We start from the raw sequence: 44000 nt of genomic DNA, 5'->3' as shown, positions 1-44000 counted from the left end.
GCTGCTCGCCGCGGCCGACCTCGCGCGGGACGGGCGCGACGTGCGCGTGATCCGCACGGCGTCGCGCATCCACGGGGCCGCGGCGCGGGCGGCCGAGGCGGGCGTGCCCATCACGCCGGCAGAGGAGCTCGACGACGCGGAGGTGGCGGCGCTCGCCCGCGCGTCGGCGCTCGTCGTCGACGGGATCCTCGGCATCGGCACCACCGCGAGCCCCGCCCTCCGCGGCGAGGCGCGCCGCGTGGTGGCCGCGCTCCTCCCGGTGATCCTCGGCGCGGGCGGACCGGTGGTCGTCGCGTGCGACATCCCGAGCGGCGTCGGCTGCGACGACGGCCAGGTGCCGGATCCGACCGTGCTGTCCGCCGACGTCACGGTCACGTTCGGCGCGGGCAAGCCCGGCCTCATGCGCGGGCCCGGCCGCGCGCTCGCGGGCCGCGTGGAGCTCGTGGACGTGGGGCTCGACCTCTCCGGCGCGACCCCCGTGGCCCGCGCCGCCCGCTGACGACGCGCCCGGGATGACGCTTGTCCCCGATAGCGCCGACTTCACCCGACGCTCCCCCTGCGGAAGAGTCGAGGCAGGCCATCCGGCCCGTCGAAGGGGGACGACATCATGAACGGTCACGCCAGGAAGCACCGCACTCGAGGCGGAGGGCGGGCATGACCGGCCCGCTCGCGCTCGTCATCGCCAACGCAGCCGTCATGGCGGTCGTCGCCCTCGCGGGGGCACGCACCCCGCGGTGGCTCCGCGGATCGTCGTGGCTGCTGCTCGTCGTCTCGCTCGGGGTGCTCGCGCTGCACCTGCTGGGCGACGCGTGGGACATCCCGGCGAACCTGCTCGCCATCACGATCCTGATCTCCACCTGCCTCAACGCGAGCGCGCTCGCGCCGCTCGTGATGCAGCGTCTGCTGACGCGCGAGTCGCGTCCGCGGCGTCGGGTGGCGGGCACCGAGTAGTCCGCATCCGCCGCCGCCCACCGGTGGCTCGCAGGCCGATGGCCGCATCGCCCGAGGGCGGTGCGGCCATCTGTCGTCAGGGCCCTGGGGATCAGGCCGGCGTCACGTCGATCAGCACCTTGCCGGTCACGCCGTCCTCGACCGCCTGGTGCGCGTCGGCCGTGCGCTCGAGCGGGAAGCGGGTGATCGGGAGGCCCGCCTCCTCGCCGACGGGCAGCGCGCCGTCGATGAGGGCGAGGTGGATGTCCGCGCGCGCGGCGTCGAGCGCCTCCTGACCCACCGTGTAGAGCAGCAGGAACTGGTACCGGAGGTTCTTCACGAAGCTGTCCACCACGGGCAGGGTGACGGTGTCGCCGCCGTTGTTCGCGTACACCGCGACCGAGGCGCGGTTCTTCGCGACGGCCTGGTTGAGCTCGGCGTTCTGCGCGGGGGCGACCTCCACGATCAGGTCGACGCCGTCGGGCGCGATGGACTGGATCTCCGCCGCCGCGTCGCCCGCCTTGTAGTCGACGACGTGGTGCGCGCCGGCGGCCGTCGCGAGGGCGCCCTTCTCGGGCGAGCTGACCGTGGTGATCACTGTGGCGCCGGCCCAGCGCGCGAGCTGGATGGCCGCGTGGCCGACCGCGCCGGCGCCGCCCGCGACGAGCACCTGCTTCCCGGCGAGGGCGCCGGGGGCGAGGCGAGAGGGGCCGTCCTCGGAGACGGTGAGCGCGCGGTGCGCCGTGACGGCGGGGACGCCGAGGCTCGCGCCGAGGTCGAAGGAGAGGCCGTCGGGCAGGGGCGCGACGCGGTCGACGGGCAGCACGGTCTTCTCCTGCGCGGTGCCGGTGGGGCGGCCGTGGGCGGCCAGCATGATCCAGACGCGGTCGCCGACGGCGAGGCCGGTGACGTCCGGGCCGACGGCGTCGATGACGCCCGCGCCGTCCTGGTTCGGGACGACCTCGGGGAACGGCAGCTCCTGGCCGGGCGCTCCACCGTCGCGGGACTTCCAGTCGGTGGGGTTCACGCCCGAGACGACGACGCGGACGCGCACCTCGCCGGGGCCGGGGGCGACCTCGTCGCGGTCGACGGGCTGCAGGACGTCGGGGGCACCCGTGCGGGTGTAGGTGATCGCTCTCATGGTGGGTCCAACGCCGGCCGCCCGCGAGGTGTTCCGCCGGTCAGCCCCCGAGCGTGTCGTGCGTGAGGCGGCCGCCGAGGAGCGTGGCGGACACCCGCATCGCGCGGAGGTCGTCGGCGGAGGTGGAGGCGGCGAGCGGATCCCGCTCCACGACCGCGAGGTCGGCCCGCTCCCCCGGCGCCATGCGCGTGCGGACGGAGGCGTCGAGCGCGGCGGCCCGGTCGATGGCCTGCTCCGGGTGCCACGGCTCCCGGCCGTCCCGCGACCGGCCGACGGCGGCGCTCATGGTGACCCACGGATCCAGCGGCGCGACGGGCGCGTCGGAGCCGAGCGCGAGGCGCGTGCCCGCCGCGCGGAGGTCGGCGAGCGCGAAGGCGCGGGCCGTGCGGCCGGCCCAGTAGACGTCGGCGATGTCGCGGTCGTCCATGGCGTGCTCGGGCTGCACGCCCGCGACCACGCCGAGCGCGGCGAACCGCGCGACGTCCTCGTGCGTCAGCAGCTGGGCGTGCTCGATGGATCCCGCGGTCCCGTCCGCGTCGCGGTGCGCGCCGCCGAGCACTCGGTCGAGGTGCGCGAACGCGTCGAGCGCGAGCCGGTTCGCGTGGTCGCCGATCGCGTGGATCGCGGGCCGCAGCCCCTGCCGCGCGGCGCGCTCCATGAGCCCGCGCAGCTCCTCGGGCGGCACGGAGAGCTGGCCGCACGCGCCGCCGTGCGCGTCGCCGCCCTGGCCGTCGAGGTCGGGGTACGGGTCGAAGCAGTACGCGGTGCGGGTGTTGAGGGATCCGTCGGTGACGACCTTCGCGGGTCCCACGCGCACGAGGCCGCCGGTGCCCGCGAGCACGTCGCCCGTGCGGAGACCCGCGTCGCGCGCCCGGTCGAGGTCCTGCGGCCAGATGCCGGCCTCCACGCGGAGCGCGTCGTGCCCGAGGGCGGCGAGGCGGCGCCACCGGTCGGCGTTCCAGTCGATCTCGAGGTCGATGACGCCGACCACGCCGCGGCGGGCGGCCTCGCGGGCGACCTGCACGGCCTGCGCGTCGAGCGACGACGCGTCGCCCTCCTCCACGCGGTACATGAAGTCGAAGCAGTCGTCCTCGCGCAGGAGCCCGGTGGGGTGGTCCCCGTAGCCGTGGGGCGCGAGCGCGGCCGAGCTCGCCCAGCAGCAGTGCAGGTCGCCGCTGACGAGGAGCACGGGGGTGTCGCCCGCGACGGCGTCGAGGAGGTCCTTCGTCGGGAGGTCGGGCCAGAGGCCGTCGCGGAAGCCGTAGCCGACCAGCGCCTCGGGGGTGCCGGCGCTCATGACGGCGCCGGATCCAGCCGAGGCCGCGCGGGCCGCGAGCGCGTCCCGCACCAGCGCGACGGCCTCCGCCGCGGACGACGCCCGCGACAGGTCGAGGCGGCGGGACACCTTGGTCCACTGCGTGAAGTGCACGTGGTTGTCCCAGAGGCCCGGGATCACGAACCGGCCGTCGAGCGCGCGGGTCTCGACGCCGGTCGCGTCCGCGGATCCGGCCGGGCCGACGGACGCGATGACGCCGTCGCGGACGAGCACGTCGACGGGCGCGTCGGATCCGGGCAGGCGGCCGCCCGCGAGGAGCAGGCCGCTCACGCGTCGGCCCCGGCGGAGCCGCCCTCGGCCCGGGCTCGGGCGCGCCGCATCTCCGCGGCGAGCGCCGGATTCGGGTACTCCGCGCCGTGCTCCAGCTCGTGGAGCACGCGCTCGACCACGTGCGGCGGCTTGTCCTGGCTGAGCTTCGCCTTCGCGACGAACCGCGTGGCGACGAGCCGCAGGCCGACGGTGCCGGCGCTGATGCGGGCGGCGTAGGCCGCGTCCTCGAGCGTCCCCTCCATGCGGCGCGGCTCGGGCATGCGGTCCTCGAAGCGGTCGACCAGCTGCCCGAGCACCCGCAGGTTCTCCTCGGGCGAGAGGATCTCGACCCGGCACGTCAGGTGCGCTGACACGTGGTTCCAGGTGGGCACGGCGGGGTCGGCGTCGTACCAGCCGGGCGACACGTAGCCGTGCGGGCCCTGGACGATGACGAGGACCTCGCCGTCGTATCCGTCGCGCTGGCCGAGCTCGTGGATCCGCTCGTCGGGGCGGCCGACGTGGGTGAGGAGCGTGAGGTCGTCGCGGTCGGGATCGAGCAGCACCGGGTAGTGCGAGGCGACGAGCCCCGCGCCCGTGCCGCTGACGATCGTGGCCCACGGGTTCTCGTCCACGAGCCGACGGATCTCGGCCACGTCCTCGAGGGCGTACGACGGGTTCTCCCTCACCGGGCGGCCCGCCGCGGCTCGAGGGCGGGCGGGGAGGCGAGGGGCATGACGGGATGCTACCGGCCGCCGGGCGCCGCTCCCGTCACCGCCCGACGGCCGGCCGGAGACGCGCCGCCGACGCGCGGTCAGCGCGCCCGCAGCCCCGGGAACTGGTCGTCGCGCCACTCGCCGTCGAGCCGCTCGCCGGCGTCGGATGCGGCCACCTCGCGCTGCCGCAGCTCGACCCGGCGGATCTTCCCCGACGCGGTCTTCGGCAGCTCGCCGAACTCCACGCGGCGCACGCGCATGAACGCCGGGCACCGCTCGCGCGCGTGCTTCAGCACGGCGAGCGCGGTCGCCTCGTCGGGCTCCCACCCGGCGGCGAGGTGCACGTAGGCCTTCGCGACGTTGAGCCGCACGGGATCCGGCGCGCCCACCACCGCCGCCTCCGCGACCGCCGGGTGCTCGATGAGGACGCTCTCGACCTCGAACGGCGAGATCTTGTAGTCGGAGGACTTGAAGATGTCGTCGGTGCGGCCGATGAAGGTGATGGTGCCGTCGGCGTCGCGTCGGGCGACGTCGCCCGTGTGGAAGTACCCGTCCCGCATCGACTCGGCCGTGCGGGCGTCGTCGCCGAGGTAGCCGGCCATGAGGTTCACGGGCCGCGTGGCGAGGTCGAGGCAGATCTCGCCCTCGTCGGCGGGCTCGCCTGTGACGGGATCCACGAGCACGACGTCGACGCCCGGCAGCGCCGTGCCCATGGAGCCGGGGACCACGGCGTCGCCGGGCGCGTTCGCGACGATGGCGGTGGTCTCGGTCTGCCCGTAGCCGTCGCGGATGGTGAGCCCCCACCACTCCTCGATGCGCGCGATGACCTCGGGGTTGAGCGGCTCGCCCGCGGACATGATCTCCCGCAGCTGCCCGGGCCGCTCGCGGATCCCCGCCTGGATGAGCATGCGCCACACAGTCGGCGGCGCGCAGAACGTCGTCACCTCGGCACGGTCCAGCTGCTCCACGAGCGCGTGCGCGTCGAAGCGCGCGTAGTCGTGCACGAAGACGGTGGCCTCCGCGATCCACGGCGCGAAGAAGCAGCTCCACGCGTGCTTGCCCCAGCCGGGCGAGCTGATCGCGAGGTGCACGTCGCCCGGCTGCAGCCCGAGCCAGTACGCGGTCGTGAGGTGCCCGACCGGATACGAGACGTGCGTGTGCACGACCATCTTCGGCTTGCTCGTGGTGCCGGAGGTGAAGTAGACGAGCGCGGGATCCGTGGACGCGACCGCGACGCCCACCCGGTCGGCGGGCGCGTCGTCAGCGTCGCGGTAGTCGGCCCAGCCGTCGGGCACGGACGTGTCGCCCGTGGCGCCGATCGCGATGCGCGCGTACTCCCCCGGCACGTCGTCGAACACGGCGGTGTGCGCGAGGTCGGCGATGACGTGGCGCACGCCCGCGCGCAGGACGCGGTCCGTGAGGTCGGCGGACCCGAGCACGGTCGAGGTCGGCAGGATCACGGCGCCCGCCTTCATGATCGCGAGCATCGTCTCCCACAGCTCCACCCGGTTGCCGAGCATGAGCATGACGTGGTCGCCCTTCCGGACGCCGCGGGCGACGAGCCACGTCGCGACGCGGTCGGAGCGCGTCGCCATCTCGTCGAAGGTGAGGCGGCGCTCGGACCCGTCGCCCGCCACGACGTGCAGCGCCACCCGGTCGTTCCCGCGCGCGATGCCATCGAACCAGTCGACCGCCCAGTTGAAGGACTCGCCCACGTCGGGCCAGCGGAAGCGCTCGACCGCGGATGTCCGGTCGGTGCGCATCTCCTGAAGGAGGTCACGGGCGGCACGGTAGGAGGAGTTGGCTCGGGGCATGGGTCCATCCTGCCGCCCGCGCCCGCGTGCCGGCGGCGGGTGATCCCCGGACCGCACCGCACCGCGCACGACTCCGAAGCAAATATGTAGTGCACGAACTCATCACTGAGGGAAGGACGACCGCATGACCGAGATCACCGCCCACCACGGGCTCCTGAAGGACACCAACCTGCACGTCGACGACACCGGGGGCACGGGACGCCCCGTGGTCCTCATCCACGGCTGACCGCTGTCGGGCGAGTCCTGGAGCAAGCAGGTGCCCGCGTTCGAGGCCGCCGGCTACCGCGTCATCACGTACGACCGCCGCGGCTTCGGCCGGAGCGACAAGCCGCTCACCGGCTACGACTACGACACCTTCGCGTCCGACCTCGACGCGGTGCTCACCGCGCTCGACCTCGTCGACGTCACGCTCGTCGGCTTCTCGATGGGCGGCGGCGAGATCGCCCGCTACATCGGGACCCGTGGCGAGGCGCGCCTGCACAGCGTCGTCTTCGCCTCCGCGGTGCCGCCGTACCTGGAGAAGACCGACGACAACTCGGACGGCCCGCTCACGAAGGACGCCGCCGCCGAGATGACGGCCGGCCTCACCAAGGACGAGGACTCCTTCTACGACGAGTTCACGACCGGCTTCTACTCCGCGAACGGCGTGCTCAAGGTCACCGAGGCCGAGCGCCAGGAGGCCATCGCGCTCGCGCACCAGTCGAAGAAGCACGCGGCGCTCGCGTCGATGGCCGCGTTCGCGACCACGGACTTCCGCGACGACCTCACCAAGGTCACCGTGCCGACGCTCGTCATCCACGGCGACAGCGACGCGACCGTGCCGTTCGAGGGATCCGGCGCGCGCACGCACCAGGCCATCGCCGGCTCCGAGCTGCACGTCGTGAAGGACGCCCCGCACGGCGTCACGGTCAGCCACCCCGAGGAGTGGAACCAGGCCGTGCTGGAGTTCCTCGAGAAGTAGGACGCACCACCCGTCGCAGGGGCGCTGATCCGGTCGGGTCAGCGCCCCTGCGCGCGCTTCAGCGCCCCTGCGTGCGCTTGTACGGCTTGGGCTGGCCCTTGACCACGGGCGCGCGACCCTGGCCCTTGGAGGCCTTGGCCTTCCCGCCGGCCGGCGGCTTCGGCGCCTCGGGCGGGGTCGACGGCTTCGCGAGCTCCTCGAGCGCCTCCTCGTAGGCGAGGCGGCCGGTCTTCGTCAGGCGCGTCTCCGTGCTCTGCGGATCGAAGACGGACCTGCCGTAGTGCTCCTCGATCGCGCGGATGGATGAGGCGAGCTTCGCGCGCGAGATGCCGAGCTGATCCGCCGCCTTCGGCAGGTGCAGCACCTCGGCCGCGACCACGAAGTGGCGCTGGTGGCTGATCTTCACGGGTGGTGCCTCTCGTCGCGGCGGATGCCGGATGTCCCACGGTACAGGCCGGGTCCGGCCCGCCCGGGCGCGGTCGGACGGGCCGGTAGCGTCGAGGCGGCTGGCGACGCCGACGGGAGGCACGGATGGCGGGACTCGAGGTCGTGGCGGCGGTGCTGATCCGCGACGGGCGGGCGCTCGCCTGCCGCCGCGCGGCGCACAAGGAGGGCGCGGGCACGTGGGAGTTCCCGGGCGGCAAGGTCGAGCCGGGCGAGACGCCCGAGGCGGCGCTCGCGCGGGAGATCCGCGAGGAGCTCGGCGTCGAGGTGACGGTCGGCGCGCTCGTCGACCGCTCCGAGGTGCCCGTGGGCGAGCGCGTCGTCGACCTCGCCTGCTACCGGGCGGATCCCGTCGGCCCGCTCCCCACCGCGAGCACCGACCACGACGAGCTGCGCTGGGTGGCGCTCGCGGATCTCGGCGACCTCGCCTGGTCGGCGCCGGACCTACCCGCGGTGCGCCGCTTGGTGCTCGAGGCCCGGCACCCGGACGCCGACTGGGTCATCGACATGGGCGCGCGGCCGCCCGTCGCGGATCCCGAGCACGATGTCCACGTCGCCCGGCTCGCGGGGGCGTCGGACCGTCTGGCCGCGTCCGCCGCCGCGCTCGGGGACGCGGTGCGCGCGGCGCACGCCGCGGGGCTCGACGAGCACCGCATCGCGGTCGCGGCCCGCCTTTCGCTCGCGCACGTGCGGGAGCTGCTCGACTGAGGCGTCGCCTGCGCTTGACCTCAAGTTCGCTTGAGGTGCTGGGATCGGCGCATGATCATCCGCGCCGTGACCCTGCCCGCCCGCGACACCGCCGAGGTCGCCGACGCCTACCGGGCGCTCGGCTTCCCGGTGCGCATCACCGACGACGCCGTCGAGGTGGAGATCGGCCCGTCGCGACTCCGCTTCGTGCACGACCCCGCTTACAGCGGCGCGCACCACCTGGCGTTCACGATCCCGACGGGCACCTTCGCGGCCGCCCGGGCGTGGCTCGGCGAGCGCGCGGAGGTCATCGCGCCCGACGGCTGCGACGAGTTCGCGGGGCCCGGCACCTGGGACTCACGCTCGGTCTACTTCCGCGGGCCCGACGCGCAGGGGCTGGAGCTGATCGAACGCCGCGCCCTCGCCCCGGACGGCCTGCCGACGGGTCGGTTCCGGGCGTCCGACATCGTCGCGGTGAGCGAGGTCGGCGTCGTCGTCGACGACGTGCCCGCCGCGGTCGGGCTTCTAGAGGAGGCCGGGCTGCACCCCTACGGCGGCTTCGCGACAGACGGGTTCGCCGCGGTCGGCGACGTCGACGGCCTCGTGATCCTCGTGGCACGCGACCGCATGTGGGTCCCGGAGGGCACGCAGGCAGCGGCCGACGTGCCGGTGGTCGTCGACGCCGGGCTCGGGCCCGACGTCGTGCTCGGCCCGGGCAAGCGGATCCTCTGACGCCGCACGACGACCGCGGCGGCGACGCCCACGTGACGTGACGCCTCGTCCGGCGGCGTGCGCCGCGGACGTCCCCGACCCCGTCGACCGGCTCCTGCCCGACGAGCTGATCCGTCCGCTCGTCCCGCGCGGCGTCGCGCGCGCGGGCGGCGTCGCGCGCACGGGATCTGTGGCGTCCCGCGCGCGGATCATCCCCGGGCGGCGCGGCTGGGGAGGACGGCACAGGGGCCGGGGTCGCGCGCTCCTGATGTGCTGACGAACCTCCGTATGCGGCGACCGCCGCGGGCTCCCGCCCTTCGACCAAGGGGACGCCCATGCCCGTCATACCCTCCGCGCTCCGCTCGCATCCTGCGGTCGTCGCCGCGCTCGCCCTCGTCGCCACCCTCGCGATCGCCACCGCCGCCCAGGCCGCCCCCGCCCACCACGCGGCGCCCGCCCACGCCGCGGCCCACCACCACGCGCCCTTCGCGGTGCGCACCACGGTCGTCCCGAAGACGGCCATCACGGCATTCGGCGGCGGCGTCATCTCCACGCCGCAGGATGCGGGCGAGCCCGTCCTCGGCGCCGTCGTCATCACCCCGGCTTCACGGACACGAACGCCGACGAGAAGGAGATGGCCGAGCTCGTCGCCTCGCAGGGCTTCGTCGCGTTCGCCATCGACACGCTGGACACGGGCGACTTCCCGAGCAGCGCGTTACCGAGATCCTCGCCGCGGCGGATCACCTCACCGGCCAGAGCGCGGTGAGGTCGTAGGTGTCCGCGAACGACGTCGGTCTCATCGGCTACTCGTTCGGCGGAGGCGGCACGACGCAGGCCGCCCAGTCGCGCCCGTCGATCACGGCCGCGATCGGGCTCATGCCCTTCGACTTCCCGCCCGCGACGGCCCCGAACACGACGACCCCGACGCACCCGAGGCTGACGACACCGACCCTGGTCATCACCGGCCAGAAGGACGACGTCGCCATCCCGAAGGACTTCGGCAAGCCCGCGTACGACTCCATCCCGGCGGGCACGCCGAAGCAGTACCTGGAGCTGAAGGGCCTCGGCCACGCCGCGGGCGAGCACGTGCCGGTCGCCACGATCCGCAACGCGGTCACGGCGTTCCTCAAGCGCTACCTCGACGGGAACAGCGCCTACGCGAAGTACATCTGCCCGGCCCCGAAGGTCGGCGGTCCCATCAGCGCGTCGACCAGCTCCTGCCCCAAGGGCTGATCCACCCCGCTCGCCCCGCGCGGCGTCCGACCCCCGGTCGGGCGCCGCGCGCGCATGTCCCCCGACCCGGCACCTAGGGTGGGGACGAACCACCATCCGCCCCCGCTCGACGCGGGCCGGCCACCGAACGGAGCGCTGATCGCGCTGAGCACCACCCCGCCGCCCGGCGACCCGCGGCGCCCCCGCCGGGATCCCGGAGCCGCGCGTCCGCCGCGCCAGCGCCGCCGCCGCGTCAACCCGCAGGAGATGCGCGACGTCCGCGCCCGCCTCCGCGCCACCATCTACGAGGGCACCGAGCCCGCGCACGGCCGCCTCGGCGACCTCTACTCCCCGCGCCAGATCGTCGACTTCTGCCTCGACCTCGGCGAGGTGATGCTCGCCTCCGGCGCCGACGTGCGGGCGGTCGAGATCGCGATCGTCGCCGTGAGCACGAAGTGGAACCTCGCGCCGCTGGAGCTCGACATCACGGGCACGGCCATCACCATCCAGTACGCACCGCTCGAGGGCCCGCCGCTCGTGAAGCTGCGCGTCGTCACGGCCGAGGGCAGCGACCTGCACCGGCTCTCGCTCGTGTACCAGATCGTCGACGAGCTGCTCCACGACGACCGCGACATGACGAGCGCGGTCGAGGGCCTCGTCGAGGTGCTGAAGTCGCCGCCCCGCTGGCCGTCGTGGATCACGGACGCCGCCATGGGCCTGTTCGGCGTCTCCGTCTCGCTGCAGGCGGGCGGTTCCCTCCCGGGCGCCGTCGGGGCGTTCCTGCTGATGATCGGCGCCATGGTGCTCGGCCGGCAGCTCTCCCGCCGCGGCATCCCGCCGTTCTTCGTGGTCGCCGTGCAGTCCGCGATCGTCGCGGCCGTCGGCACGCTCGCGATCTGGTCGGGCGTCATGCCCGCGGGGAGCGCCGCGGCGATGGTCGCGGCCGTGGTGGTGCTGATCCTCCCCCACGTCACCATCGTCACCTGGGCCCAGGACGCCATCTCGGGCTTCCGGGCCATGGCGCTGTCGCGGGCCATGATCATCGTGCTCATCGTCGCGGGCATCGCCGTCGGCATCCCGGGCGGCCTCGCGCTCACGGCCGGCGTCGACATCGAGGTGGATCCCACCGACATCACGCTGCGGGCGCTCCCCCTCTGGATGCTCCTCATCACCACGTTCTTCGCGGCCGGCGCCACCGGTATCACGCAGGGCGCCAACGCGCGCGTGATGCCCGTCGCGATCGGCATGGCGCTCGTCGGCACGGTGTCGCTCTGGATCCTCAAGGCGGCCGGCATCCCGCTGCTCGCGGCGACATTCCTGGTGGCGACGCTGCTCGGCGCGCTCGGGACGGTGGTCGCGGCGCGCGTCCGGGTGTCGGCCACGGCGATAGCGGTGCCCGCCTTCTGCGGATCCCTGCTGCCGTCGCTCGCGGTCGCCTCGGCGCTGCTCAACTCGATGGCCGGCACGTCCGGGGCGACGGGCGCGTTCGTCGGGGCGATGGCGACGACCCTCGCGATCGGCGCGGGCCTCGTGCTCGGCAGCCTGCTCGCGACGCCGCAGGCGCGTCGCCACCTGCGCCGCCGGGCGAAGCGCGTGGTCGTGCAGTCGGTGCGGCTCGACACGACGCCGATCGGCATCATCCGCGACCCGTCGCTCGTCGATCCTCCCGCGCGGCCGGCGGGCGGCGGCGTCGACCTCGGCTGAGGCCCGACCGCCCCCGTGCCCCGTCGGCCCGACGCGTCTGGCACGGTGGTCGGATGAGGATCCTCGTGGTGGACGACGAGCGGCGGCTGGCCGACGGGATCCGCCGCGGGCTGCAGGCCGAGGGATTCGCGGTCGACGTGGCGCACGACGGCGTCGACGGGCTGTGGTGGGCGCGCGAGAACCGCTACGACGCGATCCTCCTCGACCTCATGCTGCCCGGCATGAGCGGCTGGGCCGTCTGCCGAGCGCTTCGCGAGGAGGGGATCTGGACGCCCGTGCTCATCCTCACCGCCAAGGACGGCGACTGGGACGAGGTCGAGGCGCTCGAGGCGGGCGCGGACGACTTCGTCACCAAGCCGTTCGCGTTCCCCGTGCTGGTCGCCGGATCCGCGCGCTCGTGCGTCGCGGAGCGCCCGCCCGACCGGTGGCGCACCGCATCGGCGACCTCGTCGTCGACCCCGGCCCCCGCCGCGCCACCCGCGCCGGCCAGGAGATCGACCTGACGAGCCGCGAGTTCGCGGTCCTGGAGTTCCTCGCGCGGAACGCCGGGCGCGTCGTGTCCAAGCGCGAGGTGGTCGCGAACGTCTGGGATGACAACTTCGAGGGCGACCCGTCCATCGTCGAGGTGTACGTGGCGCATCTGCGCCGGAAGCTCGACCGGCCGTACGGCACCTCGACCATCGAGACGGTGCGCGGCGCGGGGTACCGTCTGGGCGGATCCGATGTGTGAGCCGAGCCGGCGACGCCGCTCGCTCCGTGTCCGGGCGACGACCGCGGTCGCCCTCATCGCGCTCGTGCTCGGGGCGCTCGGCGCGGTCGCGTTCGCGGTGGTGCTCCGCGGATCCCTCGAGGACGGCGTCCGCGAGGCCGCCGGGCGCACGCTCGAGACGGTCGCCGACGCGGTCGCCGCGGGTGGTCCGCAGGCGGTGACGGACCTCGGTGACGATGACCTCGTGCAGGTGCTCGACGGCGACGGCCGCGTCATCGCGCACGGCGAGGACGCCGACGGCCCGCCCCTGCACGTCGACGACCGGGCCGACGACGTCGTCGTCGACGGGGAGCGGCGGCTCGTGGTCGCGGGCGAGGTCGAGGACGCGGGCGGCGTGACCGTCGTCGTCGCGGCATCCCTCGAGGAGGCCGACGAGGCGGTCGCGGCGGTCGTGCGGCTGCTCCTCGTGGCCGTGCCCGTCGTCGTCGCGCTCATGGCGCTGCTGGCGTGGGTCGTCGTGGGCCGGGCGCTGCGGCCGGTGGAGCGGATCCGCCGCGACGCCGAGGCCATCGGCTCCGCGGCGGGCGACGCGCGCATCGACGAGCCCGGGACGGGTGACGAGGTCGACCGGCTCGCGCGCACGCTCAACGGCATGCTCGCCCGGCTCGAGGCGTCCCGCACGGCACAGCGGCGCTTCGTCTCCGACGCGTCGCACGAGCTCCGCTCCCCGCTCGCGACCGTGCGGCAGCATGCCGAGCTCGCCCGCATGTACCCCGACCGGACGAGCCTCGCCGAGCTCGCCGACGTGGTGCTCGCCGAGGGCGGGCGGCAGCAGGACCTCGTCGACGCGCTCCTCGTTCTCAGCCGCCTCGACGACGGTGCGGCGCTCGACCGCCGCCCCGTCGACCTCGACGACGTCGCGCTGGAGGAGGTCGCGCGGCTGCGCGGGCGGGCGGACGTGCGGGTCGACGGAGCGGGGATCACCGCCTGTCGCGTCTCCGGCGACGCCCGGCTCCTCGCGCTCGCCGTCCGGAACCTCGTGGAGAACGCCGCCCGGCACGCGGCGACGACGGTGACCGTGTCCACGACGGCGGGCCACGGCGGTGTCGTGCTCACGGTCGACGACGACGGGTGCGGGATCCCCGCGGGCGAACGCGAGCGCGTGCTCGACCGCTTCGTGCGCCTCGACGAGGGGCGCGACCGCGACTCGGGAGGATCCGGGCTCGGCCTCGCCATCGTGCGCGAGGTCGCGGAGGCGCACGGCGGATCCGCGACCGTGGATGCGGCACCGGGCGGCGGCGCCCGCGTCGCGCTGCGCCTGCCGGCGGAGCAGTCCGCGGAGTGACGTCCGCGCGGTCGACGCCCGCTCGGCCGAAGCGCGCTTAGGGTCCGGTTAAGGTGCCGCCCGGCATCGTGGGCGCATGACCACGCACACCGCATCGACCACCGTCCGCCGCGCCGCCCTGGTGCTCGCCCTGCCGCTGATCGGCGGCCTCGCCCTGGCCGGATGCTCCCAGCCGGGCACCGCGCCCGCGTCCGCCCCGGGCGCCGGATCCTCCTCTGCGTCCGCCGCGCCGTCCACCGGATCCGACGCCGACCCGGCTCCCGCCGACGGCGCCCTCGCCGCCGCGGTCGACACCGCGATCGCCGCCGTCCCCGGCAGCGCGCTCGTCTCCGTCGACCAGGAGGCCGGCGGCACCTCGTGGGAGGTCGTCGTCGCCGAGCCCGACGGCCGCGAGCACGAGGTGCACACGGGTGCCGACGGATCCGCGGTCACGGCGGGCCCGGTCGCCGACGCGGACGACGCCGACGACCTCGCCGACACCGCGGCGCTCCTGCAGGGCGCGCGCATCGGCCACGCGGACGCCGCCTCCGCCTTGACGGGCGCCGTCGCGGGCACCCTCACCGAGCTCGGCCTCGACGCGGACGGCGGCCGGATCCTGTGGGAGGGCGACGTCGTGGACGCCTCGGGCGTCACCCACTCCGTGCGCGTCGACGCGGCCTCGGGCGACGTCGTCAGCCAGGACGTCGAGGACTGACGCCGGGAGGTGCGACGGACCGCCCCCGGCCGCGGGCGGCTCCGGGTCGGCGGAGGGCCGGGCATAGCCTGGATCCACCTGTCCCCACGAGGGACGCCACCCACACCCGAGGAGGATCCCCATGGACGTGCACCCCGGTGTCACCCTGCTGGACGACGACGTGCGGGACGCGCACGAGCTCTTCCGCTCGCTGCACGCGCACCCCGAGCTCTCGATGCAGGAGCACGCGACCGCCGCCGCGATCGAGGCGTACATGGAGGCGATCGGCGCCGAGACGTTCCGATCGGGCGGCACCGGCGTGGTCGGGATCCTCCGCAACGGCGACGGCCCCGTGGTCGCGTTCCGCGCCGACACCGACGGCCTCCCCATCCTCGAGGAGACCGGCCTCGCGCACGCCAGCCGCGACACGGGCATCGACCCGTCCGGGAAGGAGGTGCCGACGATGCACGGCTGCGGCCACGACTTCCACGTCGCCGCCGCGCTCACCACCGCCCAGGCGCTCGCCGCGAACCGCGCCGCGTGGGCCGGCACCATCGTCTTCCTCTTCCAGCCCGGCGAGGAGACCGGCTAGGGCGCCCGCGCCATGCTCGCCGACGGCCTCTGGAACCGCGCGCCGCGCCCCGAGGTGATCCTCGGCCAGCACGTCTTCCCGCTCCCCGTCGGCATGGTCGCGACCCGCGAGGGAGCGTTCATGAGCATGAGCGACTCGTGGCGCGTCACCGTGAAGGGCCGCGGCGCGCACGGCTCGCAGCCGCAGAACTCCATCGACCCGATCGTCGCGGCCAGCGCCATCGTGCTGCGGCTGCAGACCGTGGTCGCGCGCGAGCTGGATCCGCAGGCCGCCGCGGTCGTCACCGTCGGCACGTTCCAGGCGGGCACGAAGGAGAACATCATCCCCGAGCACGCGGTGCTGGGCCTCAGCATCCGGACCTTCGACCCGGCCGTGCGGGAGCGCGTGCTGGTGTCGGTGCGGCGGATCATCCTGGCCGAGGCCGCCGCGAGCGGGGCGCCGGAGCCCGTGATCGAGGAGATCGTCTCCTTCCCGCTGAACCGCAACGACCCGGAGGCGACGCGCGGGATCGTGGCGGCGCTCACCGCGCAGCTCGGCGAGGACATGGTCAAGGAGTCGCCGCCCATCATGGGCAGCGAGGACTTCGGGATCCTCGGCGAGGCGATCGGCGTGCCGACCGTCTACTGGGCGTTCGGCGGCGTCGAGGCGTCGGCGTTCGGCGGCGAGACCCCGCCGCCCGGCAACCACACGCCGCAGTTCGCGCCCACCATGGAGGGCACGATCGAGACGGGCGTGAAGGCCGCGACGGCCGCCCTCCTCTCGCGGGTCGGCGTGGCACGCGCGGAGGTTCGATTCACGCGCACACGGAGAGGGCATTGCATGTCGGATGCGCTCATCGCCGGGGCCGTCGTCGCCCCGCTCGCCATCGTCCACGTCGCGCTCATCGTGACGGCGCTCGTGCAGGTCGTCCGCGACCGCGCGCTCGCGGGTCTCGCTCGTGACCTCTGGGTCGTGGCCGTCGTGGTCTTCCCGGTGCTCGGCGCGATCGCCTGGTTCGGCGTCGGGCACCGCACGTCCGGCGCGCAGCGCGCCGTCGACCACCTGCGGCTCAGCTTGTAGGCACGTGACGCCGCTCCCGTCGGAGCCCCGCGCCCGCCGCCCGACCCCGGTCAGCGGCGGGCGCGCCTGTTCCGCCATGCCGACCAGGCGCCCGTCGCCCACAGCGCCCAGAGCACGAGGAGCGGCTGGAAGACGAGGCGGATCGCGCGGGCCGCGTCGGTCTCCAGGCCGAACGCGGGCGTGCGCGTGACGAGCTGCGAGATGTTGCCGGGGAAGATCGCGACGAAGAAGGCGGCGACCACGAGGCCGACCCAGACGCGCCAGCGGCCGAGGAGCACGAGCGACAGGCCGAGCACGATCTCCACCACGCCCGATGCGAGGACCACGAAGTCAGGATCCATCGGCAGCCACGTCGGCACCTGCGCCTGGAACGACTCGCGCGCGACCGTCAGGTGCCCGGTGCCGGCCATGATCAGCACGAGCCCGAGCAGGATCCGCCCGAGCGTGCGCGGGATCGAGCTGCGTCCGCCGTCCGGGGCGATGCGCGGGTCGGCGGTCGGGAGGGACGCGGGGCGCGAGGTCATGCGTCCAGTCTGACGCGCCGCGCATGTGCGTCGGCCGCCCAGCCGGTTGTTCGGCGTCCGCGCGCGGAGGCGGCGTCGACGGCTACCGTCGGTGCCTCGGCCGCCGGCCAGGTGGCCGCTCCCCCAACGGAAAGACCGTCCATGACGCACGCGTCCCGCACCGCCGCACGGATCCTCGCCCGCACGCTCCTCCGCCGCCCGGCCCTCGCCGTGGTCGCCGGGGCCGCGGGCCTGATCGCCCTCGTCGCCGTCTCGCCCACGTCGTCCGCCACCGCCGACGACGCCGTGCCCGCCCCCTCGACCGTCACGCGATCCGCCGCCGAGGCGGCGGACGCCGTCGCCTTCTGGACGCCTGAGCGGCTCGAGGGTGCGGGATCCCCCGAGCTCACGCGCGTGACCGGCACCCCGACCTCGCCGGACGACACCCCGTCCGCGGACGAGCTCACCACCTCCGCCGCCCGCGACCAGCGCCGCGCCCAGCCCGTCATCCCGGTGGCGCAGCAGGTCGACCCCGTCTCCCACATCGGCATCGTCGCGTACGTCGTCGACGGCAAGGAGTTCAGCTGCACGGGCAACGCCGTCGAGTCCGAGAACGGCCTCACCGTCGCGACCGCCGGCCACTGCGCCTTCCCCGGCAAGGACCCGTCGAAGATGGTGTTCGTGCCCGGGTACATGAAGGGCCAGCCGTACACGGTGTGGCCGGTCACCTCGGTGACGCTCGCGGCGGGCTGGCGCGAGACGCTGGATCCGTCGCGCGACACCGCCTTCCTCACGGTCGGCAGCCCCGACGGACGCACCCTCACCGAGGCCGTCGGCGCCTCCCCGGTGGAGTTCCACCAGAAGCTGACGCACTACACGACGATCATCGGGTACCCGGCCAGCGGCCGCTTCACCGGCGATGCGCCGTTCCTCTGCAGTGGCATCGCCCGCGCCACGCACCTCGAGGGGCAGAGCGGCCAGGAGCTCGACTGCGACATGAAGGAGGGCGCGTCCGGCGCCCCCCTGTTCGACGGATCCGGCCCGGGCGCGCGTCAGTACAGCGTGCTGTCCGGCGGGCTGGAGGAGAAGCCGCTCGTGGTCGCGCCCGTGTGGGACCGCGTCATCGAGGCCGCGTACCGCACGGCCCAGTCCCGCGTCGGCTGATCCCCGTCGGCCGATCGAGGCCGGGTCGCGTGCGCCCTCCACCGACGGCGCCCGTGACCCGGCCTCGGTGCCGTCCTGCCCGGAGTCGGCTACGACGCGCGCACGTCGCGCGCAGATCGCACGCAGGTCGCGCCCGCCGTCTTCCTCGTGGGCTCGGGATCCACGTCCGTCACCGGTCAGACCACCGCGGTCGACGGCGGCTCCTCCGTGCACCGACCGCTGGTCCCGCGCTCCGCGTTTCCGCGCAGGCGAGCCGTCACCGCGGGAACGCCGTCGCGCCCACCTTCTCGTACGCGGCCCACGCGTCGACAGGACCGCGGCCGGCGACCGCGTACTCGCCGATGGCGCGGGCCTTGTAGATCGCCGGGTTGTGGCTCGCGACGACGCGGGCGTTCCGCCAGTGCCGGTCCAGCGCGCGCACGCGGAACGTGGCGGATGCTCCCCCGACCTCGAACAGCAGGGTCGCGGCGGCCGGCACCTCATCGACCGCGAGCACCTGCGCCTGGTAGACGGCGTTCTCGGCGGCGTCGAGCGTCGGACGGTCGAGGGCGTCGCCGGGTGGGGCCGTCGCGACCGCGTCGTCCAGCCGGGCGGCCGCGGCCAGCGTGGTGGCGCGCACGGCGAACGCGCTCGCCGAGATCCGCCCGACGACATCGAGCACCTGCGGGTCGTCCCGCGGGAGCGCGGCGGTGGCGTGGATGTAGGTGCGCGTGCGGCTCCGCACATAGCCGACGGCGTCGCGCTCGACCTCCTCGGCGATTCCCGCCAGCACCGCCACGCGGTACAGCTGGTAGAAGGCCTGGATGTGGCTCAGCGGTGCCTCGCGGTACGCGGTGACGGTCGCCGGATCCACCTCGACGCCCGCGAACGTCGTCGTGCCGCTCGCCGTGAGGGTCTGGCCGAACGCGTCCCAGTCGTCGACCGCGGTGACGCCCGGCGCGTCGGTGGGGATCGCGAGCGTCACGCGCTCGACGCCGTCGGCGGCCTCGCGTCCCGCGGCGAGGTAGATCCAGTCGGAGTAGAGCGTGCCGGTGGAGTAGTACTTGGTGCCGTCGAGGATCCAGCGGCCGTCGCGCTCCTGGAGCGTCGTGGAGATGTCGGCGAGCGTGTTCCCGGTCTGCTCGCTCGTGGCGTTGCCGACGATCGCGCCGGTTGCGATCCGGCGGATCCACTCGTCGCGCGCGGGCCCGGGCGGCCGGCGCAGCACCAGCTCCACGTAGCCGAAGTGGCCGCGCAGCAGGTGCCCGACGTTCGCGTCGGCGGCCGACAGCTCGACCACCAGCTCGACGAGCTGGGCCAGCGATGCGCCGCGCCCGCCGTCCGCGACGGGCAGGCGGATCGCCCCGAACCTGGCCCCACGGAGGAGCGCCACGGCGTCGTGGGCGAGCTCCCGGTCGCGCTCGCGGGCGACGGCGCCGTCGCGGATCCGGTCGAACAGCGGGAGGAACTCGGCGCGCAGGTCCGCGGTGGACGCGCCCGTCGCGGCCCCCGTCACGAGAACGCGCCCCGGTACGCCGCCGCCGGGTGCGACTCCGGCAGCCGGTCGCGCCCGGTGAGCTTGTGCCGCAGCGTCCCCGGCTCGTACTCCTTCTGCTGCAGCCCGCGCTCCTGGAGCACGGGCGTGACGTGGTCGACGAAGTCCTCGTAGCTGCCGGGCAGGGTCCAGTTGATGACGTTGATCCCGTCGACGCCCGCCTCCTGCCAGCCCGCGAGCACGTCGGCGATCTGCTCGGGCGTGCCCACGACGCGGCCGCGGAGCTTCGCGGAGAGGCGGGCGAGGTCGGCGATGGTCGGCTCGCGGTCGGGCGACGCCTCGCGCAGCCAGTTCAGGTGGCTCTGCCCGGCCTGGGTCTCGACCTGCGAGAGCGGAGTCGCCGGATCCAGCTGCTCGCCCGTCTTCGGGTCGAAGCCGAGGTTGGAGTGCAGGAGGAAGCCGTCGGCCGAGAGGTACTCGTCGATCTCGGCCTCGTTGCGCTTCGCCTCCTCCTCCGTGCTCCCGGTGATGAAGGAGAGCCCGAGCCAGAAGGAGAGGTCGTCGGCCCGCCGGCCCGCGTCCACGGCGAGCGCCCGAGTGTCCTCGATGAGGGCGCGGGTCTTCTCCGGGGTCGACGACAGGATGAACTGCGCCTCCGCGTTCCGGGCGGCGAAGCGGCGGCCGACGGGCGAGGATCCGGCCTGGAACAGCACCGGCGTGCGCTGCGGCGACGGCGACGACAGGTGCGGCCCGGCGACCTTGTAGCGCGGACCCTCGTGGTCGATGCGGTGGATCCTCGACGCATCCGAGAACACGCCCCGCTCCTTGTCGCGCTGGAGGGCGTCGTCGTCCCACGACCCCTCCCACAGCTTGTAGACCACGTCGAGGTACTCGTCGGCCCAGGCGTACCGGGCGTCGTGGTCCTCGAGTCCGTCGTGCCCGAAGTTGCGGGCGGCGCCGTCGAGCGCGCTCGTCACGACGTTCCAGGCGATGCGCCCCTTCGTGATGTGGTCGAGCGTCGAGACCTTGCGCGCGAAGTCGAACGGGTGCGCCTGCAGCACCGAGCTCGTGAACGCGAAGCCGAGGTGCTCGGTGCTCACGGCGAGCGCGGAGATGAGTACGGACGGGTCGTTGCTCGGGAACTGGAGGCCCTCGCGCGCGTTGACGTCGTAGGCGCCGTCGCCCGGACCGTAGAGGCCCACCACGTCCGCGAAGAACATGGCGTCGAAGCGGCCGCGCTCGAGCGTCTTGGCGAGATCCACCCAGAGCTGCACGTCGTCGAACTCGTGCTGGCGCGCGGACGGGTGCCGCCACAGGCCGTGCTGGATGTGGCTGGCCGTGTTCATCACGAAGGCGGCGAAGCGGAGCGGGGGCCAGGCGTCGGGCATGGGGATCCTCTCGTCGGACCTTAACCATTCCACTCGCTTTCCCAGGCGCCGGAATCCGGGACGGCGCGTGTGACGCGGGATTACCGGGGCGCGTTACGCGGCGTGACCGCGGCTCTTCCCCGACCGGGGGATCACGGGACACGGTGGGCGGCACCCGGGCGGATCCCCGCTCGCTCCCCCTGCACCGCAGCCGCACCGCTGGAGACCCCATGACCACCGCACCGCCCGCCGCATCCGCCGCACCGATCGCCGCTCCCGACGCCCCCGAGGCCCCCGCCGACGTCTCCCGCCGCCGCCGCCGCGTCCTCACCGCGTCGTTCATCGGCACCACCGTCGAGTACTACGACTTCTACCTCTACGCCACGGCGTCCGCGCTCGTGTTCGGCAGCCAGTTCTTCCCCAACCAGACGCCCGCGGTCGCCCTGCTGTCGTCGTTCGCCGCGTACGGGGTCGGGTTCCTCGCCAGGCCCATCGGCGGGATCGTCGCCGGGCACCTCGGCGACCGCATCGGCCGCAAGCGCTTGCTCGTCTACTCGCTCGTGCTCATGGGGATCGCGTCGACCCTCATCGGCGTCCTGCCGACCTACGCGACCATCGGCCTCGCGAGCGTCGTCGGCCTCGTGCTCCTGCGGCTCGTGCAGGGCATCGCGGCGGGCGCCGAGTGGGGCGGATCCGCGCTGCTCTCCGTCGAGCACGCCCCCGCCCACCGCCGGGGCCTCTTCGGCGCGTTCACGCAGATGGGTTCCGCGGGCGGCATGCTCCTCGCGACCGCCGTCTTCGCCGCGACGCGCTTCACGCTCGGCGAGGAGCAGTTCCTCGCCTGGGGCTGGCGCCTGCCGTTCCTCCTCAGCGCCGTGCTCGTGGGCGTCGGCCTCGTGATCCGCCTGCGCGTGGAGGACGCCGCCGAGTTCACGGAGATCACGGCGGCCGGCGATGTCGAGCGCTTCCCGCTCGGCGTCGTGCTCCGCAGGCACCCGCACGCCGTGCTCATCACCGCGGGCCTCCGCCTCGTGCAGCCCGCGCTCTACTCGATCCTCACCGTCTACACGCTCTCCTACCTCAGCGAGAAGCGCGGTGACTCGGGCAGCGCGCTCACGGCGGTGCTCATCGTGTCGGCGCTGAGCGTGCTGACCACTCCCCTCTGGGGCTGGATCTCCGACCGCGTCGGCCGCCGCCGCCTCACCATCGCGAGCACGGCCGGCATCGGGATCCTCATCTGGCCGTTCTTCGCGTTCCTCGACTCCGGCCCGCTGCTGCTCCTGCCGCTCGTCTTCGCGCTCGGCATGAACGTCTTCCACGACTCCATCTACGGGCCGCAGGCCGCGTGGTTCGCGGAGCAGTTCCCGACCGGCGTCCGTTACAGCGGCGTCTCGCTCGGCTATCAGGTCGGCAGCATCTTCTCCGTCGGCCTCACGCCGCTGCTCGCGGTGCTGTTCCTGCAGTGGGGCGGCGGATCCCCGTGGATCCTCTGCGCCTACATCGGGCTGTACGCGGTGCTGACGATCGCGGCGGCGCTCGCGGCGAAGGACCCGGCACGGGAGGCGATCGCGGCCCGACGGGCGGCGGCGGCGGACGACGAGCGGGACGCCGTGCACCCGGCGGTCGCGGTGGCCGGTGCCGCGGGGGCGGGCGGCCGGGAGCGCGAGCGCGCGACCGTCCGGTAGGGCAGCGCGGGGCCTCTGCGGCGACGTCGGGCAGATGCACGGCCTCTGTGCAGTCGACAGCCCGCCGGATGCGAGGTCGCTCTACCGTGACGCGCCACGGCACTCGCCTTCGACCCGCATCTCGAAAGGAACGTCATGCCATCCCTCGTCCCCGCTCCACGACCCGGTCGCCTCCGCATTTCCGCCCTCGCCCTCGCCGGGGCCGCAGCGCTGTTCTCGGGCGCCGCCCCCGCCGCGCTGGCGGCGACCGCCCCCGCGGACACGCGCTCATCCACCTCGGAGATCGTCCGCGCGCCGGTCACTCTCCCGGAGACGGGCTCTCCCGATGCGACGGCCCGGGCTCGCGCCCACTGGACGCCGGAGCGCATGGCCGCTGCATCCCTGGCGTCCGCCGCCGCCGACGACGACGCGGTGCCGACGTCCTCCGGCCCGTCGAGCCGACCGGCTGCCCAGCCCCTCGCCGCGTCGGCCGCCACCGCCGCACCGCCCATCTCGATCGCGCAGCGCGTCACGCCCGTGTCGCACATCGGCAGGATCTTCTACACGCTGAACGGCCAGGACTACGCGTGCAGCGCCAACGTCGTGAAGGCGGCGAACCGCTCCACCGTGGCCACCGCCGCGCACTGCATGACGGCGAAGGGTGCCTTCGCCACCGACGCCGTCTTCGTCCCCGGCTACCACGACGGCGACCACGACGGCGACTACGGCACCTGGCCCGTCGTGGGAGGCGTCGTCGCCGGCGGCTACACGGAGGACAACGACGACCTGGGCGACGACGCGGGCTTCGAGGTCGTCGCGCTCGACGCGGACGGGCGCAACATCCAGAGCGTCGTCGGGGCCTCACCCGTCCTCTTCGACCAGCCCCTCGTCAAGGAGGGGACCGTGTACGGCTACCCGGCCGCGCGCCGCTTCGACGGCGAGTCCCTGCAACGCTGCCGCGGCGTGTTCCAGAGGGAGTCGGCCGACCAGATCAACCTCCCGTGCGACATGAACGAGGGCGTCTCCGGCGGGCCGATCTTCGCGGGCGACGATGCGAACGGCGCCCAGTACGCGGACGAGGACGCGCGCTACGACGACTACTCGCACATCCTCGGGCCGATCTGGCAGGCCAACGAGCACACGGCGTACGACGGCGCCGCGCGCATCCAGCCCGCTGAGGGGTAGATCCGCCGCGCATCCGGGAGGGGATGGGCCGTGGGTCCACCCCCTCCTCCGCTGACCGCGGACGGCGGCGGTCAGCGGTCGACCGGCGTCCCGTCCGCCGCGCGCACGCGCAGGGCGTAGCCGTCGCGCAGATCGACGACGAGGGCCGCGAGGGCTCCGGGCGGGAGGTCGAGCGCGGCGCGCGCGGCCTCCGTGGGTGCGGGATCCACCGCGGTCTGCGTGAACGCGAGCAGCTCGACGGCCGGTCCGATGGTCGTCTCCGGGTTCGACGTCGATCCCCAGTCGATGAGGAACGGCACGTCCGGCCGGGCGCCGCGCGGGTGCGTGAGCCGGCACGCGAGGAGCGCGCCGACGGGTGCACGCCGGGACAGGTCGGCGACCGGGCCGGGATCCTCGCCGCGCGCCCGGGCGGCCGCCGCGACGTCCGCGATGCCGAAGCGCGTCGGCAGGGCGCGGTCGACGCGGGCGAAGTCCGGCCCGATGAGCTCGAGGTACCGGGGGCCGCGCACGCCGGCGACCGTGAACGCGACGAACGCGTTGGCGGTACCGGTGGGGTGGACGCCGCCGGACTCCGCCACGATGCCCGTGCGGTCGGCGAATCCCGCGACGAGCGCCGCGAGGTCCGGCCCCGCGATGACGACGTGGTCGAGGAGCGACGGGACGGCGGGTACGGGGACACCGCTCACGTGCCCGCTCCGCGCCGGGATGCGGGCACCTCGGGCTCGCCGAGGGACAACATCAGCCGGTTCGCCCAGTTGAAGAACGCGGCGCCGTTGATGACGTCGACCACGGCCACGTCGTCGAGGCCTGCCGCGCGGAGGCGGGCGACGTCGGCGGATCCGAAGGCGAGCGGCGTCGCGGCGAGCGCCACCGAGGCGGCGACGACGGCGTCCCACCGGTCGTCGCCGAGCGGCGCGCCCCTGCCCTGGTCGAGGAGGCGCTGCACGTCGTCGCCGCGACCGGAGAAGCGCGTGGCGGCGGCCGCGTGCACGGACGCGCAGAAGACGCAACCGTTGACGCGGGAGGTCGCGGCGGCGGCAAGCTCGCGCTCGGCCCGGCCGATCCCGCCGTCCGGGTTGTGGAAGACGTCGAGGTCGGTGAGCGTGCGGGCCTCGAGCGCGGCGGGGTCCCGGGCCAGCAGTCGGAAGTACGGCATGCGCGCGCGGGCGGGCTCCACGAGGGCGGCGCGCTGCGCGTCGTCGAGGTCGGCCTCGTCGACGGGCGCGAGCCACGGCACCCAGCCGAGGCCCTCCTGCGTGAACGCGTCGGGTCGGGCGAGGTCGACGGGGTCGGTGACGGGGTCGGTGACGGTCATCCGGCGGCTCCTGCCGGGTCGGCGCTGGATGCGGTGCGGGCGGGATCCGCGGACACGGCGGCCGACGCGACGGCGGGGTCCGCGGCCAGGACGGCCAGGCCCCACGCGACGCGCAGCTGGAACGCGAGAAATGCGATCAGCTGCGACAGGCTCACGATCTGGTCGGGCGTCCACCCGGCGGCGCCGAGCGCGCGCAGGGCTTCCGGGCTCGACTCGCGCGGCCGGATCACCAGCAGGTGCGCGTGGGCGAGGGCGGCGGCGAGGCGCGGGCCGACGGCGTCGCGCGTGGCGGCGTCCGGGGTCCACGGATCCGTGCCGACGCTCTCGGCGACGAGGCCCTGTTCCCGGTACGCGCCCGTGGGCCCCGCGGTCGCGCCGTCGCGCGCGGCCCGGTCGACGACCGGCACGAGCGACGCGTCGGCGTCGCCGAGGAGGTCGGCGTAGAAGGCGGCGGCGCGGTCGGATCCGTGCAGCCGCGCGACGAAGGCCGCGACCGCGTACCGCTCGGCGTACGTGAACGCGCCGGGAACCGCGGGCTCGAGCAGCGCCTCGAAGCTGCGCTGCGCGTTCGCGCGGGCGGCGGGACGGAGGTCGCGGATGCGGCTCATGGGGTGGTCGGGGGCGAGGCCGGCCAGGAGGTCGATGACGTCGGCGGGGTGGGTCATGCGGCTCCTCCAGCGAGGATCGGAGTGGGTGCGGGCAGGTGGGCGGCGCGCAGCGCGTCGGCGGCTGCGGCGGCGGTCGCGAGCCCGAGGCGGGGCGCGACCTCCGCGCCCAGCAGCTCGAGACTCCGCAGCGTGAGCGCGTGCGTGGCCGGGATCGAGTGCACCTGGAACGAGACGTCGGTCGCCGGGTCGAGGGTGCGGTCGGCGGCGAGGCCGTCGACGACCTCGTCGACCGTGCCCAGGTGCGTGTCGGTCACGCGGAGCACCCCGTCGAGGGCGAGCGCGTCGGCCCGCTCGCCGATGACGCTGCGGGCGAAGCGGCGGAGGGCGGGCTCGGCGAGCTCGCGCGCGGCGGCGCGGTCGGACGGATCCACGACGAGCGCGGTCCGGGACGCGAGGATCCGCTCGGGCGCGCCGGCGGGCAGCGCCTCCCGGTAGGCGGCGATGATCGGCAGCTGCAGCTCGTGCAGCGGCGCGTCGGGCGCGGTGTCGGGGCGCGGCTGGGTGCGGGAGAGCAGGAGGCCGTCGCCGCGGGATCCGATGCGCGCGCCGCCCGAGACCGAGAACGTGCCCTGCCAGATGCGCGCCGCGAGCCCGTCGGCCGGAGGGTAGATGCGCGACCCCGTGCCGCGCACCCCGCGGCCCTCGAGCGCGTCGAGCAGCACCTGCAGGTGATCTTGGAACAGTGCGTGACGGTCGCCGGAGTCGCGCCCGAACGCCGGGAACGACGCGGGCGTGCAGCCGGACGCGAGCCCGAGCTGCACGCGGCCGCCGCTCAGGAGGTCGAGCACGGAGGCGTCCTCGGCGGCGCGCAGCGGATCCTCGAGCGGCAGCGTGAGCACGGCCGTGCCGAGCCCGATGCGGGCGGTGCGGGCCGCGGCCGCCGCGAGGAACACGAACGGCGACGGCAGGCCGCCGCCCTCCTCGCCGAAGTGGTGCTGCGCGAGCCACACCGAGGCGAAGCCGTGCCGCTCGGCGTGCTGGATCTGCTCCAAGGCCGCCTCGTAGCGCTCGGCGGGCGTGCCCGCATCGAGCACGCGCCCGAAGAAGCCGAGCCGGGCGCCGCTCATGCGCGGGCCCCCTCGTCGGCGCGCGCGGCGGGGGCGGGGGCGGTGCCCCCGGTGCCGGGCGCACCGGCCCCGCGGATCCCGCGACCGGGTATCGCCCGGATCAGCTCCTGCGTGTACTCGTGCTGCGGGTCGTGGAACACGTCGTCCACCCGTCCTCCCTCGACCTGTCGGCCGCGCCGGAGCACGGAGACCGTGTCGGCGATCTGCCGCACGACCGCGAGGTCGTGCGAGATGAACACGTACGTGAGCCCGAGCTCGGACTGCAGCCGCGCGAGCAGGCGCAGCACCTGCGCCTGCACCGTCACGTCGAGCGCCGAGACGGCCTCGTCGAACACCACCAGCTCGGGCCGGAGGATGAGCGCGCGCGCGATCGCGACGCGCTGCCGCTGCCCGCCGGAGAGCTCCCGCGGTCGACGGTCGGCGGTCTCGGGCGCCAGGTCGACGAGCCGCAGGTGCTCGGCGACCGCGTCCCGGCGCGCGGCCGCGTCACCCGCGCCCGCGCCGTCGCGGAAGTTGAGGAGCGGCTCGCGCACGATCTCCGCGACGGTCTGCCGCGGATCCAGCGACCCGAACGGGTTCTGGTGCACGAGCTGCGCGGTGCGCCGGAACCCGCGGAGCCCCCGACCGCGGAGGCCGGCCACGTCGACGCCGCCGACGCGCACCTCGCCCGCCGTCGGCCGGTCAAAGCCCGCGATGACGCGCCCGGTCGTGGTCTTGCCGGAGCCGGACTCCCCCACGATCGCGTGCGTCGTGCCGCGCGGCACCCGGAAGGAGACGTCGTCGACGGCCACGAGCGGGGATCCGCCGCGGCGCCGGAACTCGCGGCGGAGGCCGGTGACCTCCACGAGCGGCGGCGCAGCGGGATCCACGACCGCGGCCGCCCGCTGCACGACCTGCCGGAACGACGGCGCGTCGGCGAGCAGCGCGCGCGCGTAGGCGGACGCCGGCGCCGCGAGCACGCGCGCGGCGGGTCCCGTCTCCTGCACACGGCCGCGCTGCATCACGACGACCTCGTCGGCGCGCTCGGCGGCCACCGCCAGGTCGTGCGTGATCATCAGCAGTCCCGCGCCCGTCTCCTCGCGGAGCAGGTCGAGGAGGTCGAGCACGCGGCGCTGCACGGTCACGTCGAGGGCGCTCGTGGGCTCGTCGGCGATGATCAGCTCGGGCTCGAGCGCGATCGCGGCGGCGATGAGCACGCGCTGGCGCATGCCGCCGGACAGCTCGTGCGGGTACTGCCGGGCGCGCGTCTCCGGGTCGTCGATTCCGACGCGCTCGAGGAGGTCGAGCACGCGGGCGCGGTTCCGGCCTCGGTCGCGGGATCCGTGGATCCGCAGCCCCTCGGCGACGCTCGCGCCGATGGTGGCGACGGGGTCGAGCGAGCTGCCCGGATCCTACGGCACGAGTCCGATGCGGCGCCCGCGGATGCCGCGCAGCCGCGACTCCCCGATGCCGACCAGCTCCGTACCGCCGAGCGCGATGCCCCCGCCCGCGATGGATCCGTTGCGGGCGAGAAGCCCGACCACGGCCTGCACGACGGACGACTTGCCGGACCCGGACTCGCCGACGAGCGCCGTCACGCGCCCCGCGGCGACCTCGAAGCAGACGCCGTCGACCGCGCGGCGGGTGCCCGCCGCCGTCCGGTAGTCCACCTGCAGGTCGCGCACGGCGAGGAGCGGATGCCGGGGATCGGTCATGCGAGCTGCCCTCCGCGGATCGACTGGCTGATGCGGTTCGTCGCGAGCACGACGGCCACGACCACGGCGCCCGGGAGCACCGTGAGCCACCACGCGGTGGCCACGTAGTCGCGACCCTCCGCGACGAGCAGGCCCCACTCGGGCGTCGGCGGCGGGGCGCCGTAGCCGAGGAAGCCGAGGGTGGATATCTGCAGGATCGCGGATCCGAACTGGAGGGCCGCGAGCGCGATCACGGGCGTGAGCGAGTTCGGCAGCACGTGCCGGCGCAGCACCTGCACGACGGTGCCGCCGGATCCGTATGCCGTCTCGACGTACTCGCTGATCCGCACGCGCACCACCTCGGCCCGCGACAGCCGCGCGAACACGGCGATGGATGTGACGCCCACCGCGATCGCGGCGTTCGTGGTGCCGAAGCCCAGCAGGATCACGATGCTCAAGCTGAGCAGCAGGCCCGGGATCGCGAGCAGCACGTCGACGAGCCGCATGAGCACGTCGTCGACGAGGCCGCCGACCGTGCCCGCGACCACGCCGAGCAGCGTGCCGACGACGAGACCCACGAGAACCGCGACGACCGCGCCGACGACCGACTGCGACGCCCCGAACACGACGCGCGTGTAGAGGTCGCGGCCGGTGGAGTCGGTGCCGAACCAGTGCGCGGCGCTCGGCGCCTGCAGCGACGGCGCGACGGAGGCGGTCGGGCTGCCGGACGCGAAGAGCCCGGGGACGAGCGCCCACAGCAGCATCACGAGCACGACGAGCACGGGGAGCACGAGGCCGCCGGCGAACCGGGCGCGGCTGCGGGGACGCGCGCGGGGCGCGTCGATGGTGGCGAGCGTGGCGCTCATCGCGCACCTCCTCCGCGCAGGCGCGCGTCGAGAACGGGGTAGAGCAGGTCGACCGCGAGGTTGATCACGACGTAGGCGACCGTGGAGAGCACGACGACCGCGAGCAGCACCGGGCTGTCGCGGCTCGCGACGGCCTGCACGGTGAGCTGGCCGACGCCCGCGCGGCCGAACACGGCCTCGGTGACGACCGCCCCGCCGACGAGCTCGCCGAACAGGAGCCCGGCCATCGTCAGCGTGGGCAGCAGCGCGTTCCGGCCAACGCCGTGCAGCAGCAGCCACGGCGTGCCGGCGCCGCGCGCCCGCACCACCTCGATGAACGGCATGGCCGAGACGTCGTCGATGCTGCGGATGAGCACCTGCGCGAGCGGCGCCGTGATCGGGACGGCGATGGTGAGCACGGGCAGGATCAGCGCCTCCCCGGGGCTGGCGCCGATGATCGGCACCAGCCCGAGCCGGAACGACAGCACCTGGATGAGGATGATGCCCACCCAAAAGACGGGCAGCGAGACGAGCAGCGGAGGCAGGTCGCGGAACACGCGACGGATCCACCGGGCGCCGCCGTACGTCGCGAGGAACGCGATCGGCACGGCCAGCACCACGGCGACCACGAGGCCGAGCACCGCGAGCACGAGCGTCGACGGGATCGCGGTGGCGAGCAGCGTGGATACGGCCGCGCCGCTCTGCACCGAGTACCCGAGCTGCCCCTGCGCGAACGCGGCGGCGGAGTCGCCGAGTCGCACGATGAGGGGGCGGTCGGCCCCGTACGACTCGCGGATCGCCGCGAGCTGCTCCGGCGAGAGGCCCAGCTCGGGGCTGCCATAGCGGGCGAGCACCGCGTCGCCGGGGAGCGCCGCGAGCAGCACGTAGGCCACGACGTAGGCGAGGACGAGCACGATGACGGCCTGGCCGGCGCGCCGGATGGCGTAGCTCATCACGGTCCCGCGCTCCTCGTCAAGGGAAGGACGCGCCGCATCAGCGGTCGACCCAGACGCCCGCGAACACGGGACGGCCGACGGACTCGGTGGCGAAGCCCTGCACGTCGCCGCGGAGTCCGTAGACCTGTGGCTCCTCGAACAGCGGCAGCACGTAGGCCTGGTCGGCGATGCGCTGCTGCGCCGCCGCGGACGCGGCCTGGCGCGCTTCCGTGGTCGGCTCCGACGCGATGCGGGTGAGGAGCGCGTCCAGCTCGGGGTCGGCGATGCTGCCGTCCGCGGGGTTTCGGTTGAGGAGCACGTTGCGGTTCGTGGAGAAGTACTGCGACTTGAGGACGTCGTAGTCGGCGCGGCCGACCATCGAGTGGTACGCCTGGAGCGCGTCCGGGTCCTGCGAGGCCTTCGTCTGCGCGGCCTGGTCGCCCGAGAACAGGTCCACCTCCACGCCGATCTCGGCGAGCTGCGACTGGATCAGCGTCACGACCTCCTTGGAGCGCGGCTGCGGGAGCGCCTCGTTCACCACGAGCTCCAGCTTCCGCCCGTCCTTCTCGCGGATGCCGCCGGGTCCGGGGGCCCACCCGGCCTCGTCGAGGAGCGCGGCGGCCTTCTCGGGGTCGTGCGCGTAGTAGGACGACGTGTCGACGTAGCCGAGCGCGCTCTTCGCCAGTACGCCGGTCGCAAGCGGGTAGCTGTCGCTGAACAGGGTGTCGAGGATCGCCGGCCGGTCGACGCCCGCGATGATCGCCTGCCGCACGCGCACGTCCTCGAGCTGCGGCGTGCGGAAGCGGAGGTTGATACCGTTGTCGACGCCGTTGGTCGCGGCGGCGACGAGCTGGAGGTCGCCGGTGCGGAACTGCGCCTCGTCGGGGGCCTCGATCTGCCGGGCGACGTCGGCCTGCCCGGCCACGACCGTGCCGACGCGCACGCTGTCCTCGGCGGCGACCATGAGGTCCACCCCGTCGACGAGCGGCCGGCCCTGGTGCTCGGCGGCGGGCGGCGCCCAGTCGTAGTCCTCGCGGGCGGCGAGCTGGATCTGCGTGCCCACCGACTCCCCGGACACCGTGAACGGCCCGCTCCCGATGACCGTCTCCGCCTGACCCGGTCCGAAGCCGTCGTCGGCCTTCGCGAGCGTCGAATCGGAGACGAGCCCGGAGTTGATGGTCGAGGTGGCCTGCGCGAAGCCCGGCGAGGGAGCCGTGAAGTGGAACCTGACGGTGTCCGCGTCGACGACCTCACCGCGGTCGTAGTTGTTGATCGCCTCGCTGACGGTGAGTGCGCGGTCGACGTCGCCCTTCCCGTAGAGGTCGAAGTTGGCGACGACGTTCTCCGCGGTGAGCGGCGTGCCGTCGGAGTAGGTGACGTCGGTGCGGATGTCGAACGTGTACTCGGTCGCGTCGGCGTTCACCTCGGGCAGCGCCGTCGCGATCCACGGCTCGAGCTCGAGCGTCCCCGGATCCTGCCAGAGCAACCGGTCGGTGATGTTGTTGACCACCGCGCCGTTCGGGTAGAAGCCCGCGGCCGGCGGGTAGAGCGTCGTCCAGGTCTGCGGCTCGAGGTAGGTGAGCGTGCCGCCCGCCTTCGGTTCGCCGCTGGCCGCTCGACCCCCTCCGCCGCCCGCGGAGCACCCGGCCATCAGACCGGTCGCCGCGACGAGGGCGGTGAGGGCGATCACGGGGCGGGGAGGACGAGGCATGGTTCTGCTCCTGCGTGTGCTGTGTGCGGCTGGGGTGACACGACTCCAACACGCATGCAGGGTCTTCGCAGATCCCGGGAACACAGGGCGTAACGGGGTGCAACCGGGCGTCATCCGGGGAATGCCGACCACCTGCTCGCCGTTCCGGCGCCAGCGTGACGCCTCCCCGCCGTCGACTCCGCCGTCGGGTGCCCGCTCCCCCTAGGGTCGCAGGATGACCGCGCACCCCACCGTCCGTCACGCCGTGCCCGACGACGCCGAGGGGATCGCCGAGGTCCACGTCCGCAGCTGGCAGGAGACGTACGCGCACCTGCTGCCGGCTGAGTATCTCGCCGGGCTCGATGTCGCGGCGCGCGCCGAGCAGTGGCGCGGGACGCTGGCCTCCTCGGCCGCCGCTCCGCCCTTCGTCGCCCTCGACGGCGACCGCATCGTCGGCTTCGCCCTCGCGGGACCGGCCCGTGACGAGGATCCGCCGCGCCCCTTCCAGCTGTACGCGATCAACGTGGTCGCGTCCGCCCACGGCTCGGGCGCGGGCCAAGCCCTGATCGACGCGGCCGTCGGCGACTCCCCCGCCTACCTCTGGGCCGCCGACGACAACCCACGCGCGGAGGCGTTCTACCGCAGGAACGGGTTCGCGCGCGATGGCGGCGTGGAGCGGCGGATGTACCAGGGGGCGGAGATGGTCACGATGCGGATGGTGCGGTGAGGGTCGGCGGGCGCGGGTCCCACGCGGTCGGGCACGACCGAGTCGCGTGACCCCATACCACGCGACACGCATTCGGGGCACAGCGCCCAGACGGCCCCGGCCATCCGTGATCATGTCCGAATGGACGAACGACGCACCCAGGACCATCAGCTCCGCACCCTGCGCTTCTGGCTCCTGCTGGAGCTGCTGAACCCACAGCCGGTCCCCGCGGTGACCGCCCGGACCGATGCCTCCGAGACCCGGGTCTCGGCCTGGCGCCCCGGTGACCCCTTGCCATGGGATACCCTTCCCCCTCCCCCTCCGCGCCACGGTGCGAATCGCGTGTGGCGGCACACCGTCTACCTCGGTGCGTATCCCGTCGAGGCGACCTTCGCGCGGCTGCACGCGCTGTTCCCGGAGGATCGCGACGCCTACCAGGAACGTCGGGGAGGCACCACGGCGGCGGCCGGCCTACTCGTCGACGACGGCGGGAGGTACGTCCCCGATTCCGCGATCCTGTCCTCGGCCTCATGGGCGGTTGGACACCTCTCGAGCTCGGTGACGACGAGCCGTGAATGGATCGACGGGTTCGGCCGTGCAGCTGAGGCCTGGACCGAAGCGGTCGACGAGTACGAAGGTGTGCGCGCGGACGCAGGAGAAGCGGGTCTCGAACCGCTCGACGGTGATGCCCTCTCCGGACTCCTCCGGCTGGCTCATGCCTCGGCCGGGCTGGTCGGGGACGCCGACCTCGCGACCGATGCCATCCGGATCCAGAGCGTTCCGATGTCCCTCCGGACGGCGGAGGGCGCGCCCGAGATCGACTTCCTCAACAGCTTCCACCTCGAGGACCTCACTTCCTTGTCCGAGCAGGTCGCCCGGGGGGACGTGGGAGCCGCCCTGGCGGCCTACCTCACCGGTGACGAGGACGTGGCGGAGGATCGGCGCATCGACGTGGTCGCGGACCTCGACGCCATGGAAGCGGGCGCGGGGATCGAGCGGCTCCCGAAGGGCAGATGGCCTACGACCCCGGAGCATCCGCTCGCCACCAGCCAGCAGTTCGCCGTCGATCACGCGCTGCACGACCTGGCGCCGACAGCGGGCCTCATGGGGGTGAACGGCCCGCCGGGGACCGGCAAGACGACGATGCTGCGCGACCTCATCGCGGGCAACGTCACCGAGCGGGCTCGGCGCCTCGCCGCGCTGGCGAGGCCCGAGGACGCCTTCACCTCCGTCGTCCACCAGTGGAACGGGCCTCAGGGGCACAGGATGTCCGTGCCGCAGCTCCGGCCGGAGCTCACGGGCTTCGAGATGGTCGTGGCGTCGTCCAACAACTCCGCGGTGGAGAACATCTCCTCGCAGATCCCCGGACGCGACGCGATCGACGCGCGGTGGCGGGCATCGGCGGATTACTTCGGTGAGCTCGCGTCCCTGCTGATGAGGAGGACCGGCGCATCCACGCCGTCCCCGGACAGCGACGGCACGGAGTGCATGGGGCCTCGTCGCAGCGAGGCTCGGGAAGAAGGAGAACCGGGGCACGTTCTACTCCGCCTTCTGGTTTGGAGAGCAGAGCGACAGGCTCGCGGCGCACGGCCGTGCGCCCGTCCGGGGCATGCAGGAGCAGCTCACGCGGTGGGACAAGGGGTCCGACCCGTTCCGGCCGTGGGATGACGCTCGGCGTGCGTTCCAGGACGCCGAGCGGAGGGTCGACGAGTTGATCCGCGAACGCCGAGAGGCTGAGGCCCGACGCCGCGTGCTCCCGAGCCTGAGGCGGCAGGAGCGCGAGACCGCGGCCGCGGTGGTGCGTCTGGAGGCCTGGGCGGCCCAGGTGGAGACCGAGGCCGCCGTCCATGCCATCGCACGAGCGGACGCCGCTGCCGAGCTCGAGCGCGCGATGGGGCGGATCCACGACCATGTGCTCGTCAAGCCGGGCGTCTGGGAGACGTTGCTCTCTCTCGGACGCGCGGTCCGCGAATGGCGCCTGGCGCTGCAGCCGTTGGAGCGCGCCCGGGATCAGGCCGCGGCCCACGACGACGAGGAGCGCCGACGTTCCGAGGCCGATCGCCTCGCTCGGACGCGGGCTACGGAGGAGGTCCGGGCCGCCCGAACGGAGCTCGCCGGTGTCCGCCACCGGGTGGCGACGACCACGGCGGAATGCGAGCAGGACGACGTGCGGCTCACCGGACCTCGCCCCGGGGCGGGCCGGACGGATCAGCAGAGGGAGCTGGTCGCGCCCTGGCTCGACCCCACGCTCGACGCCGCGCGATCCGACCTCTTCCTCGCTGCCCTGGACCTGCATCGGGACTTCCTCGCGAACGCGGCGTCGACCATGCTCCGTGGTCTGCGTGCCGCGTGCCAGGTCGTCGCCGGCACCTCCCCGTCCGACCTCGAGGGCGAGAAGGCGAAGGCGGCATGGCAGCTCTTCTTCCTCGTGGTCCCGGCGATCTCCACCACCTTCGCGTCATCCGGCCGCATGTTCGGCTCGCTCGGACGCGAGGCGCTCGGGTGGCTGCTCATCGACGAGGCCGGCCAGGCGGCGCCGCAGCACGCCGCGGCCTCGATCTGGCGGGCCCGACGCGTCGTCGCCGTCGGGGATCCCCTCCAGCTCCCGCCCATCATCTCCGTCCCTCAGAAGACGGTCGGTGCGCTCGCACTGGCGCATGGGGTGACGCCCGCGTGGATCCCGCCCCGGGCGTCTGTGCAGACCCTCGCGGATCGAGTGGCACGCTTCGGGACATCGCTGCCTCAGGGCGACGAGACCGTGTGGGTGAGCGCACCTCTGCGTGTGCATCGCAGGTGTGACGATCCGATGTTCACGATCTGCAACCGCATGGCGTACGCCGGGCTGATGTTCCACGCGGTGCCCGACAGATCTTCCGCGACGCCACCGGACCGGTTCGACGGACCCGACGGTCCTCGCATCACCCCCAGCCACTGGGCAGACGAGCCGGCGACGACTCCCGGCAGCCACCTCCAGCCCCGCCAGCTGGAGCGCGCCCGGAGCGCGATCGACTACCTGCTCGGGCTCGGCGTCCAGGCGGAGGAGATCATCGCCATCTCGCCCTTCCGGTCGGTCGCGGATCGCCTCGGCTCTCTCAGGTACGACTATCCGGGGCTGACAGCGGGGACCATCCACACCGCCCAGGGACGCGAGGCCGAGGTCGTGCTGCTTGTGCTCGGTGGTGATCCCGACAAGCCCGGCGCGCGCGCCTGGGCCGCGGAGAGCGTCAACCTGCTCAACGTCGCGGTGAGCCGCGCTCGCCGGCGGCTGTTCGTGATCGGCGACCTCGCTGCGTGGCGCCAGCTCCCCTACTTCAGCCAGGTGGCCTCCGCGCTCCCCGCTCGGAGACGTGGGGGCGACGACGCATGAGACCGGATCACATGGTGTTCCAGTGGTACCGGCCGCTCGCGTCGGCACCCTTGCCGCCGCACTTGTAGCTGCGGCCGTTGTCGGCCTGCGCCACGGCACCCACCGACGAGCAGAAGCCGCCGGGGTTGATGCCGCCGGTCTGCTGCGCGGGGGCGGGCGCGGGAGCTGCGGGTGCCGGAGCGGGAGCAGGAGCGACAGGCGCCGGAGCGGGAGCCGCCGGCTGGGGCGCGGGCGCCACCGTCGGCGCGACCGTGGGCTCGGGCGTCGGAGTCGGCGCGAGCGCCAGCAGCGTGAGCGTCACCGTGGATCCCGCGGCCGTGCGCGATCCAGCGACTGGATTCTGCGACTTCACGGTCATGCCGTCGGTGACGCTCGGCACCCCGCCCGTCTCGAGCACGTACTGGACGACGTAGCCGGCCTCGCGCAGCAGCGCGCGTGCGTCCGTGGCGGACTTCGCGTTGACGTCCTCTACGACGTGGACCACCGGGGTCGGCGTCACGGTGGGCGTCGGGGTGGCGGTCGGGGTCGGACTCGCGCTGGCGGAGATCGCATCCGCCTGGCGCGGACCGGGTGCCAATGCGGCCACGGGGACGGCGGCGCCGATGATCAGGAGCAGGATCGCGCCAGCTGCCGTCGCGCTGTTGCGGGGGCGCGTAGCCAGCGCCGGGACCCAGCTGCGTCGGCCGGTGAAGAGCGGGTACAGCGCGGTGATCAGGGCGACCAGTCCGACGGACACGAACATGCCGCCGAATCCGCCGATCGCCGTGGTGATCAGCACCGCCAGCGCGACAGCCGCCGCGATGACCCAGGTGGTCGCCGGGTGGCGGCTGGGGCGCGTGTCGGTGAGGACGGCGTTCGGGGCGGCAGGGGCGGCCGGCACCGCGCTGGCACGCGTGCGAGGCTGCACGGGCATCGCGGCGGTCGCCGCGGCCGCTCGAGCGCTCTTCTCCCGAGCCGCCGCCTCGCGCTCCGCAGCCTTCGCCTGCATGGCCGCCTCGCGATGCGCGAGCTTGGTGGCGCGCTGTTGCTCGGCCTCCGCGGCGCGGACGGCCTTCGCCTGCGCAGCCTCGGCGGCTCGCATGGCCTTGTCGTGGGCGGCCTCAGCGGCCTGCGCGTTCCGTGCGGCATCGGCCTGCTGCGACGCGACGACGGCCGCCGTCGCGGCCTCGCTCGGAGCGGGCGCCTGCGTCGCGGCAGGCTGGACCATCGGCGCGACGTGCTGCGTCCACGCGGATCCGTCCCAGTAGCGGAGCTGACCGGATCCGTCGGGGAACCAGCCGGCGGGAGCGGCGGAGAGGACGACGGGCATGGAGCTCCTCGGGTGGATGCCGCGGCCAAGGGGTAAGCGGCAGGGGTCGCCGTCGAGTGACGACGCCTGAGGCTATGGGCGGGCTCCCCGCGCCGTAAGCCCTCGCATGGGGGTGAAAGGGGCGCGGGCCCCGATTCCGGCGCCACGAGTGACGCCGCCGATCCTTCGCTCTCAACGGTGGCGCTCGCGCTCTCTCGCCCGCGGCGAGGGTCACGTCCGCGGCGTCCCGCGCGAGCTCGCGCTCCCAAAACCGCAGGACGGCAACTCGTGGCGCGGCGAAGCGCGGCGCAGCGCGGGCGAACTGCGAATCCGAATGCACCTGGGCATCAACCCCGGCGACAAGAAGAAGCGCGCCGACTAGCTCGGCTACGGCTTGTCCATTCCCTTCGCGACACCGCAGAACGACGGCGCCGTGAAAGCCGTGGGTAAACGTATTGATCTTAGACGATTACGCAAGCACATCTGGATCCGCGTAGCCCTATCGCCCCCTGACGACTGTCCGAAATCCCCGGGTGGAACCATACTCTCGATCTCGGCATGATTGCCAGCAACTACAACAATCCGACGGTGCGCCCAATTGTCCGAGGCGGCGGATAAAACAAAGGCGGAGGGCCCGGCGTGCCTTCAGCCGCGCGCAACATGGCCCCTAACTAACGCTCCGGTAGCGTCGGACTCCAAGTCGTCCACTGATTCCACTCATCCTCGATGCGCGCCGCGGTGTCTGCTGAGATCCGTTACCGGTGCAACGGACGCCTCGCGCAGGTCGGCGGTACTGCGCACAGCACGCATTCCCTCTCCTTGAATCGCAAAGGTTACGATTCCGAGCATCAGATCCTGCACGTCCTGTGCGCGAACGTTCAAGACGCGCGCGATGTCCGAGAAGCCATCCCCCCGGGCCCTCATGTCGCTCATGACCTGCGTAAGCAGACTCGAGGACTCGACTCGCAGGTCGGATCCCGGTTCACCTCGTCGGAAGCCGGCGATCGAGAGCTGCTTGGCAAGCGTGCTGTAGGTCCACTCTGAGATCACACCAAGCCGGTGTGCGCGGAGGTTCAGCGCCATCGCGCTGACACGCCAACGCCGTTTGAGGACGAGCACGTCCTCAAGCATCAAGTTCCCGCGAATGGAACCCAGCACGTCTGAGCGCGGCATGAGGAACGCGCTGGCGAAGTCGTTCGCCGCCAGCTCCTTCTCCTTACCAGGCTCGACGTGCAGCGACCCACCGTGCATGACGAGATGCCCAAGCTCATGCGCGAGGTCGAAGCGCAGTCGCTCCGCGGACTTGTGCACATTCAGGAATATGACCGGCGTCGCCGCGTGACGGAATGAGAAGGCGTCGATGGCCTGGAGAGGACCACCGGCCGAATAAATCTTGGCGCCCTTGGATTCGAGCAACTGCAGCAAATTCTTGATCGGGGCAACGCCGAGCCCCCAGGCGCCGCGAAGTGCCTCCGCGGCCTGCTCCGGTGCCACCTCATCGTCGGACCCAATCAAGTCCTGCACCTCAGGAACCGCCGGTTCAGGAGCGCGGTAGGTGTCCTCGATCCAGTCAGACAGCTCCATCGCAAGCGCCGACAACGCTCGCGCCATGTCTTCATCCTTCTTAGCAAGCCTCGACGTCGCGCGGAAGTGGAAGGCATCCGACGGTGGCAGGTGCTTAAGAGGCCGATAGAAGAATTCGATAGGCAAGTTGAGGACACGGGCAAACTCACGGATCAACTCTGGGCTCGGCGTATCTTTGCTGCGCTCAGCCTGCGACACCCACGGCGGGGTTGTGCCGGCCTCGGCCGCGAGTGCGGTAGCGGTCATCTGGCGAATGGCCCGCGCCATCTTCAGGCGCGCCGGAACGAAGGTGGTGGTGCTCATGCTCGGGAATCGCCTCCCCACTTACGTTCCCGAGCGCGCAAGCAGCATGTCACCGGTACGATGAAGCGAACGACCGTTCTTCATGTAAAGGTCTGTCATGGACGCAGCCGACGCCCGACCCCCGACATCGCAGGCCGGCAAGTGGATCACTGCTGTTGCTGGCGGCGGAGCAGAAGGAAGCTCGCGCTGCCGACCGCCACGTAGCGGCAGCGCTTACGTAAGAGCATAGGGCGCACCGCGGCACGCCCTTGGCCGCAAATGACGAATGCCCCGGCCGGACCGCTAGGTCCTTCCGAGGCATGTCCGTCGGGCTGACAGGATTTGAACCTGCGACCCCTTGACCCCCAGTCAAGTGCGCTACCAAGCTGCGCCACAGCCCGCTACCCATCGCTGGGCAACTCGTAGAGCCTACCGCATCGGCGGCACTGCTCCGGCACGTCCGGCGAGGCGGAGCAGCAGCGGATCAGGCGGTCGCGCCACCCGACGACCGGGCGGATGACGAGCCCGCCGCCGCACCCCGCGGCGCCCGCACCGGCTTCGGGAACGCCTCCCGCATGTGGTCGCTCCGCAGGATGTCCGCGACCCCGATGAGCAGCAGCGAGAAGACGATCTGCTCGATGACCATCCAGAGCGGGTAGAGGCCGGGGATCGCGGCGATCACGAGGGTCACGATGGGGAAGATCTGGCTGAACAGGCGCAGTCGCGAGTACGCCCACCAGTAGCCGGCCGAGGCGCGCCAGGCGAAGTAGTAGAGCGTGAGCGTCATCGCGAGCACCACGAACGAGCGGAACCAGACGGCCGGCGCCACGGCGATGCCGTCCGAGGCGAGCGTGAGGGCGATGGCCACGGCGGTCGCGCCCACGATGGTCTCGGCGACGAGGATCCACCGGATCCAGCGGAACGCCCGGGCCGTGAACGGGTGGTCGCGCATGTCCTCGGCGATGACGTGGCCGGCCTGGCGCCCGGCGGCGATCCGATCGAGACGGCTGAGCAGCTGGTCCACCGGTGTCGTCCTCCGCGGGTCTCGTGAGCGGGCGTCGGGTGCGCCCGGAACAGGGTACGACGTCGGCGATGTGGACACGGCGTGCGAGTAGGAGGACGCATCTGCTTGCCTGGCCTCCGTTCGGCGGGACCGGCAGCCGGGTCGGCCCACCCGATCATCGCGTCGTTCTCGATCGCATCCTCCCTTCCCATCTCTCCACCCCGATCGCCCACCGCCCTCCTCGAGCTCAGCCGCGGAGGGCGACGCCGACGCCGGCCTGACGTCGCGGCTCGGCGCTCGCGGGCCCTCATCAGAATCGACATCGCATGCGCCTCCCCCTTCACCACCCGCGTCCCCGACGCCGGCTCCTCGGCCTCGTGACGGCGCTGGCCGCCGCCGCCCTCGTCCTCACCACGGGCGCCGCCCCGGCCTCCGCGGTCAGCCCTCTCCGCTTGGCCACCCCGGTCATGGCGGGATCTCAGATCAGGAACGCGAGCGGGTACAAATGCACGGCAGGGGCCGTCCTCAAGTACGACCGCTGGACGACCTACTTCAACTCGTGGGAGGGCGCGACCCGGTACGTGGTCACGGCGGCTCACTGCGGGGACCTGAACGAGAACGTGACCCTCGGGTCGAGCGTCCCCGGCAAGGTGATCTGGCGGGATGAGCTGCACGACCTCGAGCTCATCGTCGTCTCGCCATCGACAGAGAGGGCGGCGGTGTGCTCCCACACGAGCGCGGGCGAGTACTGCCGCATCGTCCTCACCTACCACCCGCAAGCCGTCGGACGCATCATCACCCGCGACGACAACACATGGCGCGAGCAGCGCACGCCGCTGGTGGCGACCGGTGAGCCCGACGACAGGGTCTTCTGCGTGAGTGCCATCCGCGCCGGCGTCGCATGCGGCCTCGTGCGGACGACCACGCCGGCGGCGATCGCCGCCGTCCACCCCGGCATCCGAGCCGCCGAGGATCGCTCGCTGGATGTCCAACCGGGTGATTCCGGCGGACCGGTGATGAGCCGCTCCGGCACGCTGTACGGCTTCGTGAGCGGAGGGGGCATCTACGGCGGCGTGCGCAAGATCGACTACATGCCGTGGAGCGTGTTCGCCCATCTTCAGCCGAACTACGTATTGGCTCCGGCGGGCTGAGCGGCGGCCCGTCAGCCTGGACTGCGCCGCATGGGATGCGCCTGCGACGCAGGCGCATCCCATGTCGGTTCGTGACGGCATGCGTCGTCACATGCGGCAACTCCTCGTCACAGACGTGGAAGCGCGATGAGCCGGACCCTACCGTGGCCCCACCGCGAGGCGCGGCACCGGTCGCGCCCCTTCACGAGAGGACAGGACATGACCCTGATCGACCGCGAGCCCCGACCCGCATCCGGCTCCCCCGCACCCGCCCACGGCACCACCGACGCGAAGACAAACCGCCCGCGCCCCGCCCCCCTCGGCGACGCGCCCGTCGACCGCTGGAAGGGCGCCCCGCATCCCACCACGCCGGCTGCGTGGATCGCCCGCGCCCGCGAGGTCGCCGACATCCTCGCCGTCGACCAGGTCGAGCGCGATCGCGCCGGCGCGAGCCCGCACCAGGAGGTCGCGCTGCTCAAGCACGCCGGCCTCGTCACGCTGCTCGGCCCCGCGGAGCACGGCGGCGGCGGGCAGACGTGGGACACGGCCTACAAGGTGATCCGCGCGGTCGCGCGCGGCGACGGATCCATCGGCCAGCTCCTCGGCTACCACTATCTCTGGGCGTGGGCGGCGCGGCTCGTCGGCACCGACGCGCAGATCGAGGCCGTCGAGAAGCTGGCGACCACCGGGAACCTCCTCTTCGGCGGCGCCGTGAACCCGCGCGACTCCGACCTCGTCATCCACGAGGACGGCGACGACCTGATCTTCTCCGGCCGCAAGTCGTTCAGCACGGGCGGCGTCGTCTCCGACCTCACGGTTCTCGAGGGCGTGCTCGCGGGCACGGAGACGCACGTGTTCGCGATCGTGCCGACGGATCAGCCGGGCATCGTCTTCGGGCACGACTGGGACAGCCTCGGGCAGCGGCTCACAGAGTCGGGTTCGGTCGAGATCCGCGACGTGCGGGTGCCGTGGACCGACGCCGCCGGGTTCGTCGACAAGGTCTTTCACCCCCTCGTCTATGGCACGCTCAACGTGCCCGCGATCCAGCTGGTGTTCGCGAACTTCTACCAGGGGATCGCCGAGGGCGCGCTCGAGACGGCGGCGGCGTACACGCGCAGCACGACGCGCGCCTGGCCGTACGGCGGCGACGACAAGGAGCGCGCGACGGACGAGTGGTACGTGCTCGAGGGCTACGGGCAGCTGCAGTCGAAGGTGTGGGCGTCGGAGGCGCTGCTGGACCGGGTGGGCGCGGAGATCAGCGCCCTCCTGCACGCGCCGCGCGAGAAGCTGACGGAGCGGGCGCGGGGCGAGGTCGCCGTGCGGGTCGCGGCCGCGAAGGCGCGCATCGTGGAGGACGGCCTCGAGGTCGGCACGCGCGTGTTCGAGCTCACCGGCGCCCGGGCGTCGGCGTCGAGCGTGGGCCTCGACGTCTTCTGGCGGAACCTGCGCACCCACAGCCTCCACGACCCCGTCGCCTACAAGCGCCGCGAGGTGGGGCGGCACGTGCTGCTCGGCGAGATCCCGGAGCCGACCTGGTACACGTGATCCGGTCTCCCCCGGCGGTGGACGGCGCGGATCCGGAGCATCAGCGCGCCGCCCACCGCCGCTGGAGCGCTGTCCCGGAGCGCCGGGAGTGCTGCGGTGCTCCAGGCTGTGCAACCCGCGCTCCCGGACGATGTGCAGCTGCTTGACTTCGCTTCGCCCGCTGCACCCGCATGCGGCCTCCATCGTCCGGTAATCGAACAGGCCCCCATGCGACGACTTCCTCTGCTCACGCGCGCGTCCATCGGACGGGTGATCGACGGCCTCCGACGCGTCCTCCCGTCGGTACAACTCCGGTTCGCGCTCGCCACGCTTGCGGGCGCAGCCCTCCTGCTGCCGCTGGGGGCGACACCGGCTTCGGCCGTGGACGCCGTGCGCCTCCAGGCACCGGTCATGGCGGGATCCCAGATCCGCAACTCGGATGGCAGCTTCTGCACCGCGGGCCCTGTGCTCGACTACCACAGTGTGGCCTCCTACGTGCTTCCGGCGCAGCGGGCGACGCGGTACGTGCTCACGGCGAAGCACTGCAATCCGTTGCACGCTGCGGTGCTCCTCGGCTCGGGAGTCGCGGGGCGCGTCGACTGGGTCTCCGATCAGCACGACGTCGAGCTCATCACGGTGGCGCCCCTCGCGCAGCGTCGACAGATCTGCTCGTACACGTCCTACGGCCCTTACTGCCACGTCATCGTGGCGTATGAGCCGCGCGCGGTCGGCTCCGTCCTCGCCCCTGCGCCCTACTCCCGGGACTACCGGCCGATGGTGACGCCGGTCCGGGGAGTCGGCAGCCCCACGCCGCGTGAGCAGTTCTGCACGAGCGGACGGACCACCGGGATCATCTGCGGCTTCGTCCCCGGGCAGCTCCCCCGGACGTGGTTCGTCTCCGACCCCATCCTGCACACGGGCGACATCGCGGGCCCGAACATCTTCGACGGGGATTCAGGTGGGCCGGTCATGAGCGTGGACGGCAAGATATACGGAACCATCGTGGGCTACGGGAGATACGCGGGCGTCGACAAGATGACGTACCTCCCGTTCGCGGTCATCCAACAACAGCTGCCGTCCTACGGCTTGGCCCCCGCCTGACGCCGCGCGTCGCGCGACGCCGACCGACGCACGGTCGTCGACCTCGCGTGACCGCCGGGACGGGAGCGCCTAGCTGTACTCGGCCATGACGTTGGTGACACTTCGGGGCGTGTGAAGAGGCCTCCTGGCTTGATGGAGCTGTTCAGTTCAACCATCGCCAGGAGGCCTCGATGTCCCACGGTAAT

The 44000-nt window shown here is 73.4% G+C and carries 36 protein-coding genes, 1 tRNA gene and 4 pseudogenes; 20 read left to right on the top strand and 21 right to left on the bottom strand.

Annotation, left to right across the window (positions count from 1 at the left end; genetic code table 11):
• Both HDR73_RS03185 and HDR73_RS03180 read left to right on the top strand, forming a co-directional pair.
• The coding region (locus tag HDR73_RS03185; RefSeq protein WP_287136218.1) for an NAD(P)H-hydrate epimerase at positions 1 to 499 on the top strand (499 nt) is incomplete at its 5' end.
• A gap of 155 nt (positions 500 to 654) precedes the next feature.
• Positions 655 to 951 carry a hypothetical protein gene (locus tag HDR73_RS03180; protein ID WP_012298686.1) on the top strand — a complete coding sequence of 99 codons (297 nt, stop codon included), beginning with the start codon at positions 655 to 657 and terminating at the stop codon, positions 949 to 951.
• A 91-nt stretch (positions 952 to 1042) separates the two neighbouring features.
• Here HDR73_RS03180 and HDR73_RS03175 read toward each other — a convergent pair whose 3' ends face one another.
• From HDR73_RS03175 to HDR73_RS03160, 4 genes are all read right to left on the bottom strand, one after another.
• Complete coding sequence (locus tag HDR73_RS03175) at positions 1043 to 2071, bottom strand: NADPH:quinone reductase (protein WP_012298685.1); 1029 nt, start codon at positions 2069 to 2071, stop codon at positions 1043 to 1045.
• Positions 2072 to 2111: 40 nt separating this feature from the next.
• Positions 2112 to 3677, bottom strand: a complete 1566-nt coding sequence (locus HDR73_RS03170) for an amidohydrolase (RefSeq protein WP_012298684.1) — start codon at positions 3675 to 3677, stop codon at positions 2112 to 2114.
• A complete protein-coding gene (locus HDR73_RS03165) occupies positions 3674 to 4342 on the bottom strand; it encodes an FMN-binding negative transcriptional regulator (protein WP_012298683.1) in 669 nt (222 codons plus the stop codon). The genes HDR73_RS03170 and HDR73_RS03165 overlap by 4 nt, the downstream gene beginning before the upstream one ends.
• Positions 4343 to 4467: 125 nt before the next feature.
• Positions 4468 to 6183, bottom strand: a complete 1716-nt coding sequence (locus tag HDR73_RS03160) for an AMP-binding protein (protein WP_041464478.1) — start codon at positions 6181 to 6183, stop codon at positions 4468 to 4470.
• 124 nt (positions 6184 to 6307) lie between these two features.
• Between HDR73_RS03160 and HDR73_RS03155 the strand changes: the two are divergent.
• Positions 6308 to 7144: pseudogene (locus tag HDR73_RS03155) on the top strand (alpha/beta fold hydrolase).
• Positions 7145 to 7202: 58 nt separating this feature from the next.
• Here the strand turns inward: HDR73_RS03155 and HDR73_RS03150 are convergent.
• Positions 7203 to 7550, bottom strand: a complete 348-nt coding sequence (locus HDR73_RS03150; protein WP_012298680.1) for a LysR family transcriptional regulator — start codon at positions 7548 to 7550, stop codon at positions 7203 to 7205.
• Positions 7551 to 7675: 125 nt separating this feature from the next.
• On the opposite strand from HDR73_RS03150, the gene HDR73_RS03145 reads away from it, so the two are divergent.
• From HDR73_RS03145 to HDR73_RS03110, 8 genes and pseudogenes are all read left to right on the top strand, one after another.
• Positions 7676 to 8296, top strand: a complete 621-nt coding sequence (locus tag HDR73_RS03145) for a (deoxy)nucleoside triphosphate pyrophosphohydrolase (protein ID WP_012298679.1) — start codon at positions 7676 to 7678, stop codon at positions 8294 to 8296.
• Between the two features lie 51 nt (positions 8297 to 8347).
• Positions 8348 to 9007, top strand: a complete 660-nt coding sequence (locus tag HDR73_RS03140; RefSeq protein ID WP_012298678.1) for a VOC family protein — start codon at positions 8348 to 8350, stop codon at positions 9005 to 9007.
• 753 nt (positions 9008 to 9760) lie between these two features.
• On the top strand, positions 9761 to 10219 hold the full coding sequence (locus HDR73_RS03135) for a poly(ethylene terephthalate) hydrolase family protein (RefSeq protein WP_223842745.1): 459 nt from the start codon (positions 9761 to 9763) through the stop codon (positions 10217 to 10219).
• A gap of 246 nt (positions 10220 to 10465) precedes the next feature.
• Positions 10466 to 11902 carry a threonine/serine exporter family protein gene (locus tag HDR73_RS03130; protein WP_223842744.1) on the top strand — a complete coding sequence of 479 codons (1437 nt, stop codon included), beginning with the start codon at positions 10466 to 10468 and terminating at the stop codon, positions 11900 to 11902.
• A 53-nt stretch (positions 11903 to 11955) separates the two neighbouring features.
• Positions 11956 to 12632, top strand: a pseudogene (locus tag HDR73_RS03125) (response regulator transcription factor).
• Positions 12625 to 13956: a sensor histidine kinase gene (locus HDR73_RS03120; protein ID WP_012298676.1), complete on the top strand. Its 1332-nt coding sequence runs from the start codon at positions 12625 to 12627 to the stop codon at positions 13954 to 13956. The pseudogene HDR73_RS03125 and the gene HDR73_RS03120 overlap by 8 nt, the downstream one beginning before the upstream one ends.
• 76 nt (positions 13957 to 14032) lie before the next feature.
• Positions 14033 to 14650 carry a PepSY domain-containing protein gene (locus tag HDR73_RS03115; protein ID WP_012298675.1) on the top strand — a complete coding sequence of 206 codons (618 nt, stop codon included), beginning with the start codon at positions 14033 to 14035 and terminating at the stop codon, positions 14648 to 14650.
• A 121-nt stretch (positions 14651 to 14771) separates the two neighbouring features.
• Positions 14772 to 15992 (top strand): annotated as a pseudogene (locus tag HDR73_RS03110) (amidohydrolase); the annotation flags it as partial.
• A gap of 338 nt (positions 15993 to 16330) precedes the next feature.
• Here HDR73_RS03110 and HDR73_RS03100 read toward each other — a convergent pair.
• Entirely contained in the window at positions 16331 to 16804 is a 474-nt protein-coding gene (locus tag HDR73_RS03100) for a DoxX family protein (protein WP_012298674.1), read from the bottom strand.
• Between the two features lie 141 nt (positions 16805 to 16945).
• Here HDR73_RS03100 and HDR73_RS03095 point away from each other — a divergent pair, with 141 nt between their 5' ends.
• Entirely contained in the window at positions 16946 to 17947 is a 1002-nt protein-coding gene (locus HDR73_RS03095) for a trypsin-like serine peptidase (protein ID WP_041464476.1), read from the top strand.
• A gap of 256 nt (positions 17948 to 18203) precedes the next feature.
• Here HDR73_RS03095 and HDR73_RS03090 read toward each other — a convergent pair whose 3' ends face one another.
• Together HDR73_RS03090 and HDR73_RS03085 are read right to left on the bottom strand one after the other, a co-directional pair.
• Positions 18204 to 19442 (bottom strand): acyl-CoA dehydrogenase family protein, encoded by a 1239-nt coding sequence (locus HDR73_RS03090; RefSeq protein ID WP_012298672.1) that lies wholly within the window; start codon positions 19440 to 19442, stop codon positions 18204 to 18206.
• Complete coding sequence (locus HDR73_RS03085; RefSeq protein ID WP_012298671.1) at positions 19439 to 20809, bottom strand: LLM class flavin-dependent oxidoreductase; 1371 nt, start codon at positions 20807 to 20809, stop codon at positions 19439 to 19441. Before HDR73_RS03085 ends, HDR73_RS03090 begins: the two co-directional genes overlap by 4 nt.
• Positions 20810 to 21018: 209 nt before the next feature.
• On the opposite strand from HDR73_RS03085, the gene HDR73_RS03080 reads away from it, so the two are divergent.
• On the top strand, positions 21019 to 22473 hold the full coding sequence (locus HDR73_RS03080; RefSeq protein WP_041464475.1) for an MFS transporter: 1455 nt from the start codon (positions 21019 to 21021) through the stop codon (positions 22471 to 22473).
• 135 nt (positions 22474 to 22608) lie between these two features.
• Positions 22609 to 23637, top strand: a complete 1029-nt coding sequence (locus HDR73_RS03075) for a trypsin-like serine peptidase (protein ID WP_012298669.1) — start codon at positions 22609 to 22611, stop codon at positions 23635 to 23637.
• 71 nt (positions 23638 to 23708) lie between these two features.
• On the opposite strand, the gene HDR73_RS03070 is transcribed toward HDR73_RS03075, so the two are convergent.
• The 8 genes and pseudogenes from HDR73_RS03070 to HDR73_RS03035 all read right to left on the bottom strand — a co-directional run bounded on the left by HDR73_RS03070 (position 23709) and on the right by HDR73_RS03035 (position 31851).
• Positions 23709 to 24323 carry a VOC family protein gene (locus HDR73_RS03070; RefSeq protein ID WP_012298668.1) on the bottom strand — a complete coding sequence of 205 codons (615 nt, stop codon included), beginning with the start codon at positions 24321 to 24323 and terminating at the stop codon, positions 23709 to 23711.
• Positions 24320 to 24952 carry an alkylhydroperoxidase domain protein gene (locus HDR73_RS03065; RefSeq protein WP_012298667.1) on the bottom strand — a complete coding sequence of 211 codons (633 nt, stop codon included), beginning with the start codon at positions 24950 to 24952 and terminating at the stop codon, positions 24320 to 24322. The genes HDR73_RS03070 and HDR73_RS03065 overlap by 4 nt, the downstream gene beginning before the upstream one ends.
• Positions 24949 to 25617: a CMD domain protein gene (locus HDR73_RS03060; protein WP_012298666.1), complete on the bottom strand. Its 669-nt coding sequence runs from the start codon at positions 25615 to 25617 to the stop codon at positions 24949 to 24951. Before HDR73_RS03060 ends, HDR73_RS03065 begins: the two co-directional genes overlap by 4 nt.
• A complete protein-coding gene (locus HDR73_RS03055; protein WP_012298665.1) occupies positions 25614 to 26687 on the bottom strand; it encodes a putative FMN-dependent luciferase-like monooxygenase in 1074 nt (357 codons plus the stop codon). The genes HDR73_RS03060 and HDR73_RS03055 overlap by 4 nt, the downstream gene beginning before the upstream one ends.
• Positions 26684 to 28381 (bottom strand): annotated as a pseudogene (locus HDR73_RS03050) (dipeptide ABC transporter ATP-binding protein). The gene HDR73_RS03055 and the pseudogene HDR73_RS03050 overlap by 4 nt, the downstream one beginning before the upstream one ends.
• Complete coding sequence (locus HDR73_RS03045) at positions 28378 to 29226, bottom strand: ABC transporter permease (protein WP_012298664.1); 849 nt, start codon at positions 29224 to 29226, stop codon at positions 28378 to 28380. Before HDR73_RS03045 ends, HDR73_RS03050 begins: the two are co-directional and overlap by 4 nt.
• Complete coding sequence (locus HDR73_RS03040; RefSeq protein WP_041464474.1) at positions 29223 to 30158, bottom strand: ABC transporter permease; 936 nt, start codon at positions 30156 to 30158, stop codon at positions 29223 to 29225. Before HDR73_RS03040 ends, HDR73_RS03045 begins: the two co-directional genes overlap by 4 nt.
• A gap of 40 nt (positions 30159 to 30198) precedes the next feature.
• On the bottom strand, positions 30199 to 31851 hold the full coding sequence (locus tag HDR73_RS03035; RefSeq protein ID WP_012298662.1) for a TIGR04028 family ABC transporter substrate-binding protein: 1653 nt from the start codon (positions 31849 to 31851) through the stop codon (positions 30199 to 30201).
• Positions 31852 to 32065: 214 nt separating this feature from the next.
• On the opposite strand from HDR73_RS03035, the gene HDR73_RS03030 reads away from it, so the two are divergent.
• The 3 genes from HDR73_RS03030 to HDR73_RS03020 all read left to right on the top strand — a co-directional run bounded on the left by HDR73_RS03030 (position 32066) and on the right by HDR73_RS03020 (position 35903).
• Positions 32066 to 32557 carry a GNAT family N-acetyltransferase gene (locus tag HDR73_RS03030; RefSeq protein ID WP_041464473.1) on the top strand — a complete coding sequence of 164 codons (492 nt, stop codon included), beginning with the start codon at positions 32066 to 32068 and terminating at the stop codon, positions 32555 to 32557.
• Between the two features lie 120 nt (positions 32558 to 32677).
• Positions 32678 to 34204, top strand: a complete 1527-nt coding sequence (locus HDR73_RS03025) for a hypothetical protein (protein ID WP_012298660.1) — start codon at positions 32678 to 32680, stop codon at positions 34202 to 34204.
• A complete protein-coding gene (locus tag HDR73_RS03020) occupies positions 34146 to 35903 on the top strand; it encodes a DEAD/DEAH box helicase (protein ID WP_287136217.1) in 1758 nt (585 codons plus the stop codon). Before HDR73_RS03025 ends, HDR73_RS03020 begins: the two co-directional genes overlap by 59 nt.
• 7 nt (positions 35904 to 35910) lie before the next feature.
• Here the strand turns inward: HDR73_RS03020 and HDR73_RS03015 are convergent, their stop codons facing one another.
• From HDR73_RS03015 to HDR73_RS03000, 4 genes are all read right to left on the bottom strand, one after another.
• Positions 35911 to 37212 carry a DUF2510 domain-containing protein gene (locus HDR73_RS03015; RefSeq protein WP_012298658.1) on the bottom strand — a complete coding sequence of 434 codons (1302 nt, stop codon included), beginning with the start codon at positions 37210 to 37212 and terminating at the stop codon, positions 35911 to 35913.
• A gap of 696 nt (positions 37213 to 37908) precedes the next feature.
• A complete protein-coding gene (locus HDR73_RS03010; RefSeq protein ID WP_049791903.1) occupies positions 37909 to 39078 on the bottom strand; it encodes an XRE family transcriptional regulator in 1170 nt (389 codons plus the stop codon).
• Positions 39079 to 39384: 306 nt separating this feature from the next.
• A tRNA-Pro gene (locus tag HDR73_RS03005) sits at positions 39385 to 39458 on the bottom strand.
• An 83-nt stretch (positions 39459 to 39541) separates the two neighbouring features.
• Positions 39542 to 40081: a hypothetical protein gene (locus tag HDR73_RS03000; protein ID WP_012298655.1), complete on the bottom strand. Its 540-nt coding sequence runs from the start codon at positions 40079 to 40081 to the stop codon at positions 39542 to 39544.
• 305 nt (positions 40082 to 40386) lie between these two features.
• Here HDR73_RS03000 and HDR73_RS02995 point away from each other — a divergent pair, with 305 nt between their 5' ends.
• The 3 genes from HDR73_RS02995 (at position 40387) to HDR73_RS02985 (ending at position 43815) form a co-directional block, all read left to right on the top strand.
• The gene (locus HDR73_RS02995; protein WP_041464472.1) at positions 40387 to 41211 is read left to right on the top strand and encodes a chymotrypsin family serine protease; all 825 of its coding nucleotides are present in this window, start codon (positions 40387 to 40389) and stop codon (positions 41209 to 41211) included.
• Positions 41212 to 41409: 198 nt separating this feature from the next.
• Positions 41410 to 42735, top strand: coding sequence for an acyl-CoA dehydrogenase family protein (locus HDR73_RS02990; protein ID WP_198433875.1), 1326 nt, complete (start codon positions 41410 to 41412; stop codon positions 42733 to 42735).
• 207 nt (positions 42736 to 42942) lie between these two features.
• Positions 42943 to 43815, top strand: coding sequence for a trypsin-like serine protease (locus HDR73_RS02985; protein ID WP_133064120.1), 873 nt, complete (start codon positions 42943 to 42945; stop codon positions 43813 to 43815).
• Here HDR73_RS02985 and HDR73_RS02980 read toward each other — a convergent pair.
• A partial coding sequence (locus HDR73_RS02980; protein ID WP_287136216.1) for a hypothetical protein occupies positions 43794 to 44000 on the bottom strand: 207 nt, incomplete at its 5' end. The genes HDR73_RS02985 and HDR73_RS02980 overlap by 22 nt on opposite strands.

Source organism: Clavibacter sp. (assembly GCF_014802555.1).
Classification (GTDB): domain Bacteria; phylum Actinomycetota; class Actinomycetes; order Actinomycetales; family Microbacteriaceae; genus Clavibacter; species Clavibacter sepedonicus.
Note: the sequence above shows the minus strand (reverse complement) of the source record. Positions and strands in the feature narration are given on the sequence as shown.

Coding starts and splice junctions, on each gene's coding strand:
- HDR73_RS03060 (WP_012298666.1), bottom strand. CDS start 25,617: ATGACCCACCCCGCCGACGTCATCGACCTCCTGGCCGGCCTCGCCCCC.
- HDR73_RS03140 (WP_012298678.1), top strand. CDS start 8,348: ATGATCATCCGCGCCGTGACCCTGCCCGCCCGCGACACCGCCGAGGTC.
- HDR73_RS02990 (WP_198433875.1), top strand. CDS start 41,410: ATGACCCTGATCGACCGCGAGCCCCGACCCGCATCCGGCTCCCCCGCA.
- HDR73_RS03120 (WP_012298676.1), top strand. CDS start 12,625: ATGTGTGAGCCGAGCCGGCGACGCCGCTCGCTCCGTGTCCGGGCGACG.
- HDR73_RS03100 (WP_012298674.1), bottom strand. CDS start 16,804: ATGACCTCGCGCCCCGCGTCCCTCCCGACCGCCGACCCGCGCATCGCC.
- HDR73_RS03020 (WP_287136217.1), top strand. CDS start 34,146: ATGCAGGAGCAGCTCACGCGGTGGGACAAGGGGTCCGACCCGTTCCGG.
- HDR73_RS03040 (WP_041464474.1), bottom strand. CDS start 30,158: ATGAGCTACGCCATCCGGCGCGCCGGCCAGGCCGTCATCGTGCTCGTC.
- HDR73_RS03015 (WP_012298658.1), bottom strand. CDS start 37,212: ATGCCCGTCGTCCTCTCCGCCGCTCCCGCCGGCTGGTTCCCCGACGGA.
- HDR73_RS03115 (WP_012298675.1), top strand. CDS start 14,033: ATGACCACGCACACCGCATCGACCACCGTCCGCCGCGCCGCCCTGGTG.
- HDR73_RS03045 (WP_012298664.1), bottom strand. CDS start 29,226: ATGAGCGCCACGCTCGCCACCATCGACGCGCCCCGCGCGCGTCCCCGC.
- HDR73_RS03035 (WP_012298662.1), bottom strand. CDS start 31,851: ATGCCTCGTCCTCCCCGCCCCGTGATCGCCCTCACCGCCCTCGTCGCG.
- HDR73_RS02985 (WP_133064120.1), top strand. CDS start 42,943: ATGCGACGACTTCCTCTGCTCACGCGCGCGTCCATCGGACGGGTGATC.
- HDR73_RS03130 (WP_223842744.1), top strand. CDS start 10,466: ATGCGCGACGTCCGCGCCCGCCTCCGCGCCACCATCTACGAGGGCACC.
- HDR73_RS03145 (WP_012298679.1), top strand. CDS start 7,676: ATGGCGGGACTCGAGGTCGTGGCGGCGGTGCTGATCCGCGACGGGCGG.
- HDR73_RS03080 (WP_041464475.1), top strand. CDS start 21,019: ATGACCACCGCACCGCCCGCCGCATCCGCCGCACCGATCGCCGCTCCC.
- HDR73_RS03085 (WP_012298671.1), bottom strand. CDS start 20,809: ATGCCCGACGCCTGGCCCCCGCTCCGCTTCGCCGCCTTCGTGATGAAC.
- HDR73_RS03025 (WP_012298660.1), top strand. CDS start 32,678: ATGGACGAACGACGCACCCAGGACCATCAGCTCCGCACCCTGCGCTTC.
- HDR73_RS03075 (WP_012298669.1), top strand. CDS start 22,609: ATGCCATCCCTCGTCCCCGCTCCACGACCCGGTCGCCTCCGCATTTCC.
- HDR73_RS03030 (WP_041464473.1), top strand. CDS start 32,066: ATGACCGCGCACCCCACCGTCCGTCACGCCGTGCCCGACGACGCCGAG.
- HDR73_RS03065 (WP_012298667.1), bottom strand. CDS start 24,952: ATGACCGTCACCGACCCCGTCACCGACCCCGTCGACCTCGCCCGACCC.
- HDR73_RS03010 (WP_049791903.1), bottom strand. CDS start 39,078: ATGAGCACCACCACCTTCGTTCCGGCGCGCCTGAAGATGGCGCGGGCC.
- HDR73_RS03175 (WP_012298685.1), bottom strand. CDS start 2,071: ATGAGAGCGATCACCTACACCCGCACGGGTGCCCCCGACGTCCTGCAG.
- HDR73_RS03055 (WP_012298665.1), bottom strand. CDS start 26,687: ATGAGCGGCGCCCGGCTCGGCTTCTTCGGGCGCGTGCTCGATGCGGGC.
- HDR73_RS03095 (WP_041464476.1), top strand. CDS start 16,946: ATGACGCACGCGTCCCGCACCGCCGCACGGATCCTCGCCCGCACGCTC.
- HDR73_RS03180 (WP_012298686.1), top strand. CDS start 655: ATGACCGGCCCGCTCGCGCTCGTCATCGCCAACGCAGCCGTCATGGCG.
- HDR73_RS02995 (WP_041464472.1), top strand. CDS start 40,387: ATGCGCCTCCCCCTTCACCACCCGCGTCCCCGACGCCGGCTCCTCGGC.
- HDR73_RS03160 (WP_041464478.1), bottom strand. CDS start 6,183: ATGCCCCGAGCCAACTCCTCCTACCGTGCCGCCCGTGACCTCCTTCAG.